Here is a 57671-nt window from a genome sequence, read left to right on the forward strand (position 1 = left end):
GGTGCCGGCGCTGGGGCTGGACGTGGGCCGTCGGATCTGGTGGCCCAACAAGCTCCAGCCGGACTTCGAGGCGGTCGGCGAACCGAAGCGGTGACCAACTCCGCTCCGCCCCGGGTGTGGCGGCTGGCGCCCTCGGGTGGTGACAGGCGTGAACGACACGCCGTCCCCGGGCTCTCCAGAGCCTGAACGCGGCGTGTCGTTCACACCTGTCACCAGCGCCGCAGCAGCAGGGCGGTCCGCACCGTCACCCGACAGTCAGCCGAGCAGTTCGAGCAGCGCCTTCTCGAGCCCGCCCTGCCGGGCCGTGGGGGTGCGGTACCGGCGGGTGGCGGCGGTGCGGATGGTCTCGCCGGCCTCGTAGTGGTCGATGACGCGCGGGTCGATGTAGGAGTTGCGGGCAACCGCCGCGGTGTTGCCCAGGTAGTTGGAGGTCTCCAGCACCGCCTGCTTCACCGCCCGCTGCCGGGACGCCTTGCTGTCGCCCGGCTCGTCGGTGAGGGCCAGCACCTCGGCGGCGATCACCGTCGCGTGCCAGGTCCGGAAGTCCTTGGCCGTCACCTCGCCGTCGAAGAGTTCAGCCAGGTACTGGTTGACCTCGCTCGCGCCCAGGGGGCGCCAGTGCCCGTCGGCCTTGTGCGCCAACAGGTGGGCGTCGTCGGCGCGGCGCGAGCGCATCACCTCCAGCGCCGCCACGGCCGCCTCGTCGTCCACCACCACGGTGTGGGCGATCCCGGACTTGCCCTCGAAGCTGAACACCATCGAGTCGCCCCGCCGCCGCACGTGCCGACGCTCCAGCGTCGTCAGCCCGAAGGAGCCGTTGGCGTCGGCGTAGGCGTCGTTGCCGATCCGGAAGTAGCCGACATCCAGCAGCCGCACCGCGGTCGCGCACGCCCGCTCCAGCCCCATGCCCTCGGCCGCGATGTCCCGCGAGATCCGACGGCGCGCCCCCGGCAGACGGGTGGCCGCGGCGGTGATCTTCTCGAACTTCAGCCGGTCCCGCTTCCCGCGCCACTCCGGGTGGTAGAGGTACTGCCTGCGGCCGGCGTCGTCGGTGCCGACCGCCTGCAGGTGGCCGTTCGGGACGGGGCAGATCCACACGTCGGTCCACGCCGGCGGGATGGCCAGCGCGCGGATCCGTTCGACGTCCTCCTCGGGGAGGCGGTTCCCGTCGCCGTCGAGGTAGCTGAACCCCTTGCCGGCGCGGCGTCGCGTCCAGCCGGGCATTGCTGCGTCCACCCTGCGCAATCGCGTCATGGGTAGAAGCTAGCCCCTCCGGCTACTCGTCGAAGGGAAGTGCGGGCAACAGTGGGAGCTTCATCGTGAACTTGGCGCCCTTGCCGGGCTCGTTGCCGGCCTTCACCGTGCCGCCGTGCGCCTCGGCGGTGTGCACCACGATCGAGAGGCCGAGGCCGGTGCCGGGGGTGTTGCGGGCACGGTCCGAGCGGTAGAACCGGTCGAAGATGTGCGGCAGGTCGTCCTCGGCGATGCCGGGGCCGTCGTCGATGATGGTGAGCGCGCCGTCGGCGAGGATGACGTCGATCACCCCGGCGGCCGGGGAGAACTTCACGGCGTTGTCCAGCAGGTTGGTCACTGCCCGCTCCAGCGTGGACGCGTCGCCGAGGATGTGGGTGGGCTCCAGCTGCACGTTGAACGTGATCATGGGGCCGCGGCGCTGGGCTCGTTCGACGGCGGAGTCGACGACGTCGGAGAGGTCCAGCTCCTCGTGGGGGCGCTGGAGGTGGTCGTCGCGGGTCAGGGCGACGAGGTCGCCCACCAGGGCGGAGAACTCGCCCAGCTGGGCCGAGACGTCGGCGAGGATCTCGGTGCGGGCACCCTCGGGCAGCATGCCGGAAGTGTCGTCGGCGACCAGGAGTTCGACGTTGGTGCGCATCGACGTGAGGGGCGTGCGGAGCTCGTGGCCGGCGTCGGCGATCAGCTGGCGCTGCTGCTCACGGGAGGTCTGCAGCGAGCGCAGCATGCCGTTGAACGACTTGGTGAGCTCGCCCAGGTCATCGTTGCCGTAGATGCGGATGGGGTTCAGCTGGTCGGTCTGGGTGACGTTGCGCACCGCGCGCGAGAGCCGCCGCACCGGCGCCAGGGCGCCCTTGGCCACCACGAGCACCGCCACCGTCGTGGTCAGGATGCCCACCAGACCGGACAGGGCGATCACCACCCACAGCGAACGCAGGGTGGACTGCAGCGGCTCCAGCGAGCGCCCGTACATGACGGCGTAGCCGCCGTTGCTGGACTGCAGCGGCACCGAGACCACCCGGAACTGGCGGCCGTCGCTGAGCGTCACCGAACGCGCGGAAGAACCCTGCTGGAGGCGCGCGATCGCGATCTCCGTCGGGCCGCCCGGCAGCACCACGGTCTGGCCCGACGAGGTGCGCGTGTCACCGTTCACCGAGACCACGGCGAGCACCTCGTCCGGGCCCCGTAGACCGGTCACGTTCAGCCCGCCGAAGCCCGAGACGTCGTCGCCGATGGTGGCGGTGGCGGTCAGGGCGGTGGAGGTGAGCTCCTGGTCCAGTTCGTCGAGCAGGGACCAGCGCGTGATGACGTAGGCGGTGGTGCCCACCAGCAGCACGGCGAGCGCGACGCTGATGCCCGTCAGGGAGGCCAGACGGCCCTGGAGGCTCTGGCCGGTGACGATCCGTTCAACGCCGCGTCTCAGTCTGATCCAGAGGCTACCGATCACGGGGGAGTTTCACGCAGGACGTACCCGACGCCACGGACGGTGTGGATCAGGCGGGACTGGCCGCCGGCCTCGGTCTTGCGGCGCAGGTAGCCGATGTAGACCTCGAGGGAGTTCGCGGTGGCGGGGAACTCGAAACCCCACACCTCGTTCAGCAGGGTGCTGCGCTCCAGCACCTTGCGGGGGTTCTCCATGAACGCCTGCAGCAGCGCGAACTCGGTGCGGGTGAGGGAGATGTGCTGGCCGGCCCGGGTCACCTCGCGGTGCTGCGGGTCCAGCGTGACGTCGGCGAAGCTGAGCGTCTTGGAGTCGTTCTCCGCGGCCGGCTTGGAGCGGCGCGTGAGGGCGCGCAGGCGGGCGAGCAGCTCGTCGAGGGCGAAGGGCTTGACCATGTAGTCGTCGGCGCCGGCGTCCAGCCCGTCCACGCGGTCACCGACGGCGTCGCGCGCCGTCAGGATGAGGATGGGGACGTCGTTGCCGCTCTCCCGCAGCATCCGGGTGGCCTCCAGGCCGTCGAGGCGCGGCATCATGACGTCCATGATCACGGCGTCGGGGGTGTGCCCGGCGAGCTTGGCCAGGGCCTCGATGCCGTCGCCGGCCGTGATGACCTCGTCGCCCGAGTACTTCAGCGAGCGCGCGAGGGAGTCACGGACGGCCTGATCGTCGTCCACCACCAGGATCTGCATGGCAATACCCTACCCAACCGGCGGCGGTTGGCCGGGACCGACGGGCCCCGCCCGGATGTCACAGCGGGGCTTGGGTTAGTATCGGGATGAAGCTCGTCCCAGGAGAGCAAGTGACCACTCAGGTGAACGTCTCGGCAACGGCCGAGACCCGCAGCGCGGCAGACCGGTTCATGCGCAGGCTGTTGCGTGTGTCGACGACGGACAAGAAGGTCGTCGGCGACGCCCACAAGGCGTTCCGGACCTCGCTGGTGATCTCCGCCATCCGCTGCCTGATCACCTACCTGGTGGTCCCCATCGCGGTTCCGCTGCTCAGCTTCGCCGGGGTCTTCGCCGCTCCCATCGGAATCGCGCTGTGCATCGTCGCCGTCGTCAACGGGGTCCACAGCGTCCGCCGGTTCTGGATCTCCGACCACCGCATGAAGTGGCTCTACACGTGGTTCATGGCCGTCGTGTTCCTCGTGCTCGGGGTGGCCCTCCACGCAGACATCAACCGACTGATCGGGTGAGGCAAATGTCCACGCAACCAAGCACCGACAACCCCGCCGAGGCGCAGGGAGGCGCCCCTGAGGCCGACGTCCTCGAGGAGGCGCCCGAGACCGCCCCCGAAGCGGCCGACGGCGAGGAGGAGGGCCCCCAGTTCATCGAGGCCTTCGGCAAGGAGGCGATCATCTCGATCGCCCTGTTCATCGCCTTCGTGCTGTTCGCCATCATCTGCCTGCCCACCTACATCCTCTGATGCGGCCCACGCCGGTCCGGGTGGACCAGGGCGAGCAGGCACCCGCGGAGCTGGCGGAGTTCGTCCGCATCATCGACGAGACCGGGCTCGGCGCCCAAGGCATCCACCTCCACCGGGAGGGCCACACCGACCTCGAGGTGCGCTGGCGTTCCGACGACCCGACCCACGTCTTCTCCTGCTCCAAGACGTTCACCTCCCTGGCGTTCGGGATCCTGCAGGGACAGGGTCTCATCGGTCTGGACACCCGGCTGGTGGACGTCGTCGAACCGCAGGGCCCCGTGGCCGACGGCGCCGGCGAGATCACGATGGGCCACCTGCTCACCATGACCTCCGGCAGCAGTTCCACGGTGTTCACCGAGGAGGAGAAGCTCGCCGCGGACCTGGCCGGCCAGTTCTACGCCGCCTCGCTGCGGCACGCCCCCGGCGAGGTGTTCGAGTACTCCAACGGATCCACCTACATGCTGGGCCGCGCGCTGGCAGCCGTCGCGGGGCAGAGCCTGCGGGACTTCCTGCTGCCCACCCTCTTCGAACCGCTCGGCATCCTGAACCCGCTGTGGGCCACCTGCCTCGCCGGCCACACCGTCAGCGCCTACGGCCTCCACCTGCGCACCGACGAACTGGCGCGGATGGGCAGACTGCTGCTGCAGCGGGGCCAGTGGGACGGGCGGCAACTGGTGCCGTCTGACTGGATCGACGCCATGCACACCGACTGGGTGGACACCGGCCACGACGAGCCCGAGGCCCTGCGCTACGGGTTCGGGGTCTGGGACTGCACCCCCGACGGCATCTGGCGCGCCGACGGCAACCGCGGCCAGTTCGTCGTCGTCGCACCCGAGCAGCGGGCCGTGGTCACTGTCACCAGCCACGAGGAGTTCGAGATGTACGACGTGCTGCGCGCCGTCTGGGACGGCGTCCTGCCCGAACTCGGCTGACCCGTCCGCAAGAGCCTTGCGATGGGGTCGGTCTACCAACCCGTACGCAGGACGCTTGCCCAGAGCCCTGCCGACCCGTTGGCAAGTCCCTTGCGTTGGGGTCGGTCTACCGACCTGTTCGCAGGGACGCTTCCCGGAGGTTGCCTAGGCTGGGGCCATGACCTCACTCGTTTTCGTCTGCCTGGGCAACATCTGCCGCTCACCGATGGCCGAGCGGGTGGCCCGCCGGGTGGCCGCGGACCGCGGCCTGGACCTGGAGATCTCCAGCTACGCCCTCTCCACCGAGGAGGCCGGCAACCCCATCGACCCGCGCGCCGTCGCCGTCCTCAGGGCCGCCGGGTACGACACCGACGGCCACCGCGCCCGCCAGATCACCGCCGCCGACGTGGAGGCCGCGGACCTGGTGGTTGCGGTCGAGCCCTACCAGGTGGAGCGGCTGCGCCGGATGAGTCCCGGTGCGGACAACATCCGGCTCCTCAACGACTTCAACCCGGACATGGCCCCCGGCACCGCGCTCGAGGACCCCTGGTACGGCGACGCCGAGGGCTTCCACTCCACGCTCGCCGACGTCGAGGCCGCCATCCCCGGAATCCTCGACGAGGTGCTCGCCTCCGCCCGGTAGTCTGCTGTCTTCGAAAGGCGACGAAAGGCCGCAAGCGTGGGAGACCTCAGGGGACGCAGCTTCACCAAGGAACTCGACTTCACCAGCGACGAGTGGCGCGGGCTGCTGGAACTGTCCGCAGAGTTGAAGGCCGCCCGCCGTGAGGGCCGCGAGGAGCAGCGGCTGCGCGGCCGCAACGTCGCCCTCATCTTCGAGAAGACCTCCACGCGGACCCGCTGCGCCTTCGAGGTGGCCGTCGCCGAGCAGGGCGGCAACACCACCTACCTCGATCCGTCGGGCTCGCAGGTCGGGCACAAGGAGTCCGCCGCGGACACCGCCCGGGTGCTGGGCCGCTGGTACCACGGCATCGAGTACCGCGGCGCCGCGCAGGCGACGGTGGAGACGCTCGCCCAGCACGCCGGCGTGCCCGTGTTCAACGGCCTCACCGACGACTGGCACCCCACCCAGATGCTGGCCGACCAGCTCACCATGATGGAGCACTCCGGCAAGCCCCTGGACCAGGTCAGCTACGCCTTCGTCGGTGACGTGCGCAACAACGTCGGCAACTCCACCCTGATCTCCGCGGTGATGATGGGCTCCGACATCCGCCTCGTCGCGCCCGAGCAGCAGCAGACCGCCCCGGACGTGCTGGCGAAGGCGCGGGAGATCGCCGCCACCACCGGTGCCCGGATCACCGTGACCGACGACGTCGCCGCGGGTGTGGCCGGGGTGGACTTCGTCTCCACCGACGTGTGGGTCTCCCTCGGTGAGCCCAAGGAGCTGTGGGCCGAGCGGATCGAACTGCTGCGGCCCTACCAGGTCAACGCGGAACTATTGGCGCTGACCGGCAACCCGGACGTGAAGTTCATGCACTGCCTGCCCGCGTTCCATGACCGGAACACGACGGTGGGGGAGGAACTCTTCCAGGCCACCGGACTGAGTGCCCTCGAGGTCACCCACGACGTGTTCGAGTCGGAGGCCAGCATCGTGTTCGACCAGGCCGAGAACCGGATGCACACCATCAAGGCCGTGCTGGTGGCCACCCTGGCCGACTGAGCCGACAGCCATGGGCAACGGCAGGGGAGGCGGCCACTTCGCCAAGCCACCGCTCAGCAGTGCCGAACTGGTGGACCTGCTGGTGGCCCGCGGACTGGAGGTGCCGGACCGGGAACTGTCCCGCGACGCGGTGTTCCACATCGGCTACTACCGGCTGGCGCCCTACCTGCGTCCGTTCGAGAAGCAGGGCAAGGGGCACCGGATCCGGCCCGGGACCACCTTCGCCGACGTGTTGTCCCTGTACTCCTTCGACCGCGACCTCCGCCTCCTCGCCATGGACGCGCTCGCCCGCATCGAGATCGCGTTCCGGGCCGCGCTGAGTGAGGTCATGAGCCAGGTGGCGGGCGACTCCCACTGGTACACCCGGCCCCACTACTTCGCCCAGGACAATGACTTCAAGGTGCTGCAGGGCAACGTCGCACAGGCCCTCGAGCAGCCGTTCCCCGCGTTGCAGGACTACCTCCGGCGCTACCGCACCCCCGAACTGCCGCCGTCGTGGCTGATGGTGGAGGTGCTGAGCATCGGGCAGCTGAACCGGGTCCACAAGGCCCTCAAGCAGCCGGCGCATCGCCGCGCCATCGCCAGGGGACTCGGCTCCACCGATGCCGTCCTGTCCTCCTGGCTCGACGTCTTCGTGAGGCTGCGCAACCTGGCCGCGCACCACGAACGGATGTGGGACGTGCGGCTCGAGCGCTACCCGGTGGTGCCGCACCAGGATGCAGTCGAGTGGCCGCGGCATTGGGACAAGCTCCTGGAGGAGGCTGCCCAGACGATGTACTGCGTGTTCTCCGCCGTGCAGTCGATGCTGTTCACCGTGTCCCCGACGAGCCCCTGGGCCAGTGAGCTGGCCGCGCTGCTGGCGGGGCGGGAACTGGAGCGGGAGACCATGGGATTCCCGGCGGACTGGACCGAGGACCCGTTCTGGGCGCGCGCCATCGCCGCCGCCGACCCCGACTCCTTCTGAGGCTCTGCTCCCAGAACGCGAGGACCCCCGCAGACATGCGCCTGCGGGGGTCTACGGGGGCGGAGCCCCTTTGCGTGTCAGCTGAAGCGGACGATGTTGTTGAACACCCACTTCGTCTCGGGCACGTAGTTGTAGCCACCGTCCGGACGGGCGACGGAGGAGACCACGCGCGACTGGACGTAGGTGCGGCAGGCGTTCTTGCCGGTGGTCGCGGTGTCGCACTCGGTGCGCCACTGGCGGCCGGCGGCGTCGGTCCACTCACCGGTGTTGCCCAGCGGGTTGTTGGCCCAGGCGCTGCGCGACATCGGCAGGTAGGTCAGGTTGTTGAACGTCCAGGCGTTGCGCTTGAACACCTGTCCGTTGACGAGGTCCACCTGCGTGGCCCAGATCAGGGTCCAGCAGCGCTCGGTCTGTGAGTAGGGCTCGCAGGCCGTCATCCACTGGCGCCCGTTGTGGTGGTGCATGCCCGGCGTGGTGTACACGTCGAGGGGCTTCTCGGGCTCCACGGGATCCTCGGTCAGGGCCACGGTGGCCGGGAGGAAGATCTCGGTGCCGGAGGGCTCCACCACCAGGGTGACGGTGTGCTCGCCCGCGGCCAGGTCGGTGCCCTGCGGCACGGCCAGGTTGACGGTGGCGACGCCGTCGGTGACCTCGCCGCCGCCGACGAGCTCGTCGCCGATCCAGGCGCTGACGTTGGTGTTCGGCAGCTGCGGGGAGACCCTGGCGCCTTCGGCGTCGAGGAGCATGTCGAGCGTGTCCACCTGCATGCCGCCCTCGAGGGGCTGGCCGACGGTGAGCTCCACGGGTGCGTCGCCCTCGGTGAGGGTGCCGATCTCCCCGGTCACGGAGACGCCGCGCTTGGAGTAGTCCGGGCTCAGCGCGTCGCCGCTGCCGATCCAGTCCACCCAGGCTTCGAGGTCCACGCGGCCGGTGTCGGCGGTGTTGACGCCGTTGCCGAGCTCCCAGAAGTTGTCGCCACCTGCGATCAGGAAGGAGCCGGAGCCGACGGTGTAGAGCTTGGCCGGGTCGATGGGCTCGTCGTTCATGGAGATCGAGGTGATCCGGTCTCCCCACTCACGGGACTCGTCCATCGTGTAGCTGACGTTCTGGGACAGGCCGAGGGCCAGGAACGGACGGCTGGGCGTCTCCTCGTACTCCTCGCCGTTCTCGTCGCGCTGCCACTGCTGCTCCAGCACCAGCTTCAGCTGCTCACCCGTGATCTGGGTGGTCATCAGGGAGTTGGCGAAGGGCAGTACGAGGGCGGCCTCCTCGTAGGTGATGATGCCGCGGTCGAAGCTGGTGCGGGTGCCGCCCGGGTTCTGCATGCCGATGAACTCGGTGTCGCCGGCGCTGAGCTGATCGTAGAACATCTCGGCCACCATGTTGGACATCGGGGACTCGACGTTGCGGGTGCCCGAGCCCCCGCTGCCCGGGGTGGAGACGGCCTCGTTCGCGAAGCCGACCGCCACGTTGCCCTCGACAGCCGCGGTTGCGATGGCTTCGTCGGTGATGTCGCGGATGTCCTGGATCACCGGCGAGGTGCTGGCGGCGGAGTCGCCCGGCTCTACCAGCTCGGTGCCGATGAAGCCGCAGTACTCGCCCGCCGCGTCGATGCCGATCTCGATCTTCATGAGGTGCTCGGCGTACTGGCCGGCCTGCACGATCGGGGTGCCGTTGGCGGTCTCCCAGTCGTAGATCTGGTGCGTGTGGGCGTTCAGGATCAGGTCCGCGTCGGCCGAGATACCCTCGGCGATGGCGGCGAAGGCGCCGCTGGCCGCGATGTTCTCGTCGATGGTGGCGTCTCCGTCGGGTGCACCCTCGTGGAGGGACGCGATCACGAAGTCGACGTCGTCGCCGAGGGAGTCGATGACCTCGTTGATGGCGTCCACCGGGTTGGTGACGGTGAGGCCCTCGATGCCGGCGGGGGACACGAGGCTCGGCAGTGAGCCGGTCACGGCGCCGACGACGGCGATGGTGATGCCGCCCTTCTCGAAGGTGGTGTGGGTCTCGAGGCCCGTGGGGACCTCGCCCGAGGCGTCGCGCACGTTGGACACGATCATCTGGTGGTTCACGTAGGGAACCACACGGTCCAGGAGGTCCGCGGCGCCCTTGTCGTACTCGTGGTTGCCGGTGGTGGCCGAGTCCAGCCCGATCTCGTTGAGGATGTCCAGCGTGGGGAAGTCGTCCTGGATCATCGAGACGAAGGTGGAGCCGCCGATGTCGTCACCGTTGCTGATGAGCGCGACGTTGTCCACGCCCAGGGCGGCGCGTTCGTCCTCGACGGGCGTGAACAGGTCCGCTGCGGTGTAGACGTTCGAGTCCGTGAAGGAGTCGTACTGGCCGACGCGTCCATGGAAGTCGTTGTAGCTGAAGATGCTGACGGTTTGGTCCGGTGCCTCACACATCTCCGCGGCGTTGGCCACGGTCGGTGCTGCTGCCGTGCCGAGTGTCAGGCCGCCCAGCACCATTGCTGGAGCGGCCACACCGGCCGTCAGACGTCGGGAAAGTTTCATCGTGCGCTTCTTTCCTGTCGGGCATCAGATGATGCCATTTCGGGTCCTTGACGACACTCTTTCGGCCCCCATGCGAAAGGTCAAGGGGTTAAGGTGTCGTTCACCTGCGAGTAACTGGGCCGTCACCTGCAGGCCTTTCCCGTGTCGAAAACCAGGCGCTCGTCACCGCTCCGCGAGGTCATGGCACGGTGCCGGCAGCCGGTACGCTGGCCCGATGGCAGCATCGTCGGCGCCGAGGAATCCGGGCAAGGTCACCATGCAGGACGTGGCCCGGCGGGCCGACGTCTCCGCCATGACGGTCTCCAACGTGGTCAACGGCCGCGGCGCCCGGGTCAGTGAGGGCACCAGACTGCGGGTTCTGGAGGCGATCCGCGAACTTGGGTACCGCCTCAACATGTCCGCGCGGCAGTTGAAGCAGGGCCGCAGCGGTCTCATCGGGCTCGGTGTCCCGGACCTCGCCACGGCCTACTACGCCGAACTCGCCGCCCGGCTCACGGAGCGGTTCGCGGCCGAGGGCCTGCGGCTGGTGGTCGAGCACACGCAGGGCACCGTCGCGGGTGAGCTTGCCACCCTGGCCGACGCCCACCTGGACCTCTACGACGGCTACGTGCTGGCCCTGGCCGCCGGGCAGACCGCTGACATCCAACAGTTCTCGACCAGCCGGCCCGTGGTGCTGGTGGGTGAGCGGGCGCTGTCCGCCGGTCTGGACCACGTGATCATGGACAACGTCGGCGGCTCCCAGATGGCGTGCCGACTGCTCCTGGGGGCAGGTGCCCGCCGTGTGGTCCTGCTCGGCGGCGACCTCTCGCTGGGGGAAAGCATGCAGGGCCTGCGTACCCGCGGCTACCTGGCCGCCCTCGAGACCGCCGACGTGGCGCTCGACGAGACGCTTGTGCTGGCGTGCGAACCGGACACGGCCGCGTCGCACGCCGCACTGTCCGCGGCGCTGGACCAGGGCCTCACGTTCGACGCGGTCTTCGCCGTCACCGACGCCGGTGCCATCGGTGCGTTGCGGGCTCTGTGGGAACGCGGACTGCACGTCCCTTCCGACGTCCAGGTGGTGGGGTTCGACAACCTCGCGCTGGACGCCCATCTCGTGCCGTCGTTGACCAGCGTCGAACCGGACCACGACGCCATGGCCGATGCCATCTGTTCGTTGCTGCGCAGCCGCCTCGAGCAGACCGCGGACCTGCCCCCGGGACGGCTGCTGATGCCGACGGCCCGCGTCGTCGAGCGCGAGTCGACGCGTCCCCTCGGCTGAGCGCCGACGGGCCACCCTCGATGTGATCCGGACCCACTTCCGGCCTAGCCCTTGACGGCCGAGGTTGATCGGTATACTTTCATCGTGTTCCCGGTAACATTCCCGTCCGGGTCCTCCCAGATGCAGGCAAAGGAGCTTGTCATGGTCGATAATCTGTTGCGCCCCGTACTCGTTGGCCTCGTCGTCGCACTGGCGCTCGGAGGCACCCTGTCCGGTTCCCGTGCCCATGCCGAGGACCCGGACGTGGTCCGCAGCCTCACCAGCACCGACGGGGGCGACGGCACCTACTCCGTGCCCGTCCTGAACTCCGATGTCCCAGACATGAGCGTCGCCCACGTGCCCGCCGCCGAGAGCGGTGAGGGGCGCGACGTCTACTACATGATCAGCACCACGATGCACCTCAGCCCGGGCGCGCCCATCATGAAGTCCTACGACCTCGTGAACTGGGAGATCGTCAACTACGTCTACGACCGGCTCAGCATGGGTGACGCGTCGTCCCTGCGCAACGGCGAGAACTCCTACGGTGCCGGACAGTGGGCGAGCACGCTGCGCTACCACGACGGCAGGTTCTACGTGGCCTTCAACACCAACAACGTCGGTGGTGGCTACATCTTCTGGACCGACGACGTCGAGGACGGCGTGTGGGAGCGGATAGCCCTGGGACGCGGGTTCCACGACATGTCACTGTTCTTCGACGAGGCCGACGGCGGCACCCCCTACCTGTTCTACGGCGGCGGCAGCACCAGCGCCGTGCAGTTGAGCGACGACCTCACCACGGTGGTGGCCGAGTATCCGGACATCACCACCCACCGCGACTACCCCGACGTGCCCGGCATGACGTCGGCCTACGAGGGCCAGCAGGTCTTCTGGTTCGACGGCTACTACTACATCCCCACCATCACCTGGCCCCCGGGTGGCGGACGCCAGGTGGTCCTGCTGCGCTCCGAGGAACTGCTCGGCCGCTACACCGCGCCCGATGGCGAGAACACCTACGAGGCCAGGGGTGTCCTCGACTCCGACGGGTTCGCGCAGGGCAGTCTCGTCCCGGTCACCACGGACGGGGAGACCCACTGGCACGGCTTCTTCTTCCGCGACACCTTCCCCGTCGGTCGGATCCCGGCCCTCATACCCGCCACCTGGAGCGACGGCTGGCCGACGTTCGGCGACCGGGGCGAGGTCCACGTCGGCGACGAGTTCGACCACCTGGTCGACCTGCCGCCCGAGCTCGCTGCCGCCCAGCGCCTCAAGAGCGTCGTGGCCTCCGACGACTTCGCCAACGACGCCGCCCACAAGGCTTTCCGTGACGAGCATTGGGAACTGCCCGACGCGCCCGACGTCGACGAGTCCCTCCTGGGTGTCGAACTGCTCGACAACGGCGACTTCGAGGCCGGCGTGGAGCCGTGGGAGGTTCAGTACACAGCGGATCTCGAGGTGGTCGCCGACGGCGATTCCGACGTGCTGGCCGTCTCGGGTCGCATCAACAACGGATCCGGCCCGGGACAGGTCCTGGACGGGAAGCTGCAGACAGGGGTCACCTACAACTCCTCCATGCGGGTCCGCTACGACGAGGGCCCCGACACCATGGGATTCATCCTCGGGCTCAGCTACGGCGGCGGCATCAAGCAGGCCGCCAGCGCTGTCGCGACGAGGGGGGAGTGGACCGCCGTCGAGGGCAGCTTCACCGTCCCCGAGGGCGACGACGTGGGCGACGTCACCCTGGTGGTTGAGACCCCGTGGGGTCCGAACCAGACCCCGGCGGACCAGGTGGACTACCTCGTGGACGACATCTCATTCGTCGGAGAGGCCCCCGCGCAGGAGCTCCCGGTGGAGGCGGAGTACGCGTACAACGGGTCCGACCTGGACCTGGCCTGGGAGTGGAACCACAACCCGGACAACCGCTACTGGTCCCTGACCGAGCGCCCGGGGTGGCTCCGCCTGACCAACGGTCACGTCGTCACCGGGGAGGCCGACTACAGCAAGGCCGCCGGACGCGAACTCGCCCACCTGGAGGAGGCGCGCAACACCTTGTCCCAGCGGACGTTCGGGCCCAAGGCCTCGGCGGAGATCAGCCTTGACGTGTCCGGGATGCTCGACGGCGACGTCGCAGGCCTGGCCACCTACACCCGCAGCTTCGCCTATGCCGGCGTCAAGCGCGCCGACGGCGAGCTCACCCTCGGCGTGGTGCAGCGGCTGCAGCCGTTCACCGACTCCTTCGACCAGGACGCGGCCGAGGCCTTCGTCCCCGGCTCCACTGTCGAGCTGGGAGGCGCCACCGACGTGCACCTCAAGGCGGACGCGGACTTCGAGAGCTCCCCGGGGGAACTCTGGGTGCAGTTCCGCTACTCGCTGGACGGCCGGTCCTGGCAGGACCTGGGCACCCCGGCGGGTCCCCTGACGATGGACTGGAGCCTGTCGCACTTCATGGGTTACCGCTTCGGCATCTTCAACTACGCCCTCGAGCAGACCGGCGGTCACGTCGACGTGGACCACTACCTCCTCAGCGGCACGCTGAGCTCCGACGGACAGGAGCTGGACTGGAGCCTGCTGGAGGCCTCCGTCGCGGCGGCGGGCACCTTCGCCCGGGACGACCTGACCGACGAGCAGTGGGAGGAACTGCAGGGCGCCCTCGTAGCCGCACGGGCCGTGGAGTCACCGTCGACGCAGAACCAGATCGACGCGCCGGCGTACCGGTTGGCAGCCGTCGTGGCCCAGCTCCGCGCGGCAGCGGCTGCCGGACCCACGCCTTCACCTTCACCGGACCCGTCTCCGACGCCGTCGGCCAGCCCGACGCCTTCGTTGTCACCGGACCCGTCCCCGTCGGCCAGCCCCACAGCGGCCCCGACGCCAACCGCCACCCCCGGCGCGGACGCCGTCGACGTGTACAGCACCCCGGGATTCCATCGGGTGAACGGCCGGACCTGGCACACCACCTGCGAGCCGTACTCACAGACTCAGCGGTGCCGCACCGACATCTGGGCCACCACCGTCGAGCTCGTCGACGACGAGTTCGCCGGCCGCACGGGGTGGACGTTCAACAACCTGACCTACCTGCCCCTGCTGCCCAGGCAGGCATGGGCGCAGAACCCCCTCGGCCACGCGGGCGAGTGGACCTCGTCGGAGGGCCGCCAGTGGCGTACTGAGTGCGACACCGTACGAACCGGACGCGGCGGATGCCGCAGCTACATCTGGGCGGACCTGGTGGTCTCGCAGCAGGGCGCCGACGGCGTCTGGAGCCACCGGGCGACCCAAGACTGGGTGTTCAACAACATGGTCCGGTTCAGCAGCTGAGGCGGCACGGGTGGACTCCGTCCCATCCGCACCGCCCCGGCGGGCCGCACGGCCCGCCGCACGGGTGGGCGCCGCCCCGGCGCCCTCCCGCTCCGCAACTGCATCAAAGGAGAAGCAAGTGAGAAACAGTAGGTCGCGCAGCAGGATGCGCAGCCCGGGGTCCCGGGCATTGATCGGGATGAGCCTGCTCGGGCTCGTCGCCACGACGGTAGTCACGCTGCCCCAGGCGGTCGCGGCGCCGGGTGACAACATCGTCGTCAACCCGGGCTTCGAGGACGGCACCACCGGTTGGACCCAGTCCGCCGGGGGACAGTTCGCCCTCAGCGACGACGCTGCTTCGGGAGACAACAGCGGCTCCCTCACCGGCCGCGCGGCGTTCTACGACGGACTGAAGGGCACGTTCACCGAGCCCCTCGCCCACGACGGCCGGTATCTGGTCACCGCACAGGTCAAGCACACCGTCGGCGAGGACAGTGAGCCGTTCGGGTTCGCCTACTGCCCGGCCGCAGGGGCCTGCGTGGCCGCCGCCGGTGCCATCCAGCAGGTGGGTAGCGGCGAGTGGACCGAGTACTCGCTGGAGTTCGTGCCCGAGGAGTCGCCGAACTACTCCGAGGCCCACACCGAGACCGTGTTCTCGAACTTCCAGTTCGAGACCCCTTGGTCCTCCACGGTGGACTTCCAGATCGACGACGTGAGCGTCGTCCGCCTGGACACGCCCGCCGGGCTGCTCCCCGAGGGTACCTTCGAGGAGGGCACGCGCGAGGGTTGGTACGTCGTCGACGGCCGTGCGGGCGATCTCGCGGTGGTCTCCCCGGGCTCGGAGTCGGACAGCGCACTGCGCATCACCGGCCGCACTCAGACCAACACCGGACCCGCCGCCGACGTGGCGGGCAAGCTCGAGGACGGTGCCACCTACCGCCTCGAAGCCGACCTGCGCTACACGGGCGGCAACGACACCCAGCGGTTCTCGTTCACCATCTGTGACGAGAACTTCACCTACGGCATCTGCTTCAACGCGGTGACCCGCGATGCCGAGCAGGGCGAGTGGACCAGCTTCGACGCCGAGTTCATCGCCGGGGTCCTCAACGCGGACGTCGGCAGCGTCGACGACTGGAAGAACGCGTTCTTCGAGACCGCCTGGACCGCGGACCCGACCGAGGCCGACCTCGTCGACTTCGAGATCGACAACGTCTCGCTCGTGAAGGTCGCCGAGGTCCCGGTGGCGCCCGAGCCCGGTGCGAAGTCACCGGTGGAGGACATCCAGTCCAAGCCGGTGGGAGACCACAACCCGCTCATGGGCCACAAGTTCGGTGCCGACCCGCACCACCTGGTCTTCAACGACCGCCTCTACATCTACTCCACCAGCGACGATCAGCAGTACCGCACGGCGGACAAGAAGCCCAATGGCCTGCCCGAGCGTGACGGCGGCTACGACCGGATCAACCACCTCAACGTGATCTCCACCGACGACATGGTCAACTGGGTGGACCACGGCGAGGTGCCGGTGGCCGGCATGGACGGCATCGCCACCTGGGCCGGCAACTCCTGGGCCCCCGCCGCCGTCTCGGCGGACCTGGACGGTGACGGTGCCGAGGAGGTCTACCTGTACTTCTGCAACGGCGGCTCGGGCACCGGCGTCATCGTCGGCGGCTCCCCGCTGGGCCCGTGGACCGACCCCAACGGCAAGATGCTGATCAGCCAGAACAACCCGATCCAGTTCCCCGGGGGCATGTGGCTGTTCGACCCGGAGGTCTTCGTCGACGACGACGGCCAGCCGTACCTGTACTTCGGAGGCAACTGGGACTTCGCCCAGGACCCGTACCACCCGAAGTCCACCCGCGTGGTGAAGCTGGACCCGAACGACTACTCCAAGCTCGCCGACCCGAGCGGTGCGGGCATCACTGAGATCGACGGCCCCGGCATGTTCGAGGCGTCCTCGATGTTCAAGCGCAACGGCACCTACTACTACTCGTACTCGTCGAACTTCGCGGTGGGCAACGCTCAGTACGATGACAAGAAGATCGAGGGCCAGGACTATCCGGGTGCCGGACAGATCGCGTACATGATGACCGACGACCCGATGGACCTCACGCGGGAGAAGTTCGCCGGCACGCTGTTCGCCTCGCACGGCAAGTGGTTCCCCGGCTCGGGTGGCAACAACCACTCCGACGTGTTCAACTACCAGGGCAGGACCTACTTCACCTACCACACGCAGGTGATGGGCCTTGCCTGGGGCGACGCGCTCAACAACGGCAACGTCGTCAACTACCGCAGCGTCCACCTGGACGAGGTGGAGTTCAACGAGGACGGCACCATCAAGGAGGTCGAGGGCACCAACGCCGGCGTCGAGCAGATCAAGGACTTCGACCCGTACCGCACCTTCGAGGCGGAGACCCTCGCCTGGCAGCTCGGTGTCCGCACCGAGCAGGTGGACATCCCCTCCGTCGAGTTCCCCGAGCACAACGACAACGGCAACACCGTGCTCACCAAGATCGACGACGGCGACTTCACCGGCATCTCGTCGGTGGACTTCGGCGACGGCGCGGCCACCGTTACCGCGCGGGTGAAGCCGCTCGTCGAGGGCGCCGGCATCGAGGTCCGCCTGGACTCCGAGACCGGACCCGTCGTCGCCACCATCGAGGTGGACGGCGCCGTGGGCGAGTGGAGCGACGCCACCGCGGACGTCTCCGGCGCCGACGGGGTGCACGACCTGTTCTTCGTGTTCCACGGACCGCAGGACCAGCGCCTCCTCGAGGTGAACAACTGGACCTTCGAGGCCGACGAGCCGGGGGAGCCGGGCGAGACCCCGGAGCCGACCCCGACCCCGGAACCGACCCCGACCCCGGAGCCGACTCCCACCCCGGAGCCGACTCCCACCCCGGAGCCGACCCCCACGCCGGAGCCGACTCCGTCCACCTCCCCGACCGTCGCGCCCAGCGGCACCCCGACCGCTGCGCCGAGCACCCCGTCGACGGTGGACGTCTACTCGACGCCCGGGTTCCACAGGGTGAACGGCCGCACGTGGCACACCGAGTGCGAGCCGTACTCGCAGACGGTGCGTTGCAACACGTCGATCTGGGGGACCAGCGTCGCCCAGTCCGGCGGGCGCTACGTCCAGACGACGGGTTGGCAGCACAACAACCTGACCTACCTGCCGCTGATGAGCCGGGCGCAATGGGCCCAGAACCCACTCGGTTACGGCAACGAGTGGACCTCGGCGGAGGGCAGGCAGTGGCGCACGGAGTGCGACACGGCCCGGACCGGCCGGGGTGGTTGCCGCAGCTACATCCTCACCGACCTGGTGCAGGCCTCGCCGGCCCCGGACGGGTCCACCAGGTTCACCCAGAGCCGTGACTGGGTGTTCAACAACATGGTGCGGTTCAGCAACTGACCGGCCGCGAGTGGGGTCCCGATCTCTTCGGAGGTCGGGACCCTTGCGTGTCGCGGCGGGAATCCCGGGGAGGCTGGAATCTGAAGCTACGGTTGCGTAAGCTACGGTTGCGTAACCTGATTCGGAAGGGGACACCTGTGCGCGGACAGAGCGACCAGATGGTCCAGCTGTTGACGCCCGAGGGCCGACGCGTCACCAACGAGGAGTTCGAGTGGCGCGGCACCGACGAGGACCTGGTTTCTCGACTGCGTGACATGACGCTGACAAGGCGGTTCGACACCGAGGCCACCGCCCTGCAGCGCAAGGGAGAGCTGGCCGTCTGGCCGCCGTCGCTGGGGCAGGAGGCCGCCCAGGTGGGCTCGGCCCACGCGCTGGCACCCAAGGACATTGTCTTCCCCAGCTACCGCGAGCACGGCGTCGCCTTCAGCCTCGGGGTGCCGATGAAGCAGCTCATCGGGCTGCTGCGCGGCACCGACAACGGCGACTGGGAGATGCTGGAGCGCTTCCGCAACTACCAGATCATCATCGGCGCCCAGACGCTGCACGCCACCGGCTACGCGATGGGGCTGCAGTTCGACGGGCTCGTCGGCAACCCGGACCCGGCCCAGAACGCGGCCGTGATCGCCTACCACGGCGACGGCGCCTCCTCGCAGGGCGACGTCAACGAGGCGTTCATCTTCTCCGCCAGCTACAACGCGCCCGTCGTCTTCTTCTGCCAGAACAACCAGTGGGCCATCTCCGAGCCGATGACGCTGCAGTCCCGGATCCCGCTGTTCGAACGCGCCCGCGGCTTCGGCTTCCCAGGCGTGCAGGTGGACGGCAACGACGTGCTGGCCGTGCAGGCCGTCACCGAGTGGGCCATGGAGCGCGCCCGCAGCGGCGAGGGACCCACCTTCATCGAGGCCTTCACCTACCGGATGGGCGCCCACACCACCGCCGACGACCCGACGAAGTACCGCCGCGACGAGGAGACCCAGGAGTGGGCCGGGCGGGACCCGATCAAGCGCCTGACCACCTACCTGCGCGAGCAGGGCGTCATCGACGACGCGCACCTGGCCGCGCTGGAGGAGGAGTCCAAGGACTTCGGCGCGGAGGTGCGCGGCTACGTCGACGAGCTCCGAGTGCGCACCATGGACGAACTGTTCGACAACGTCTACGCGGACAACACCGTGGAACTCGAGGCGCAGCGCCGCGAGTACGCCGAGTACAACGCAGGATTCGAGGAGGCGCAGTGAGCGAGACCCTGACCCTGGCCAAGGCCCTGAACCGCGGCCTGCGCCGCTCGCTGCAGGCCGACCCGAAGGTCCTGCTCGCGGGCGAGGACATCGGCAAGCTCGGCGGCGTGTTCCGCATCACCGAGGGCCTGCAGGCCGAGTTCGGCGAGAACCGCGTGATCGACTCCCCGCTGGCCGAGTCCGGCATCGTCGGCACCGCCGTCGGCCTCGCGATGCGCGGCTACCGTCCCGTCGTGGAGATCCAGTTCGACGGCTTCGTGTTCCCCGCCTTCAACCAGATCGTCGCGCAGGTGTCCAAGTTCCACGCCCGCACCGCCGGGCGGGTGCCGATGCCCATCGTGATCCGCATCCCCTACGGCGGTGCCATCGGCTCCATCGAGCACCACGGCGAGTCTCCCGAGAGCTACTTCGTGCACACCCCGGGCCTCAAGGTGGTGGCCTGCTCCAACCCGAATGACGCGTACTGGATGATCCAGCAGGCCATCTCCTCCGACGACCCGGTGGTCTTCTTCGAGCCCAAGCGCCGCTACCACGCCAAGGACCAGGTCAACTTCTCCGCCAGGCCGCAGCCGATGCACCAGGCCAACATCATCCGCCACGGCACCGACGCCACGCTGCTCACCTACGGCTCCATGGTGAAGACGTGCCTCGACGCGGCCTCGCTCGCCGCCGAGGAGGGCACCTCCCTGGAGGTGGTGGACCTGCGCACCCTCAGCCCCATCGACTGGGTCACCATCAACGCCTCGGTCCGCCGCACCCGCCGCGCCGTCGTCGTCCACGAGGCGCAGCGCACGCTGGGCGTCGGGGCGGAGATCGCTGCAAGACTGCACGAGGACCTCTTCTACGTGATGGAATCACCGGTGAAGCGGGTCACCGCCTACGACATGCCCTACCCGCACTCGAAGGTGGAGGACGAGTTCCTCCCCTCCGTGGACCGAATCCTGGACGCGGTGGACGCGTCCCTCGCCTACTGAGGAGCCCCAGATGCTGCGAAAGTTCCTGCTGCCGGACCCGGGCGAGGGCCTCGTCGAGGCCGAGATCGTAGCCTGGCGGGTCGCCGAGGGCGACACCGTCGAGGTCAACGACGTGCTGGTTGAGATCGAGACCTCCAAGTCCCTGGTGGAGCTGCCCTCGCCGTGGGCGGGCACCATCAAGTCGCTGCTGGTGGCCGAGGGCACCACCGTGGAGGTGGGCGCGCCCATCATCGAACTCGACGACGGCGAGGCCGGCTCCGACGAGCCTGCACCCCACCTGGTGGGCACTGGCCCCAGCGAGGGCCCGCGCTCGCGCCGTCGCGGCCGCCGTCGCGAGGAGGCCTCCGACGTCAGCCAGGCCATCAGCGAGTCCTACGAGCCGCACGAGCCCGGCCGTCGCCCCGACGAGGTGCACCCGGCCGGCGAGGTGCACGCCCAGCCGGTGGGCGACCCGCTGCCCGGTGCCGGCAAGGCGCCGACGGAGTCCACGCTGGTGCTCGCCTCCGACCCGACGGCGGTGCGCGCCAAGCCGCCCATCCGCAAGTACGCCAAGGACTTGGGCGTGGACCTAGGCACCGTCGTGGGCACCGGCCCCGACGGCACCATCACCCGCGCCGACGTCGAGGCCGCCGTCGCCTTCCAGCGCCTGGCCGACGAGCCCCGCCAGGGTCGCGTCGTCAACGACCACTCCGCGTTCCAGCGCGAGTCGCGGCAGGAGACCTTCGCGCCCGGCGGCGGCTACGGCCCCTACGGCGCCGGCTCGGGCTTCGGGACCGGCGGGGGAGCGCAGTCGGACCCGTTCAACGGCCGCCAGGAGCGACGCGTCCCCATCCGGGGCGTGCGCAAGGCGACGGCGGAGAACCTCGTGCGCTCGGTCAACACCCACGTGCACGTGACCGAGTGGATCACCATCGACGTCACCGCCACCATGGAGTTCGTCGAGAAGCTCAAGAACCGGCGCGAGTTCACCGGCCTGCGGATCTCACCGCTGCTCGTCTACGCCAAGGCCATCTGCCTGGCGCTGGCGCGCAACCCGGACCTCAACACGTCGTGGGACGAGCAGAACCAGGAGATCGTCTACCACCCCGGCGTGAACCTGGGCATCGCCGCGGCCACGCCCCGTGGGCTGATGGTGCCCAACATCAAGAACGCGGACCAGCTCAGCCTGATCGAGCTGTGCCGGGCCATCAACCAGCTGGTGGCGGTCTCCCGGGAGGGCAAGCTTCAGCCCGGCGACTACACCGGCGGCACCTTCACCATCACCAACGTCGGCGTGTTCGGCGTCGACGCGGGCACCCCCATCATCAACGGCAACGAGTCGGCGATCTTCTGCATGGGCGCCATCCAGCGTCGCCCGTGGGTGGTGGAGACCAACGGCGTGGAGGAGGTGGTCCCGCGTTCGGTGACCACGCTCGCCATCGCGTTCGACCACCGCATCATCGACGGCGAGCAGGGCTCCCAGTTCCTGCACGACGTGGCCGAGATCCTCGCCGAGCCCGCACTGGCGCTGCTGTTCTGAATGCTCCAGAGCGGATCGAACCCTCCAGCGGACTGCGCGGCCTGACCCGCTGACCCCATCTCGCTGCAACCGAGGACTTGACTGTTGGAGTCCTCGGTTGCACGGAGCCGGGGGACTGGTCTGGGTGCAACCGAGAGCTTGGCTGTTGGAGTCCTCGGTTGCAGCGGCGCACCCGGCACCGGAGACGGAGCCAAGTGCGCCAGCCAAACGTGACACACGAACAAGGTGGCGCACTCCGCTCCGTCTCCGGTGCGAAGTGCGCCACCCAGTTGGGTCAGGTGCGCCGAACGCCTCAGCTGGCGGCGTCGTCCTTGGCCTCGTCGGACTTTTCCGAGAGCTTGACCAGTGCGCTCATGCCCTCGATCAGGACGCGGGTGAGCAGGATCCCGATGACCATCCGGGCGAGTCCGCCGACGACGGTGCTCAGCACCATCGAGCCGAGCGTCATCCCCATGGTCAGCACCTGGACCAGGTCGAAGACCCACCACAGTGCGAAGCAGATCACTGCGACCAGGAAGATCGTGCCGCCCGCGCTGGGGAGAGCCAACTTCTTGAAGCTGAAGTCGAAGACATTGGCGAAGGCGTTGCCGCCGCCGGCGGGCTGCTGCGCGGGCCACTGCTGGCCGGGCTGGCCGCCGAAGCCGGGAGCGCCCTGGAAGCCGCCCTGCTGGTTCCAGTTCTGCTGGCCCTGCTGGTTCCAGTCCTGGGCCGGCTGCTGGTTCCAGTCCGCGCCGCCCTGCGGCTGGGCGTTCCAGTCCTGCTGGGCGGGCTGCTGCTGGTTCCAGTCCTGAGTGCTGCCTTGGGGCTGGGCGTTCCAGTCGGCGCTGCTTTGGGGCTGGGCGTTCCAGTCGGCGCTGCCCTGGGGCTGGGCGTTCCAGTCCTGCTGGGAGGCACTCGCCTGCGGCTGGGCGTTCCAGTCCTGCTGGGCGGGCTGCTGCTGGTTCCAGTCGGCGCTGCCCTGAGGCTGTGCGTTCCAGTCCTGGGCGGGCTGCTGGGCGCCGGCGTTCCAGTCCTGCTGGGAAGCGGCCGGGTTCCACTCCTGCGCACTGCCCTGGGGCTGTGCGCCGGGGTTCCAGTCAGCCGTCTGGTCCTGGGCTGCGTTCCAATCGTTCGCGCTGCCCTGCGGCTGCTCCCCGGCGTTCCACTCCTGGTTGCCCTGGGGCTGCCACTGGCCGTCGGCCTGGCCGTTGTTCCACTGATTGTTAGACATGGGCCACATTCTGCCACCCGCCCGGACCAGACCCGGGACCATTCACCCGTTTGGATCAGGGCTGCGCGCAAGCGAAGATGAGGGGGTGTCAAGCGCAAGTGAGCTGAGGGTGGACCTCGGTGCCATCAACGACAACCTCCGGATCGCGGCCGAGCTCGCGGGCGGTCGTGCGGTGCTGGCCGCGGTCAAGGCCGACGCCTACGGCCACGGCCTGGTGGAGGTCTCGCGCAGCATCCAGGCCTCCGGCACGGCGCAGTGGCTCGGTGTGGCGCTGGTGTCCGAGGCGCAGCAACTGCGCGCGGCCGGCATCACCCTGCCGCTGCTCAAGTTCAGCCTCACCTGCCCCGAGGAACTCCCTGCGGCGCTCGAGGCGCATCTCACGCTCACCGTCGCAGACGTCGAGGGCGTCGACGCCGTCGCCGCGGCCGCCGCTTCTGCCGGCGTGGTGGCGCCGGTGCACCTGAAGGTGGACACCGGCATGCGGCGCATCGGGGCCGAACCCGGCGACGCCGTCGCCCTGGCCCAGCGCATCGCGGGCAACGAACACCTGGAACTCGACGGGCTCTACACCCACCTGCCCGTCAGCGACGTGCCCGACGGGGTCGGGTTCACCCGGGAGCAGCTGGCGCGCTTCGAGGCCGTCGCCGCCGACGTGCGCGCCGCCGTCGGGCCCGTGCCGTGGGTGCACGCCGCCAACTCCGGTGCCGTCCTCGGCCACGAGTTGGGGACCACCAACCTGGTGCGTCCCGGGATCATGGTCTACGGGTCCTACCCGGACCCGGAGACCCCCCGGACCCGGGAACTGGTGCCGGTGGAGCGCTGGAGCGCCCGCGTCACGTTCGTGAAGCAGGTCCGCGCCGGGGAGACGGTGGGCTACGGCCGCACCTGGACGGCGCCGGAGGACACGTGGATCGCCACCGTCGGCATCGGCTACGGCGACGGCTACTCCCGGCTGCTGTCCAGCCGCGGCCGGATGCTGGTGGGCGGCCGCTCCTACTTGGTGGTCGGCCGGGTCTGCATGGACCAGACGATGCTGGACCTCGGCCCGGACCGGGGCGGCGTCTCAGCCGGCGACGAGTCGGTGCTGCTGGGCCGCGACGGCGACGAGGAGATCAGCGCCGCCGAGATCGCCGAACTGATGGGCACCATCCCCTACGAGGTCACCTGCCTCATCACGGCGCGCGTCCCGCGCCGACACGTCGGCTGAGCGGCTCAGTCCTTGGTCCAGCTGGTGAGCCGGGGGCGACGGCTGGGGAACGACGCCAGCGCGTGCTTCGCGATGCCGTGGGTGGCCAGGCCGTCGACGACGGCGCCCACGCCGCCGCCCACGAACGGGATCCGCTTGCCGATGAACACGCCCAACCGCTTGCCGCCCACCTGGTTCATGGTGCGGTCGAACAGCGCCTTGCTGATCTGCCCGTCGAGCTTCGCGTCGAACACGGGCGCGGTGGCGATGGCCAAGGGCGTCGACGGCAGCTGACCCTTGGACACGAGGGCGGCGCCGGCGCCGGGGCCCAGCATCACCATCAGGATGGCGCTGCGCACCCGCGGGTCCTTCAACTCGTAGCCGCGCAGGTGCGCGATGGCCGCCACCATGCGGGCCTGCACGAACGCGGCGGCTGCGATGTTGGCGGGGATGGTGACCAGTGAGACCAGGAAGCCGCCCCAGTTGGTGGCGAAGCCCTGGCCCCCGGCGAGGGCGATGTGTTCGGTGACCACCTTGTCCACCGCCACCTCAGGGTCTCGGTGCTTGACCAGGAGGTTCTTGGCCGCCACCTTGGCCCCGGGCAGCTTGCCCTTGCCCTCGATGGCCAGCTCGAGCACCTGGTGGAAAGCATCCGACGTGAGTCCCTCGGCGACCGCCACGACGTTGGTTGGTTGGCTCATCCCGCCTCCTTGTTCGCTTCAAGACTGACACACCGGTGCAAGCAATGCGCCCGGGGAAGACCCGGAATTTCCCCGGGCTGCCACACTTGTGTCCATGCTCGAGACCCTCTTCGGACCGCCTGAGGACTGGCCCCGCCAGGACCTCATCGCATTCTCCGACGAGTTCGATCCCGGCACCGCGCTGCTGGCCTATCGGTGCGGGGTTTTCCCGATGCCGCTGGGCGGTGGCGGGTTCGGGGGCGAGATGGGCTGGTGGTCGCCGATGCGGCGGGCGCAACTGCCTCCCGACGGGGTGCGCGTCACCCGTTCGTTGCGCAAGTCCGCCCGCCGCTACACCACGACGGTGGACCTCGCCTACCGCGAGGTGCTGGCCAGGTGCGCGGACCCGTCGCGCCCCGACGGCTGGATCGACAGCCGCATCTCCACCGCGTTCACGGTGCTGCACCAGGTGGGTTATGTCCACAGCGTCGAGACCTGGGACGCCGAGGGCCGGCTGGTGGGTGGCCTGTACGGGGTGCACCAGAACGGCATGTTCGCGGGCGAGTCCATGTTCCACGACGAGGAGCACGGCACGGACGCGTCCAAGGTGGCGCTGCTGCGGCTGGTGCACGAGCTGCGCCGCATGGACATCGGGCTGCTCGACGTGCAGTGGCTCACCCCGCACCTGGAGTCACTGGGGGCGGTGGTCCTGGACCGTGCCGACTACCTGGAACAACTGAGCGAGGCCCTCGAGGAACCGCACAACAACATGTGGGGCCGAGGCGAAGCGTCCAGAATGGATGGCATGCAACTGCTCGCGAGTCTCGGGGAGGGACCCGATGCCAGAACTGCCTGAGGTGCAGGCCGTCGTCGACCTGCTCGACGAACGGCTGAAGGGCAAGGCCATCACGCAGGGCCACCTCGTCGCGTTCAGCGTGCTCAAGACCTACGCCCCGCCGCTCGACGCGCTGCTCGGGCTCGAGGTCACCGGGGTGCGTCGGCACGGCAAGTTCATCGACGTCGACGCGCAGGACATCCACCTCGTGTTTCACCTGGCCCGGGCCGGCTGGGTCACTTGGCACGACGAGGTGCCCGCCGGTGTGCCGCGGCCCGGCAAGTCCGGGCTGGCGCTGCGGATCGGCGTCGAGGACGGCTCCGGCTTCAGCGTCACCGAGGCCGGCACCCAGCGCCACCTCGCGGTGTACGTGGTGACCGACCCGATGGAGGTCCCCGGGATCGCGGCCCTCGGCCCGGACCCGCTGGCCGAGGGGTTCACCGTCGACGACCTCGCCGCGATCCTGGCCAAGGCCGGGAGGGCCCAGATCAAGGGGGTGCTGCGGGACCAGAAGGTGCTGGCGGGCATCGGCAACGCCTACTCCGACGAGATCCTCCACGCCGCCCGGCTCAGCCCGTTCAAGCCGGCCAACTCGTTGGAGGCCGACGGGGTGGCCGCCCTGCACGGCCACATCCGGGAGGTGCTCTCCGACGCGCTGGCCGGGACCCGCGGCGTCGCCATCAACAAGCTGAAGGACTCCAAGCGCAGCCACATGCGGGTGCACGGCCGCACCGGCCAGGAGTGCGAGGTGTGCGGGGCCACCATCGCGGAGGTCTCGTTCGCGGACTCGTCGCTGCAGTACTGCCCGGGCTGCCAGACCGGCGGCAAGCCGTTGGCGGATCGCAGGATGTCGAAACTGCTCAAGTGAAAAAGGGAAGGGCCCCCGCCGAAGCGGGGGCCCTCCTTGGTTCTGCGGCGTTGGGATCAGGCCCAGATGCCGGTGTTGCGGGACTCGGTGGCGTCGTAGCCGTCCGAGATGTTGCCCAGCAGGATGGGCATGCGCTGGACGATGTCCTGCTGCTTGGCAGCAGACGCGTCCCAGGAGCGCTGGACCTCGATGTAGGCGTTGCGGGCGTTGTCCTCCCACTGGCCGAGCGAGCTGGAGAGCTCGGACTTGAGGTCCTCCAGCAGGGTGGTGAGCTCCTTGTGGGCGTTGGAGAGGTTGGTGATCCCCTCCTGCATGCCGGACTGGGAGTAAGTCGTCGAGTCGTTCATCTGCGTCTCCTAATTCTCTGTAGTAGTTGGGTCAGGGTCAGCCGATGAGGCCGGCGATCTGGTTGGCGGTCTGGGTGTTCTCTTCCTCGCGCTGCGTGTATTCCTTCTGGGTCTCCACGAGCGAGGTGTGGATCTTGTCCAGACCCTGCTTGACCTTCTCGAACTCGGTGTCGAACTGGCCATAGCCGCGCTGGAACATCGCGGATGCCTGGCCCGTCCAGCGGGTGGCGAGGTCGGTCATCTGGCCCTGGAGGCGGGTCTGCAGCTGGTGGATCTGCTGGTGCTTGGCCTCGATCTGCTGCGCAGCCTTGGCCATCTGAGCGCGATCAACGGACTTGTTGCCCATGGTTCATTCCCTTCAACGGTTGAGCCTGCGGCTCTCGGTTCAGCGAGCCCCGAGCTGTTCGGCGCTGCCTTGGTGACACATGAAACATTAGGTGGCAGAGGGGGTCACTTCCCAGCCCCCAGGCCCGAAACGAGTAGCAGTACCTAGACCGTGGCCCGCGGGGGTGGGGGAACTACTCACTGCTCCAGTTGCCGGATGCTGTCCCGGGAGAGGTTCGTGTTCGCGGCCAGGCCCGGCGGGATCAGCGAGATCAGCTGCGGCGGCACCGGTGCAGGGGTCAGGTCCCCGTAGCCGAGGGCCTTGCGCGAGGCCATGTCCGGGATGGGATAGCTCTTGCCGGCGATGATCAGGAACGTGGCCGCGTCGTCGCTGGGGTTGTTGGAATTCTTCATGAGGCCGCCCGCGAGGGGCTCCATCTCCACCAGGTCGACGATGTTGCCGTACGGCTTCAGGTGACCCGACGGCATCGCGGGGGTCTGCTGGTCCACGCTCAGCACCACCCGGTCCGGGCTCTCGAGGGTGAAGGTGGCGCACACCGACACGTCCTGCAGGGTGCCGAAGCCGTCGGGACCGTTGGGCTTCTCGTAGGGGATGCCCGAGGTGGCGGAGTCCGGGACGGAGTCGTTGCGCGCCGACGACAGCTCGGTCTCGGAGATGGTGCGCGCCGGCGGCATGCCCCTGGCCTCCACCAGCAGGCGCATGTCCAGGTAGGAGACCTGGGACAGGCCCTGGTCCAGCTGCACGTAGTAGCGGGTTGCGCCCTCGGCCCCCTCCACCTTCGCGAGCTGCCCGATCGACATGTTCAGCGGGTTCTTCGACGGCGTCCCGCCCATGCCGGAGATCTCCATCGGCTCCAGGGGCTGGCCGACGGGGATGGCCGAGAGCCACGCGTTGCCCGGCTCCACGATGGGGAGGTCCTCCACGAGCGGCGAGGTCTGGCCCTGCTTGCGCCACAGCCGGTGGGCCTGGCCGTTCAGGATCATGTACTCCTCGCCGTCGGAGGCGCGGGCGACGATGGACATCTGGGTGTCGGTGACCGCGTCGGCGTTGAACTCGATGCTGAGGAACCGGTCCCCGGCAGTGTTCGGGGCCGACGAGCAGGTCTGCAGCGGGTAGACGTCCATGTCCTCGGCCGCCGGCAGCTGCCGCGGCGCGTTCTCGATGCCCATCATCGGCCCCTGCTCGGTGCCCTTGAGGGTCTCGGTCTTGACGTTGACCACGCGGGGCGGGCCGTCCGGGTCGTCGCCCGCGGCCTGCAGGTGCGCCGACGCGACGTTGGCCATCGGGACCAGCCGGTTGCCGGAGTAGACGAACTGCATGCCGGCCACCGTGTCCGAGATGATGACGCCCTCCTCCTGCCACGCGTCGCCGCCGCCGGGGCGGATCAGGCCGAACAGCGCAGTGCCGGCGAGGAGGATGATGCCCAGCAGGACCGACACGAACGTGGCCATGCCGACGCGACGCAGCGGTGGCGTAGGGTCGTCGGGGTCACGGTCGACGAACGCCGCGACCATCCGGCGCGACGTGAAGGACTGTGCCTTCAGAAGGTCCTTGCGTGTCGCCATTCGGGTCCTCCGGTGGGTTCTGGGTCGGGGCAACTCTATCCGCGCACCGGGCAACCCCCTCCGACGCCAGCGCGACAGAGTTGCGCTGCGCGTTGCAGTCGACGCCGATCGCAACAGTGTTGCGCTGGGGCGGTCTCGTAGGACACTTGCCGGGGGCGCCGATCCGACGGGGCTGCCCGGTGCGCCGCGGACCCCCTAGAGTGGGCCCGACGCCGCCCGACGAGAGCCCCGAGGAGGAACGAATGGCACGGACCGCTCAGCTGAGCAACGCGCGCCTGCCCCTTCGTGCCCGTTCCACCCGCTACCTCCCGATGGCCCTGTTCTGGCAGGTGGTGGTTGTCGTCGCGCTGCTGTTCGCGGTGCAGCGCACCATCTGGGGTCTGGTGGTGGCCGGGGTGGTGGTGCTGCTGGCCATGCTGCTGACGCTGCCCGTCAACGGGCGCTCCCTGTTCTCGACGCTGCGGGTCCGCTCCGCCTACGGCAGCCGCCGCCGCAACCTCGTCGCCGAGCCCGACCAACCCGCGCCCCTGGTGCCGCTCGGCCAGTGGCTGCCGCACCTGCACGTCACCGAGACCAAGAACGTCTACGGCGGCGAGATCGGCGTGGTGGGCGACGGCGAGTCCTGGACCGGGCTGCTGGAGGTCAGCTCGGACGACAACCTGATCTCTGACCGCGGCTCCGAGCTGGACCTCGAACTCCTGGGCGCGCTGACGCGGCAGGACGACGTCGTGTTCGCCGGTATCCAGGTGGTCACGCTCACCGTCCCCGCGCCCACGCAGGCGATGATCACGCCGGGTTCACCCGCGCTGCAGTCCTACCTGGAGATCGTCGGGCAGGAGAGCACCCCGCCGGCGGTGCGCCGCACCTGGGTGGCCCTGCGCCTGGACCCGAGGCTCTGCCTGGAGGCGGTCGCCCGCCGCGGCAGCGGCCAGGTGGGCGTGTTCGCGACGCTGCGCTTCGGACTCCACCGCGCCCAGGCCGCGCTCAAGCGCCAGGGCGTCAGCGCTGAGGCGCTGGACCCGATCTCCATCGCCGAGGTGCTGGGCCTCACCAGCGGCGCCTCCGACGACTCCCGCGAGGAACGCACCCGCGAGACCTGGCGGCAGTGGTCCTGCGACGGGCTGGTCCACGAGACCCGCGCCATCCGCTCCTTCGGATCCGACCCGACGGCGGCCTACCAGGCGCTGCTGGACTCGGTGGCGCAGTCCCCGGCCATGATGGTCTTCACCTCCTTCACCGTCTCCCCGGGCCAGCCCGCGGCCGGGGCCATCCGGCACGTCTCCCACAACGAGGAGCAGGCGGCGGCCGCCGACGAGGAACTGGTGGCCGAGATGGGCTCCCGCTTCAGCTTCGGCCCGCTGGGCGGCACCCAGGTGCCCGGGCTGCTGGCCACCATCCCACTCGGCAGGCAGGTGGACTCGTGAGCGAACTCGCCCTCGGAGAGGCCAGGGCCGCGGAGCGGACCTCGCTGGTCACCACCGGCCCATCCGGCCTCCTGATCGGCCGCGGCCCCGCCGGGCCCGTCACCATCCGCCCCTTCCGGCTGCGTCCCACCCGGATGTTCCTGTCCGCCCCGGACTACGTGAAGTGGCTCGTCGCGTTCCGCGGGATGTGCCTGGGTGCCCACGTCTCCGTGCTCACGGCGGACCAGGCCAGTTGGCTCCCCCTGGCCGACGTCGTGCGTGCCTGCGGCGGCACCATCGACATCCTGCACACCATCGACAACATCCCCGGGCAGGGCCGGCCCTACCGCCCGAGCCTCGTGATCGACGAGATCGGAGGGGTCACGCCCCAGACCCGGCTCGGTGCCTGGCAGGCGCTGGTCAGCACCCACAACTCCACGGCCGCGAAGTCGGTCAACGAGATGCGCAACAGTGACCTGTCCCTGATCGCGCCCGTCGAGGGCAAGACCGCCGACAACCTGCGCCGCGCCTACGCGCTGAGCCAGCAGCAGATGAAGCTGACCTCGGACCTCGAGGGCTCCGACGTCGTGCTAGCCAGCGTGCGCCGCGTCGTCAAGGTGGCGATGCCACCATCACCGACCGAGTACCGGATGCTCTTCGGAGGCTGAGATGACCAGACCGGACGACGAACCCACGGATGTCCCGATCGGCGAGTACGCCTTCCTCGGGGACCTGCGGACCGCCGCCCTGGTCTCGCCGGGCGGCAGCCTCGACTGGCTGTGCCTGCCCCGCTTCGACTCGCCGTCGGTGTTCAACAACCTGCTCGGCACCCCCGAGGACGGCCGCTGGCTGGTGGCCGTCGAGGACGGCACGGTCACCGACCGCGACTACCTGGACGACACCTTCGTGCTGCGCACCCGCTGGCAGGGCGGCGAGGGCACCGCGGAGGCGCTGGACTGGATGCCGGTGGAGCCCGAACGCTCCGACGTCGTGCGCCGGATCCGCTGCACCCGCGGGACCGTGCGCGTGGTGCACGAACTGTGCATGCGCTTCTCCTACGGCGACATCGTGCCGTGGGTGCACCGCCGCGACGTGGAACGGCCCGACGGGACCTCCGAGCAGGTGTTGTGGGCCGTCGGTGGCCCCGCCGCCCTCGCGCTCCACGGCCCTCTTCCCGAGGCGGTCCCGGGGGAGCGTCTGCACCGCAGCGTCCACACCCTCCACGAGGGCGACGAGCTCACCTGGGTGCTGACCGGCCTGGACTCCTGGCGGGAGGTGCCGCCGATGATCGACGCCGACGTCGCGCTCGAGGAGACGCTGGCCGACTGGCGGGACTGGGCGGCCCCCATCGAGGCGAAGGGTCGCTGGGCGCAGGAGGTGCGCCGCTCGTTGATGGTGCTGCGGGCGCTCACCCACCGCGACACGGGCGGGATCGTGGCCGCGGCGACGACGTCGCTGCCCGAGGACCTGGGCGGCAGCCGCAACTGGGACTACCGCTTCACGTGGCTGCGGGACTCGGCCCTCACGCTGGAGGCCATGATGGCCCACGGCTTCGACGGTGGTGCGGCGGCGTGGCGACGTTGGTTGCTGCGGGCCGTGGCGGGCGATCCCGAGGACCTGCTGATCATGTACGGGCTGGGCGGCGAGCGGGACCTGGCCGAGCGGGAACTGTCGCACCTGCGCGGCTACGCGGACTCCAAGCCGGTGCGGATCGGCAACGGCGCCGTCGGCCAGTACCAGGCCGACGTGGTGGGCGAGGTGATGATCGCGCTCGGCCAGCTGCGGGACTCGGGTGAGGCGGAGGAATCGTTCTCGTGGGGGCTGCAGCAGGCGATGCTGGACCTGCAGACCCGGCGCTTCGACGACCCTGACCACGGCATCTGGGAGATGCGTGGCGAGGAGATGTTCTTCACCCACGGCCGCGTGATGATGTGGGCGGCCTACGACCAGGCGATCCGCGCCGTCGAGGAGTATGGCCTGAGCGGCGACTTCGAGTCCTGGCGCGAGCACCGCGACGCGCTGCGGGCCGAGATCGAGCAGCGCGGCGTCGGCCCGGACGGTGCCTTCCGGCAGGCCTACGAGAACGACGAGGTGGATGCCTCCCTGCTGCAACTGCCGCAGACCGGGTTCGTGGACTACGACGACCCGCGGATGCTGGCCACCGTCGCCCGGATCGAGACCGACCTGCTCGACTCGCACGGCCTGGTCCACCGCTACCGCACCCACGGAGGCGTCGACGGGCTGCCGGGTGGCGAGTCGTCGTTCATGATCTGCAGCTTCTGGCTGGTGGAGCAGTACGCCCACTCCGGCCGCCTCGACGACGCGGAGGCGCTGATGGAGAAGCTGGTGGGGGCGATGGGCGGGCTCGACCTGCTGGCCGAGGAGTACGACCCGGTCTCGGACCAGATGCTGGGCAACTACCCGCAGGCGTTCAGCCACCTCGGACTGATCCGCGCCGCCGACGCCATCGCCGTGTGCCGCGGCCACGTCGAGCCCAGCCGGCACGGCGGCCGCTACGGCACCTCGGCCAAGCGCTCCTGAATCGGGGGAGGGGACGCGTTCGCGGGCGCCCAAGCGCGACGGAGCGCGCGATCCACTCCCTTCGGCGACTGGGTCACCGGCAATCCCGCCCAATGATTTGCCATTCCGGCTCGCGTGGAGGCCATGAGCGGTAGCGTTTGGGTCCGTTCGCGCAGGTCAAACGGAAGCAATGACATGGTCGACAAGCAGCCCGACGGTTCACCGCGGAACAAGAAGGATGAGCCGATCCGCCGCCTCGTCAGGGAGGTGACCCACCCTGCCCTGATCCCGGGGGTCGGGGTGGAGGACACCGCGCGAGAGTTCAGGACGAACTGGACCGTGATCGCCGTCGCCGGTCTCGCCGTCGTGGCCGTCGTGGTCTGGGGGTTCGTCAGCCCGACAACGGTCAACGAGGTCGGCGTCGCCGCACGCAACTGGACCACGGACAACTTCGGCTGGCTGTTCTCCCTGCTGGCCGTGGTGACACTGACGTTCATGCTGGTGGTGGGCTACGGCCGCACCGGCGGCGTGCGCCTCGGCGCGGACGACGAGCAGCCGGAGTTCTCGACGACCGCCTGGGTGGCGATGCTGTTCTCGGCCGGGATGGGCATCGGGCTGCTGTTCTGGGGACCCAGTGAGCCGCTGGTCTACTTCGCCGACGTGCCCTACGGCTTCGACGCGGAACCGGGGACCCGGGATGCCATGCTCGCGGCGTTGGCCCAGTCGATCCTGCACTGGGGGCCGATGGCGTGGGGGTTCTACGCGCTGGTCGGGGGCGCGATCGCCTACGCGGCCTATCGTCGCGGGCGGGCTCCGTTGATCTCGGCGATCTTCTACCCGATCTTCAAGGAGCGCACCGACGGCTGGATCGGCTCGGTCATCGACACCTTCGCGATCATCGTCACCCTGTTCGGCACCGCCGTCACCCTCGGCATGGGAGCCCTCCAGGTGGCGGCCGGCGTGGAGGTGGTCTCGGGGCTGGGACCCTTCGGGAACGGCATGCTCATCGTCATCATCACCGTGCTGACCGGGGCCTTCGTGGTCTCGGCGGTCTCCGGCATCAAGCGGGGCATCCGACTGCTGTCAAACATCAACATGGTGGTGGCCGGGGTGATTGCGCTGCTGATCTTCGTCGGTGGTCCCACCCTCTTCCTGCTCAACATGGTTCCCGCGAGCGTCGCCGCCTTCTTCAGCGAGCTGGGGATGATGCTCACCCGCAACCCCGGCCAGGGCGAGGCCTCCGCTGCCTTCATGAACGGCTGGACCAACTACTACTGGGCGTGGTGGATCTCCTGGACTCCCTTCGTCGGCATGTTCATCGCCAAGATCTCCCGCGGTCGGACCCTGCGCGAGTTCGTCACCGTCGTCATCATCGTGCCTTCCATCGTCTGCGTGATCTGGTTCGGCATCATGGGTGCCACGACGATGCTCTACGACGAGCAGTCCAACGGCGGCATCACCGCCGTGCGTGGCGAGAGCGGCAACGAGGGCGTCCTGTTCGCCGTGTTCGACGCCCTGCAGAGCAACCTCGTCATCGGAGGTTGGCAGGTGCCCATCGCAGGGGTCCTGTCCGTGGCGGCGATGGTCTCGATCATCCTGTTCTTCGTGACGTCAGCGGACTCCGCTTCGATCGTGATGGGCTCCATGAGCCAGCGCGGACGCCCTGAGCCGACCACCTGGATCACCATCATGTGGGGCCTCCTGCTCGGTGCGGCCGCGATGGCGCTGCTCCTGGCCGGCGGCGAGGAGGCGCTCTCCGGGCTGCAGGCCATCATGATCGTCACAGCCCTGCCCTTCGCCATCATCGTCAGCGGGGTGCTCGTCTCCTGGGGCAAGGAACTGCGCAACGACCCGTACATGCTGCGGCGCCGTTTCGCCACCGCGGCGATCGCCCAAGGGGTGCGTCGCGGCATCGAGGAACACGGCGATGACTTCGTGTTCAACGCGCTCGAGGTGGCCCCCGACGAAGGCGCAGGTGCCGGCATCGACACCGACGACCCGGCACTCACCGAGTGGTGGGACACCGCCACGGGCCTGTCGGAGGACGAGACACACGTCACGGCAGAGGACGTCACCCGGACCCTGACGCCCGGTCACATCCAGAAACCCGGGCCGAGCGACCCCCGCCACACCGCGTCGGGAGACGCGTCGCTGACCGTGGGGGAGAACCGGAGGACCACACGGCGAGAACGGACCGAGCCCGAGGAGTGATCCCGTCCGGGCCTCCGTCCCGGACCGTTGCGCGTGGGGACGCCAAACCGACCCGCCTCCGGGGGAGAGGCGGGTCGGTGGTTGACCCGGGCGGAACAGGAGCAGGTCTGTTCCGCCCGGGGGTCTGGTGGGTCAGGCCTCCTCGCGGAGGCGCCTGCCCAGGATCTCGAGGAGGTCGATGGCGGCCTCCGGGATGATGGTGCCGGGCGGGTAGATCGCGTCGGCACCGTTGGCGCGGAGCTCGTCGAAGTCCTGGCTGGGGATGACGCCGCCGACGACGATCATCAAATCCTCGCGGCCCAGCCGGTCCAGCTCCGCCCGCAGGGCGGGGACCAACGTCAGGTGGCCGGCCGCCAGCGACGAGACGCCGACGACGTGGACGTCGGACTCGACGGCCTGCCGGGCCACCTCCTCCGGCGTCTGGAACAGCGGACCCACGTCGACGTCCATGCCCAGGTCCGCGTACGCCGTCGCGATCACCTTCTGGCCGCGGTCGTGGCCGTCCTGACCCATCTTGGCGACGAGGATGCGCGGGCGGCGCCCCTCCTCTGCCTCGAACTTCTCGACGAGCGCGCGGGCGCGGGCGGTGGCCTCGGTGGAGCCGGTCTCCTTGTTGTACACACCGGTGATGGTACGGATCTGGGCCGTGTAGCGACCGAAGGAACGCTCGAGTGCGTCCGAGATCTCGCCCACCGACGCCTGCGCGCGGGCCGCGTCGATGGACAGCTTCAGCAGGTTGCGCTCCGGGTCCGTGGCGTCCGGGTTGGCGGCGGCCCAGGTGAGGCGCTCGAGGGCGGCCTGTGTGGCCTGCTCGTCCCGCTCCGCTCGGAGCCGCTCCAGCTTGGCGAGTTGCTGCTCGCGGACGGACTTGTTGTCCACCTTGAGCACGTCGAGGGTGTCCTCTTCGTCCAGCCGGAACTTGTTGACGCCGATCACGGGCTGCCGGCCGGAGTCGATGCGGGCCTGGGTGCGGGCCGCGGCCTCCTCGATGCGCATCTTGGGGATGCCCTGCTCGATGGCCTTGGCCATGCCGCCGGCCTCCTCCACCTCGCGGATCCGCTCCCACGCCTTGTTGGCGAGCTGCTCGGTGAGCTTCTCCACGTAGGCCGAACCCGCCCACGGGTCGACGGTGCGGGTGGTGCCGGACTCGTGCTGCAGGAACAGCTGCGTGTTGCGGGCGATGCGGGCGGAGAAGTCGGTGGGCAGCGCGATGGCCTCGTCGAGGGCGTTGGTGTGCAGCGACTGGGTGTGGCCCTGGGTGGCCGCCATCGCCTCGATGGTGGTGCGCGCGACGTTGTTGTAGACGTCCTGCGCGGTCAGGGACCAGCCGGAGGTCTGCGAGTGCGTCCGCAGGCTCATCGACTTCGGGTTCTTCGGTCCGAACTCGCGCACCAGGCGTGCCCACAGCAGGCGGGCCGCGCGCAGCTTGGCCACCTCCATGTAGAAGTTCATGCCGATGGCCCAGAAGAAGCTCAGCCGCGGCGCGAACTGGTCCACGTTCAGCCCCACCGACTCGCCGGCACGGACGTACTCGATGCCGTCGGCCAGGGTGTAGGCCATCTCGATGTCGGCCGTCGCCCCCGCCTCCTGCATGTGGTAGCCGGAGATGGAGATCGAGTTGAACTTGGGCATGTTCGCGCTGGTGAACGCGAAGATGTCCGCGATGATCCGCATCGACGGCGCCGGCGGGTAGACGTAGGTGTTGCGGACCATGAACTCCTTGAGGATGTCGTTCTGGATGGTCCCCGCCAGCTGCTCGGGCTTCACGCCCTGCTCCTCGGCGGCCACGACGTAGAGCGCCAGGATGGGCAGCACCGCGCCGTTCATCGTCATGGACACGCTCATCTGGTCCAGCGGGATGCCGTCGAAGAGCTGGCGCATGTCCAGGATGGAGTCCACCGCCACGCCGGCCATGCCGACGTCCCCGGCCACGCGCGGGTGGTCCGAGTCGTAGCCGCGGTGCGTGGCCAGGTCGAAGGCGATCGAGAGGCCCTTCTGCCCGGCGGCGAGGTTGCGGCGGTAGAAGGCGTTCGACTCCTCCGCCGTCGAGAACCCGGCGTACTGGCGGATGGTCCAGGGCTGGTTCACGTACATCGTCGGGTACGGGCCGCGCAGGAATGGCGGCATGCCGGGGGCGGTCTCGAGGAAGTCGAGGCCGGCCAGGTCGGCGTCGCCGAACAACGGCGGCACCAAGATGTGCTCGGGCGTCTGCCAACCGGCGCTGTGCCCGACGGCGTGGGTGATGGCGTCGAACTGGGCCGCGGCGTCGGCGGGGGCGCCGAGGTCACCCAGGGGGACCGAACCGAATCGGGGGATGGTGGTCACTTTCCTGCCTCCAGCTTCTCGAGGGTGGTGGTGAGCAGCTCGACCACGTCCATGCCGTCGAAGACGTTGCCGTCGACGAGGCCCTCTGGGACGTCGGGACCGAGTTCCTTCAGCTGTCCGGCGACCCGCACCTCGGCGGCGCCCGCGTCCCGCAGCGCCTGCGCGACGGCGACGCCCTGGTCCGCGTACACCTTGGCAGTGGAGCACAGCACCGCGATGGTGGCGCCGGAGTCGGCCAGCTGCCGGGCGAATTCCTCGGGGGACTCGCCCTCGGCGAGCACGGTCCGGATGCCGGCCACGTGGTAGAGGTTCGACGTGAAGCCCTCGCGGGCGCCGAAGTCGCGGCGGCTGCCGAGGCAGGCCAGCAGCACCGTCGGTGGGGAGCCGGCCGCGGCCATGGCGGCGCTGCGGTCCCGCAGGTCCTCGAAGACCTGGGCGTCGCGTACCGGCACGATGCCGGCCAGGTGCGGCGCCTCGGGGCGGGGCTTGCGCTCCAGCGGCTGCTCGTCCGCGTCGGGGAACATGGACACGCCGGTCAGCGGCAGCTTGCGGGTGGCCAGCAGCTTCGCGCGGGCCGCGTTGGTCTCGGCCAGCTGGGCCGCGACCGTCCCGTCGGCGACGGCGGCCGCGAAGCCCGCCTCGTCGACGGCACCGAACAGCTCCCAGGCGCGCTCGCACAGCTGCCGGGTCATGGACTCCACGTAGAAGGAGCCGCCGGCCGGGTCGTTGACCCGTCCCAGGTTGGACTCCTCGGCCAGCACCACCTGGATGTTGCGGGCGATGCGTCGGCTGAGCTCGTTCGGCAGGCCGATCGCGGCGTCGAGGGGCAGCACGGTGATGGTCTCCGCGCCACCCGCGGAGGCGGCGAAGCACGAGATGGTGCCGCGCAGCACGTTGACGTACGGGTCATCCCGGGAGACCTGCCGCAGTGAGCTGACGGCGTGCTGGACGGCGCCGCGGCGGGCCGGTGCCACGCCCAGCTCCGCGCCCACCCGGGACCAGAGCGTGCGCAGGGCCCGCAACCGGGAGATGGTGATGAACTGCTCGGTGGTGGCCGAGACCCGGAACAGGATCTTGTCGAAGGCCTCGTCGACGCTGAGTCCGGCGCCGGTCAGCGCCCGCACGTACTCCACGCCCGCGGCGAGGGCCCAGGCCAGTTCCTGCACGTCGCCGGCACCGGCGTTGTGGAACATGCCGGAGTCCACGACGATCGGCCGGATGCCGGGGTAGGGGCGGGCCAACTCGACGGCCTCGGCCACCGCTGCCATGTCGGGCGCGGTGCCGTGCTGGGCGGCGAGGCCGATCGGGTCGATGCCGAAGCTGCCGGTGAAGGCCTTCGCGTCCTTGTCGGACGCCTCGAGGACGGCCACGAGGGCGCGGGCCGCGGCCAGCTGGTCGGTACGGCTGGAGACGTGCACGGGCGCGAGGTCCAGCAGGACGTCGGCCAGCACCGCCCCCAGGTCCTGCGGCGCGACGGCGTCGGGATCCACCCGCAGCCACACGGCGCTGCCGCCGCGCTCGAGGTCGGTGAGCACCGCGGAACGGGTGGTGGCGACGTCGGGGTCCTCGTGGAGTTGCGCGATCTGCCAGCCGCCGTCGAGCTCCCCGCTGCGGATGGTGGTGCCTCGGGTGAAGGGTGCCACGCCGGGGAAGCCGAGCGCCTCGGGGGCGTCGACGCGGGTGTGGAGTGGCTTGGTCTCCAGGCCGTCCACGGTGCGGCTCGTCAGGCGCTGGTAGGCCTGCTCGATGCCGAGTTCCCTGCCCTCGGGGCGTCGGCGGTTGAGAACCTTCAGTACCTCGCGCTCCCAGTCCTGCCGGGAGGGGGTGTCGAAGTCGGCCGCGAGTGTCAGACGAGCAGTGTTTCGATCTACCTCGTTCATCGTTCTCCGTCCAGGAAGTCCATTCGGATCTTCGGTGTGTCCAAACCCTATCCGCGGGTCCTTGGGAAGTTTTGGGCGGGGTGCTGAAAGGTCCCGGGGGGCCGTGTGCTACGCCTTGCGCGAACATCCGCGCTGATTGTTACCAAAATCGACCCGTGAATCGCTTGACCCCGCGCAGAGCGCCAAGGCAAGGTGTACCCACTGGCAACACAAGGAGGTGACCCCATGAAGCCGGACTACCCGCTGCTGGGGCTGCTCGCCCGCAAGCCCGCGAGCGGATACGAACTGGGCAAGTGGCTGCGCTCCGAGGGCGTGTTCCTCGGCCGCACCCGCTCCATGACCCCGGTCTACCGTGCCATCGGCGAATTCGTGGAGCTCGGCTGGGTGGAGACCCCCTCGGACGCGCCCGAGGCCGCCGCCAAGGTCTACTCGCTGACCAAGACCGGGCGGGAGGCGCTCCTGGAGTGGGCCGCCTCGGACTACGTCCCCTCACCGCGCCCGATGTCGCCCGACTTCATGGTGCGCCTCAACTTCGCGGGCCAGCTCGGCCCCGAGCACGCCCTGCGAATCGTGCGCACCGAGCTGGAGCACCGTCGCAAGCAGCGCGCCGACGAGGGCTACCCCACCTTGCCCAGCGCCGACGCGGAACCGATCCCCGAGATCGATCGCGACTGGCTGACCTACATCGACGTGATCACCCACGACAGGGGCTGGCACTCCACCTCCCTCTACATCGGCTGGCTCGAGACGACGGAGCGTCGCCTCGCAGAACTGCTGGCCGAGCAGGACTCCAAGGAAGACGGCGGCCGTTGATGATGCTGCGGAAGGCTCGGACCAGGCGTCCGGTCAACTACCTGTACCTGTCCCTCAGCATCCTCTCGGTGTTCGGCGGCATCGGCCTGTGGTGGCTCGCCTCCGTGCTGAACCCGACGACGCTGCCCAACCCCGCGGAGGTCGCCTCCCGGTTCCTCGAGCAGGTGGCCGCGGGCTCCCTGCAGGAGCACGTGCTGGCCTCCATGCAGCGCGTCCTGCTGGGCTTCGTGATCGGCTCCGGGCTGGCCATCCCGCTGGGCTTCCTCATGGGGTGGTACCGCCCCATCCGCGCCATCCTCGAGCCCTGGACCCAGTTCTTCCGCACCATCCCGCCGCTGGCGCTGATCCCCCTGATGATCGTGCTGCTCGGCATCGGCGAGGTGCCCAAGGTGGCCGTGATCTCGCTGGCGGCCTTCCTCGTGTCCATCGTCGCCACCTTCCAGGGCGTGCTGAACGTGGACAAGACCCTGATCAACGCCGGCCGCGTCCTGGGTGCCTCTGACCTCGTGATCTTCCGCAGCATCGTCATCCCCGCCTCGACGCCGTTCATCATGGTGGGCCTGCGGCAGGGCCTCGGCTCCGCCTGGGCGACGGTGGTGGCCGCGGAGCTGATCGCCGCCCAGCTCGGGCTCGGGTTCATGATGCAGCGCGCCCAGATCTACTACGACCTGCCCACCATCTTCGTAGGCGTGGTCATCATCGGACTCCTCGGTCTGGTGATGGACCGCCTGCTGCTGTGGGCCGACTCCGTCCTCACCAGCTGGCAGGAGCGCCGATGAACACCGAGAAGATCGTTTTCGACCGGGTGACGGCCACCTTCGACGTCAACGGCCAGCCTTTCCACGCCGTCCAGGACCTGTCCCTGACCATCGCCGACAACGAGTTCGTCACCGTCGTCGGCCCCTCCGGGTGCGGCAAGTCCACCATCATGAACATGGCCGCCGGCCTCCTGATCCCCTCCGGCGGCGAGGTGCTCGTCGACGGCGTCCCCGTCAAGGGGCCGGGCCCGGAGCGCGGCGTCATCTTCCAGCAGTACGCGCTGTTCCCGTGGCTCACCGTCCGCCAGAACGTCGAGTTCGGGCTGAAGCTGAAGAAGATCTCCAGGGCGAGTCGCAACGAGATCGTGGACCGGCAGCTGGAGCTCACCGGCCTCACTGCCTTCGCCGACTCCCTGCCCAAGACCCTCTCCGGAGGCATGAAGCAGCGCTGCGCCATCGCCCGCGCCTACGCCGCCGACCCGTCGATCCTGCTGATGGACGAGCCGTTCGGCGCCCTCGACGCCCTGACCCGCGTCCACATGCAGAGCCAACTGCTCGAGACGTGGAGCCAGGAGCAGCGCACCGTCATGTTCATCACCCACGACGTCGACGAGGCCGTGTTCCTGGCCAACCGCGTGATCGTGATGGCGGCCCGCCCCGGCCGCATCCACCGCATCATCGACGTCGACCTCCCCGACGAGCGCACCGAGGACCTGCGCACCTCCCCGGAGTTCACGGCCATCCGCAACGAGGTCTGGAACTCCGTCTACCACCAGGACTCCCCGCCGGAGCCGCAGGCGCCGAGGGACGAGCCCGGACCCGATGACCCGGGAGGTGAGGGCTCCCAGATCCGCAAGGGCATCTGGCGCCCCACCCGCAACCCCGGCCCAAGCTTCTGACACCCCATCCCACCCAACCCCAACCAGGAGAAATCAATGACTGCTTTCAGCCGCCGGCAGGTGCTCATCGGAACCGCAGGGATCCTCGGCGTGGGCGCGCTCGCCGCGTGCTCCTCCGAAGACGAGCCCACCACCGCCCCCACCGCGGGCGGAACCGACGCACCCGTGGAGACCGAGCCGGTGAAGGTCGGCTACATCGCCGACGGCAACGGCGCCATGCTCGTCAACATCGCCGAGAAGCAGGGCCTGTGGGCCAAGCACGGGCTCGAGGCCGAGACCGTCGTGTTCACCAACGGACCGCTCCAGATCCAGGCCCTCGGCACCGGCGACATCGACTTCGGCTACATCGGCTTCGGCGCCCTCTGGCTGCCCATGTCCGGCGAGGCGACGGTGGTCTCGGTCAACTCCAACGGCCAGGCGGACCGCATCCTCGCCCAGCCCGGCATCTCCTCGATCGAGGACCTGCGCGGCAAGACCGTCGGCGTCCCCGAGGGCACCTCCGGCGACATCCTGCTCAGCCTCGCCCTCGAGTCCGCCGGCATGACCGTGGACGACATCGAGCGCGTCGTCATGGACCCGCCCACCGCCGTCAGCGCGTTCATCTCCAAGCAGGTCGACGCCGTCGGCATCTGGTACCCGCACGTCCAGACGATCCTGGACCAGAACGCGGACACCGTCGAGCTCGTGAAGTCCGCGGACTTCCCGGAGCTGGCGTTCCCCGCCTGCCAGGTGGCCGCGCCCGGCATCACCGATCGTCCCGAGCTGCTGGCCAAGTTCCAGGCCGTGCAGAAGGAGGCCTTCGCCTGGGCCGTCGAGAACCGCGACGAGCTCAACACCCAGCTGGCCGAGTTCCTCGACATCCCGGAGGACTCCATCGCCTCCGAGCAGGAGTTCGTCGACGTGCTGGGCCCGGACCGCGTCACCGAGATGATCGCCGACGGCACCATCGAGGAGTGGTTCACCACGCTGAACGAGCACTTCGTGGACGCCGAGAAGCTCGCCGAGGTTGCCCCCGTGGCCGACTACTGGCTGGCCTCGGAGTACGAGCAGGCCTGATCCGCCACCACCACCCGCACCACCGAAGGAGCCCCGAGCACGCATGACCGCACCCAACCTGGTCTTCATCCTGTCCGACGACCACGCCGCCCACGCCATCTCGGCGTACGGGAGCCGTGTGAACCGGACGCCGCACCTGGACAGGTTGGCCACGGAGGGCGCGCGACTCGATGCCGTGTACTGCACGAACTCGATCTGCACCCCGTCAAGGGCGAGCATCCTCACCGGCACCTACAGCCACGTCAACGGCGCGAGCTCGATCTTCTCCAACTTCGACTACCGCGTCGACACCTTCACCCAGGTGCTGCACCGCAGCGGCTACCAGACCGCGCTGTACGGCAAGTGGCACCTGGGGGAGAAGGAGAAGGCCAACCCGCGTGGCTTTGACGACTGGCTGATCGTTCCCGGGCAGGGCGACTACATCGACCCGGAGTTCTACGGGCCGGGCGGGCACCGTCGGATCGAGGGCTACGCCACTGACATCATCACCGACCTCAGCATCGACTTCCTCGACAGGCGGGACCCGGAGCGGCCGTTCGCGCTGCTCGTCCACCACAAGGCGCCCCACCGGCCGTGGATCCCAGACGAGAAGCACAAGGACCTCTACCCCGTCGGGTCCATCCCCGAGCCGGAGACGATGTGGGACACGCACGAATCGCGCTCCGACGTGGTCAAGAACGTCCACATGACGCTGGACGACCTCACCTTCACCGACGTGAAGGAGGAGGTGCCCGCCGAGCTGCAGGGCGACGACAAGGCCCGGGAGCGCGCGTCGTGGAAGTACCAGCGCTACATGCGCGACTACCTGCAGACCATCGCGTCCATCGACGACAACGTCGGCCGGCTGCTGGACCACCTCGAGGCCGAGGGTCTGGCCGACGACACCATCGTCGTCTACGCCTCGGACCAGGGGTTCTTCCTGGGTGACCATGGCTGGTTCGACAAGCGCCTGATGTTCGACGAGTCCCTCACGATGCCGATGCTGCTGCGCTGGCCCGCCGAGGTCCCCGCTGGCACGCGCGTGGACGCCATGATCACCAACGTGGACTTCGCCGCCACGTTCCTGGACATGTGCGGCTTCGACGCCGCCGCCGAGCTGCCCGCCAACCAGGGCACCAGCTTCCGCCCCCTGCTGCGGGGCGAGGACGTCGAGGGCTGGCGGGACGCGATCTACTACCGCTACTGGGAGCACGACGACCCCAACCACGCCGCCCCCGCCCACTACGGCATCCGGACGCACACCCACAAGTACATCCACTACTACAACGACGGTCTGGGCTCGCCCGGCTCCTCCGACAGGATCATGCCGGAGGAGTTCGAGCTGTACGACCTGGTGGCCGATCCGGCGGAGCTGAACAACGTCGTCGACGATCCGGCCTACGCCGACGTGCTGGCCGGGCTTCGCGAGCGGCTGGCCGAGCTGCAGGCGGAGTACGCCGACGAGCCGTACCGCGGTCCGGACACGCCGCGTCTGGACTGGAGCGTCTGAGGCCACCCCCGCTCCGCCCCTCACCAATCGGGTGGGTCCGCGAACGCCTTGGCCAGCGCGATCATGCGGCCGAGGAAGTCGCCGGACGACGGCAGGTACTCCGCAGCCCAGACGGCGTTGAGGACGAGCCTGACGAAAGTCCAGGCGTAGACACGATCCAGGTCCAGTCCGGCCGCGTCCGCGACGACGTCGGCCCGGAGCCGGACGTGCGCCCGGAAGTTGTGCGCATTCGCAGCCTCCTCCGCGCGGTTCCACACCACCGGGGCGACGGCGTATGCCCACTCCCCGACGATGGGCTTGGGGTCGATCGCCAGCCATTCGCCCCGCGTGGGATCGAGCGGCGCGAGGGCGTTGGCGTCGTGCAGGTCCTCATGCACGAGTCGACCTTCGGGGGCGCTTGCGAGGAGTCCGTCGAGGGTGCCGAGCGCCTGCTCCACGAGGCGGGGCGAGACGGTCCGGCCCACCGCGGAAAGTTGGCGGCGCCAGCGGTGCGCCCGGTGCGCGACCGTCTGGAACTGCGGCGACCCCTCGCGGTCGAGCCGACGGAACAACTCGCCGATCGACTCACAGGACTCCAGAACGGAGACCGAAGACAGCGGGTGGTCGGCGTCGAGCCGCTCGAGCAGGAGGACGTCGGCGGCCGGGTTCGCGGCGAGGAGCCTGACCGAACCCTCGCCGTCCCACAGTCGCAGCGCGAGGTGTTCCTGGTCGGCCTCGACATGGGGCCAACCCAGCTTCAACACAGCCCGACCTTCAAGCGTCCCGCCCACCACCACCGGCAGCACCAGCGCGTTCTCGCCGAAGCGGGGCGCGCCGTCGACAGCGAGTTCCCATCGGGCCATGTGCTCGTCAACCAGCCGCGGGAGCAACGCGAGCCAAGTGTCGCCGTCGACGGGCCGCGCCGTTCGCTCGTCGGCCGGACGGCCAGCGATCTTGTCATGGAAGGCACCGGGGACGAGCACCCCACCAGCCTATACAGGGCGGGCCGCGGTGGCTCCGACCTACTCCGCCGGGCGACCGTCGGTCAGCGTGGCCGGCTTCGTCAGCGTGACCAGGTGGTCGTTGACCTGTTGGAGCACCTCGGTGGCCTCGGCGGTCAGCGCCTTCATCGCCTTCTTCCGCGCACCACCCTCGTTGGCGCTCCACGCGAGCTCACCCCGCATCCGCAACGTCTTCGTCAGCGCCCGCCACAACTCGGGTTCCACCGCGTCGGGGAAGTTCTCCTCGACGGCGTCCGCGCACGCCTCGATCGCCGTCAGCTTCCCGTCGAACCGGATCTTCGGGTTCTCTGAGTTGGTGGCGGACTTGATCTTGTTGAGGGTGGCGTTGAATCCCTCGGACAGTTGGGGGTTGTCGCGCAGCGCGCCAAGGATGGTCACCGTCGTCGCGACGACGGCTCCGGCGGCCTTGAGGATGGTCGATACGTTGGCCATTCCCCAATGGTATGCGCCGACCCGTCGCAAGCGGCCTGCGTTGGGGTCGGTCTACCGACCCGTTCGTCGGGAGCTTCGGAAAGAAGGGACGGACCTCCGGGTCAGAGGGCGTCGGCCAGGTGCTCGCCCCAGCGCTCGATGCGCCAGCCGTCGGCGGTGCTGCCGGTCAGGACGATCCACTGGGTGTTCTCCAGCGCGGGCGCGGTCTCGCGGCTCCAGTTGGGGTCCTTGGTGATGGCCCACACGCGCAGGGCAGCACCGTGGCTGACGACGGCGACGGCCTCGTGCCCCTCCTCCTCGATCTGGGCGATCGCGGTGTCGAAGCGGTGCAGGAACTCGCGCGCGGACTCGCCGCCCTCGAGCTTGGCGTCCAGGTTCTCCGGCGACCAGCTCTCCAGCATCCCAACGTAGGTGGTCCAGTCCGGGCTCATCTCGTGGACGCCGGCTGAGATCTCGTGGATGCCGTCGAGGACGGTGGCCTTGAGGCCGCGCTTGCCCACCAGCGGCTCGGCGGTCTGCTGGGCGCGGGTGAGGGTGGAGACGAACACGGCGTCGATCTCCTCGTCGGCGATGGCCTCGGCCAGGGCGTGGGCCTGCTCCACCCCGCGCTCGGTCAGCGGGAGCCCGGGCACGGCGGTGTCGAGCAGTCTGTCAACGTTGGCCTGGGTCTCGCCGTGGCGGATGAGGATGAGTCGCATGGCTCACAGCCTAGTGGGCGGGGTCAAGCACGCGGTGCCCGGAATCGGCCCGCGTCCGCGGCTGCGCGCGTAGTCTCGGAGGGTATGACGCAGATGGGCGTCGAGGTCCTCGTCAACGGCCGACGGCGGACCGCAGTCGACGCGTACCCGCACACCAGTGCCCTCGAGTGGCTCCGGTGGCAAGGGCTGACGGCCGCGAAGGAGGGCTGCGCGGAGGGGGAGTGCGGCGCCTGCGCGGTGCTGGTGGCCAGGCCAGACGGCGAGGGCGGCACCCGCTGGATGGCGGTCAACTCCTGCCTCGTCCCGGCGTTGGCGCTCGACGGCCAGGAGGTGGTCACCGCCGAGGGCCTCGGCACCCCCGAAAACCTCCACCCCGCGCAGCGGGAGCTGGCCGTGCGCGGCGGCTCCCAGTGCGGGTTCTGCACCCCCGGTTTCGTGTGTGCCATGGCGGCCGAGTTCTACCGGGAGGACCGCCACCCCACTCCCGGACACGGCGACTTCGACATCCACGCCCTCGGCGGCAACCTGTGCCGCTGCACCGGCTACCGGCCCATCCAAGACGCCGCTGACGCCATAGGCCTGCCCGCCGAAGAAGACGCGCTCGCCCGGCGGCGTGCCCAGCCGGCGCCCGCACCGTCGGAAACCGCCCGGGCCACCGACAGGGGCGAGTTCGTCCGCCCGGCCAGCCTGGCCGACACCCTCCAACTGCTGGCCGAGCGCCCCGACGCGCAACTGCTGGCCGGGTCAACGGACTGGGGGGTCGAGGCCAACCTGCGGCACCGTCGCGCCCCGCTGCTGGTGGCCATCGACCACCTCCCTGAACTCCGCGGGCTCACGGCCTCCGACGACGGGATCGAGATCGGGGCGGCGCTCAGCCTCTCAGACGTGGAGCGCGGCCTGGCAGGCAGGGTGCCGCTGCTGGCCGAGGTGTTCCCGTTGTTCGCGTCCCGGCTGATCCGCAACGCCGCGACGCTCGGCGGGAACCTGGGCACCGCGTCACCCATCGGCGACGCGGCGCCCGCCCTGCTGGCGCTGGACGCCACACTCGTGCTGGCCTCCGGCGACGGTGAGCGCGAGGTGCCGCTGGCCGAGTTCTTCACCGGCTACCGCCAGACGCTCCTGCGCGACGGCGAACTCATCCGGTCCGTACGGCTGCCGCAGCCCCAACCGTCCGCCACCATGTTCTGCAAGGTGGCCAAGCGCCGCTTCGACGACATCTCGTCGGTGGCCGTCGCGATCGCCGCTGACCTCGACGACGGGGTGGTGGCCCGGGTCAGGATCGGCCTCGGGGGAGTGACCGCCACCCCCATCCGCGCCACCACCGTCGAGGACTACCTCACGGGGCGGCGCTGGGACCTGCCGACGGTGCGGGCCGCGGCCGAACTGATGGCGGGGGAGGGCACCCCACTCGATGACCACCGCGCCAGCGCCCACTACCGCAGCGCGATGCTGCGGCAGGCGATGCTCCGCTTCCACGCCGAGCACGCCAGCGGGGAGGCGACGCAGTGACCACCCTCGAGGAACGACCCACCAGCGCCACCGCCAGCAGCGACGGGGTGGGCGCCCCGCTGCCGCACGAGAGCGCCGTCGGCCACGTCACCGGGACGGCCCTGTTCACCGACGACCTGTTCCTGCGCGCCCGCGACGTCCTGCACGCCTGGCCCGTGCAGGCGCCCCACGCCCACGCCCGGGTGGCGGGCCTGGAAACGACGCCCGCCGCCGCGATGCCCGGTGTGGTGCGCGTCCTCACCGCCGCCGACGTCCCGGGCGTCAACGACTCCGGCACCAAGCACGACGAGCCGCTGTTCCCGCACGAGGTGATGTACCACTCGCAGGCCGTGGCATGGGTGCTGGGCGAGACCCCGGAGGCCGCCCGGCTGGGCGCGGAGGCGGTCACCGTCGAGTACGAGCCGCTGCCCTCGCTGGTCACCATCGAGGAGGCCATCACCGCCGGCAGCTTCCAGGGCGCCCAGCCCGTGCTCGAGCGCGGCGACGCCACCGCCGCCGTGGTCGCCAGCCCGCACGTGTTCCGCGGCGAGTTCAGCTTCGGCGGGCAGGAGCACTTCTACCTGGAGACCCACGCCAGCCTCGCCGTCGTCGACGAGGCCGGGCAGGTGTTCGTGCAGTGCAGCACCCAGCACCCCACCGAGACGCAGGAGATCGTGGCACACGTGCTGGGGCTGCGCTCCCACGAGGTCACGGTGCAGTGCCTGCGGATGGGCGGCGGCTTCGGCGGCAAGGAGATGCAGCCGCACGGCTTCGCCGCCGTCGCCGCGCTGGGGGCCAGGTTGACGGGACGCCCCGTCCGGGTGCGGCTCAACCGCACCCAGGACATCACCATGACCGGCAAGCGGCACCCCTTCCACGCCACCTGGGAGGCAGGCTTCGACGACGACGGCCGCATCCTCGCACTGGCCGCCACCCTCACCTCCGACGGCGGCTGGAGCCTGGACCTGTCCGAGCCGGTCCTGCTGCGGGCACTGTGCCACGTCGACAACGCCTACTTCGTCCCCGACATCCGCGTCCAGGGCCGGATCGCCCGCACCAACAAGACCTCCCAGACCGCCTTCCGTGGCTTCGGTGGGCCGCAGGGGATGCTGGTCATCGAGGACGTGATCGGCCAGGTGGCGCCCCGGCTGGGGATCCCCGCCGACGTGGTGCGCCGTCGCAACCTCTACACCGACGGGCAGACCACGCCGTACGGGCAGGAGGTCCGCCACGCCCACCGGATGCCGGAGATCTGGGACACACTGGCCCGCACCAGTGGGTTCCAGCGGCGGCAGGGCGACGTCGCCGCCTTCAACGCCGCCCACGAGCACCGCAAGCGCGGGATCGCCATCACGCCCGTCAAGTTCGGCATCTCCTTCACCCTCACCACCTACAACCAGGCCGGCGCGCTGGTGCTCATCTACAAGGACGGCTCCGTGCTGGTGAACCACGGCGGCACCGAGATGGGCCAGGGCCTGCACACCAAGATGCTGCAGGTGGCCGCCACCGCGCTGGGCGTGCCGCTGGCGACGGTGCGGCTGGCGCCCACCCGCACGGACAAGGTGCCCAACACCTCCGCCACCGCCGCCAGCTCCGGCTCCGACCTCAACGGCGCCGCCGTCCACGACGCCTGCGCCGAGCTCCGGGCACGCCTCGCCACGGTGGCCGCCGACCTCCTCGGCGCGGAGCCTGACCGGGTGCGCTTCGCCGACGGCGCGGTGGGCACCGACGCCGACCCGCGGCCCGAGCTCACCTTCGCCGACGTGGTGGCCGAGGCCTACAACCGTCGCGTGCAGCTGTCGGCCGCCGGCTTCCACCGCACCGAGGGCCTGCACTGGGACACCACCCGAGTGCATGGCCAACCGTTCAAGTACTTCGCCTACGGGGCGGCGGTGGCGGAGGTGGAGGTGGACGGCTTCACCGGCGCCAACCGGGTGCTGCGCGTCGACATCCGCCACGACGTCGGCAACAGCCTCTCGCCGCTGGTGGACCGCGGCCAGGTGGAGGGCGGGTTCGTGCAGGGGATGGGGTGGCTGACGCTGGAGGAATTGCGTTGGGACACCTCCGACGGGCCCGGCCGGGGCCGGCTGACCACCCAGGCCGCCAGCACCTACAAGCTGCCCAGCTTCTCCGAACTGCCGGAGGTCTTCAACGTCGACTTCCACACCGACGCCGCCGAGCCCGGCGTCATCCACGGCTCCAAGGCGGTGGGGGAGCCGCCGCTGATGCTGGCCTTCAGCGTCCGGGAGGCGCTGCGGCAGGCCTGCGCGGCGTTCGGCCCGACCGGCGCGACAGTGGACCTGGGCAGCCCCGCCACCCCGGAGGCCGTCTTCTGGGCCCTGGACGCCGCCCGCAACTCCGGCGGTGCCTGATGGACTGGATCAAGGCGCTCGACATGCTGCGCGACCAGGGCCATCCGGCCGTCCTGGTCACCCTCACCGACGTGCGCGGCCACGCACCCCGTGACCCGGGCGCCAAGCTGGTGGTCTCCGCCGTCGGACAGTGGGGCAGCGTGGGCGGCGGCAACCTGGAGGCCGCGGCCGTCGAACGTGCCGTCGCGATGCTGCACCACGGGCTCACGCGGCCAGAGTTCCTCGAATTCGGCCTCAACGAGCACGTCCACAACACCTTCGGCAAGCAGTGCTGCGGCGGCACCGTGCAGCTGCTGCTGGAGCCCCTGCCGGTGCGCCCGACGGTGGCGGTCTTCGGTTTGGGCCACGTCGGCCTCGAGGTGGCCCGGATCGTGTCCCGGCTCGACGTGCAGCTGCACCTGGTGGACACGCGTCCCGACGTGCTGGAACCGGAGCAGGAGACCGACCTGCGCACCGGGCCGGCGCGGGTCTGGCGCCACCAGCCGCTGGTTCCCGAGGCCGTGCTCGAACTGCTGCCGGCCGGCAGCCACCTGGTCATCCTCACCCACGACCATGCTGAGGACATGGCCATCTGCGACGCCGTGCTGCGGCGTCCGGGGTGGGGCAGCGTCGGGCTGATCGGGTCCACCGCCAAGTGGGCCCGGTTCCGGATGCGCCTGCAGGCCGAGGGCCACCCCGCCGTCGCCGTCGACCGGATCCGCTGCCCCATCGGCCTGCCCGGGATCGAGGGCAAGTCCCCGGCCGTGGTGGCCATCTCCGTGGTGGCCGATCTGGTGCGCACCTGGCTGGCCCCGGCCGTCGCGCCCGCGGACCCGGTGCGCCCGCCGTCGGTCGGCTGAGCCGTCTGCGAGCCGCTTCCGCCGCCCGAGGAGTCACAATGTAACGGTTCCATAACGGCGTGAGAGCGCTCTCTTGACGCGCCGCCATTCGTCGGGTTACGGTTCTTCAAGCCTGAGGGAGCGCTCTCTCAACCGCCTCTCCACCACAAGGAAGTGACGTGAACACCAACCGACGCACCCGTTTGACCGCAGCCGTTTCCGGCATCGCGGCCCTGTCCCTGCTCCTCACCGCCTGCTCGGGAACCACCGACGGCGACACCGAGGAGCCCACCGACGCCAACACCACCGCCGACACGGGAGACACCGGTGACACCGGTGACAACGAGGGGCCGGCCGAGGAGATCACCCTCACCGTCACCACGTTCGGCACCATGGGTCTGGACGACCTCTACGCCCAGTACGAGGAGGCCAACCCCGGCATCAAGATCGAGGCCACCAACATCGACACCGGCGGCAACGCCCTGACCGACTGGCAGACCAAGCAGGCCGCCGGCGCGGGCCTCCCGGACGTCCAGGCCGTCGAGGAGGGCTGGCTGGCCTCCGTCATGACCGTCAGCGACTCCTTCACCGACCTGCGCGAGTACGGCGCCGAAGAGCTCTCCGGCAACTGGGTGGACTGGAAGGTGGCCCAGGCCACCGACGCCGAGGGCCGCATCATCGGCTACGGCACCGACATCGGCCCCCAGGGCCTGTGCTTCAACGGCACCCTCCTCGAGGAGGCGGGCCTCCCGTCGGACCGTGAGGGCTTCGCCGAACTCCTCGGCGGGGACGACGCCACCTGGGAGAACTTCTTCGACGTCGGCCGCCAGTACCACGAGGCCACCGGCAAGTCCTGGTACGACCAGTCCGGATTCGTCTGGAACGCCATGGTCAACCAGCTCGAGGAGGGCTACTACTCCGCCGACGGCGAGCTCAACATCGTCGACAACCAGGAGCTGAAGGACCGCTGGACGCTCCTCGCCAACGCTGCCTCCGACGGCCTGTCGGACAACCAGACCCAGTGGGACTGGGGCGGCGGCCAGGCCTTCGTCGACGGCTCCTTCGCCGTCGCCGTGTGCCCGGGCTGGATGCTGGGTGTCATCAAGGGCCAGATCGAGGCCGGCGGCGGCGACGCCTCCACCGGCTGGGACTTCGCCGACGTCTTCCCCGGCGGCCCCGCGAACTGGGGCGGCACCTTCCTGACGGTGCCCACCACCTCCGAGCACCCGGCCGAGGCCGCCGCGCTGGCCGAGTGGCTGACCGCCGCCGAGCAGCAGGCCGCAGCCTTCCAGGCCGCCGGCACCTTCCCGAGCAACCTCGAGGCGCAGCAGGACCCAGCCGTCCTGGGCGAGAGCGAGCTGACCGCCATCTTCAACGACGCACCCGTCGGTGAGATCCTCGGCTCCCGCGCCGAGGGTGTCCACGCCCAGTACAAGGGCCCGGACGACTCGGTCATCCAGGAGCAGGTCTTCGGGGCGGCCGTCAAGGAGATCGACGCCGGCGGGGCCGACCCCGAGGCCTCCTGGAACACCGCCATCGAACTGCTCGACACCATCGTCGGCTGAGCGACAACTCGAACCGTTGGTCGAGTAGCGCCCGCGAGGAACGAGCAGGCGCGTGTCGAGACCACACCTGAGGGTCCAAGGGTCTCGACACGGTCGCGGGGCGACCTACTCGACCAACGGCCACAGAAGGAATCCATGATGCACGCAACGCCAGCGCAGGCGCCGCACCAACAGCAGCTGACCTGGCGCCAGCGCCTCAGCCGCGCCGACGTCCGCTACTCGCCGTATGCCTACGTCGCACCGTTCTTCATCCTGTTCGCGGTGGTGGGCCTGTTCCCGCTCGGCTACACCTTCGTCGTCGCGCTGAACGACTGGAACCTGCTCACCGGCCCGGGTGAATGGGTCGGCTTCGCCAACTTCCAGCGTGAACTGACCGACAAGCTGTTCTGGAACTCCATCTTCAACACGTTCAGCATCTTCCTGCTCTCGGCCATCCCGCAGCTGATCGCGGCGACGGCGATCGCGGCGATCCTGGACCAGAACCTGCGCACCAAGACGTTCTGGCGGCTCTCGGTGATCGTGCCCTACGTCGTCACCCCCGTCGCCGTGACACTGATCTTCGGCAACATGTTCGGCGAGCGCTACGGCCTCATCAACAACATCCTCACCACCATCGGCATGGACCCGGTGATGTGGAAGAGCGAGACCCTCCCCAGCCACCTCGCCATCGCCGCTATGGTGAACTGGCGCTGGACCGGCTACAACGCCCTGATCCTGCTGGCCGCCATGCAGGCCGTGCCGCGGGAACTCTACGAGTCGGCCGCCATCGACGGCGCCGGCGCGGTGAAGCGGTTCTTCGCCATCACCATCCCCAGCATCCGCCCCACCATGATCTTCGTGATCATCACCGCCACCATCGGCGGCCTGCAGATCTTCACCGAACCCAAGCTGTTCGACGCCACCAGCTCCATCCCCGGCGGCCCCGGCCGCGAGTACCAGACCACGGTGCTCTACCTGTGGGACCTGGCGTTCAACCGGCAGGAGTTCGGGCGGGCATCCGCCGTCGCCTGGATCCTGTTCCTGATCATCGTGGCCATCGGGCTCATCAACTTCCAGCTCTCGCGCAGCATCGCCGGCTCCGGCCCGGCGAAGGAGAAGCGCCGTCGCAAGGAGAAGGCATGACCACCACCACAGCCCCACCGACGACGGCCGACCCCGCCCGGCGTCGCAGGCGAGGCGGCATCGGCATCGAGGCCCGCCCCCGTTGGTTCGTCTACGCGATGCTCGGCGCCCTGCTGGTCGGCAGCACCTACCCGCTGTACTGGTCGTTCGTGATGGGCAGCTCGGACAAGACCGCCCTGGTGCAGATGTTCCCGCCGCTGCTGCCCGGCAGCCAGTTCTGGGTGAACGTGTCCGAGGTGTTCGCCACGGTGCCGTTCTGGAAGTCCCTGGCCAACTCGATGATCGTGTCCTCGGTGATCACCGTCTCCGTGGTGTTCTTCTCGACGCTGGCCGGCTACGCGTTCGCCAAGCTGCGGTTCCGCGGCCGAGAGGGGCTGATGGTCTTCGTAATCGCCACGCTCGCCGTGCCCACCCAGCTGGGCATCATCCCGCTGTTCATGCTGATGAAGGAGTTCGGCTGGACCGGCACCCTCGGCGCCGTGATCATCCCCACCCTGGTGACGGCCTTCGGTGTGTTCTTCATGCGCCAGTACCTCGTCGACGTCATCCCCGACGAACTGATCGAGGCCGCCCGCGTCGACGGCGCCAGCATGATCCGCACGTTCGTCAACGTCGGTCTGCCCGCGGCCCGGCCCGCGATGGCCATCCTCGGCCTGTTCACGTTCATGACGGCCTGGACCGACTACCTGTGGCCGCTGCTCGTCGTGCCGCAGAACCCCACCCTGCAGGTGGCGCTCAGCCAGCTGCAGTCCGCCAAGTACGTAGACTACTCGATCGTCCTCGCAGGAGCGGTGCTCGCGACGCTGCCGCTGCTGCTGTTGTTCGTCGTCGCGGGAAAGCAGTTGGTCTCCGGAATCATGGCAGGAGCAGTGAAGGGTTGATGGCGACGCGTCTGGAGGACAGGTTCCCCGCGGGATTCCTGTGGGGTTCGGCCGCGGCGGCGGCCCAGATCGAGGGTGCCGCGCACGTCGACGGCAAGGAGGACTCCATCTGGGACCACTTCGCACGGCAGCCCCTCGCCGTCGCCGGGGGAGACACCCCCGAGGTGGCCGTGGACCACTACCACCGGATGCCCGCCGACGTCGCCCTGATGAAGGAGCTCGGGCTGCAGTCCTACCGCTTCTCCACCAGCTGGGCCCGCATCAAGCCCGGCGACCGCGACGTCAACCCGGTGGGCCTGGACTTCTACAGCCGTCTCGTCGACGAGCTGCTCGAGGCCGGCATCCTGCCGTGGCTGACCCTCTACCACTGGGACCTGCCGCAGGCCGTGCAGGAGCAGGGCGGCTGGGCCAACCGCGACACCGCGCACCGGTTCGCCGACTACGCCGTCGCCGTGCACGAGAAGCTGGGGGACCGGGTCCGCCACTGGACCACGTTCAACGAGCCGTTGTGCAGTTCCCTGATCGGCCACGTCGGCGGCGAGCACGCGCCCGGCCTGACCGACCCGCACGCCGGGCTCGCGGCCCTGCACCACCAGCACCTCGCCCACGGCCTGGCCACCGGGCAGTTGCGGGCGCTGGGGCAGGACTTGGAGATCGGCATCACCCTCAACCTCACCAATGCCATCCCGAACGACCCCACCGACCCGATCGACGTCGACGCCGCCCGCCGCCTCGACGGGCTGTGGAACCGGATGTACCTGGAGCCGCTGCTGCTGGGCGCCTACCCGGCCGACGTGCTGGAGGACCTGCGCGACTACGACTTCGAGCAGTACGTGCTGGAGGGGGACCTGGAGACCATCTCGGCCCCCATCGACTTCCTCGGTGTCAACCACTACCACGACGACAACTTCAGCGGTCACCCGCTGCCCGAGGGGCACCCGCCGGGCAAGGCACCCACGCCGAAGCCGGGCCGGTCCTGGTTCGTCGGGTCCGAGCACGTCACCTCTCCCACCCGCGGCCTGCCGCAGACCGCGATGGGCTGGGAGGTGAACCCTGACGGCCTGCGCGAGCTGCTGGTGCGCCTCACCCGCACCTACGACAACCTGCCGCCACTGTGGATCACGGAGAACGGCGCGGCCTACGAGGACGAGGTGGTCCACGGCCGCATCGACGACGTCGAGCGCTGGGACTACATCCGTGCGCACCTGTGGGCGGTGGCCGACGCCATCGACCAGGGCGCGGACGTGCGGGGCTACTTCGCCTGGTCCTTCATCGACAACTTCGAGTGGGCGTGGGGTTATGCGAAGCGGTTCGGGATCGTCCACGTGGACTACGAGACGCTCGAGCGCACCCCCAAGCTGAGCGCCCTGCGCTACGCCGGGCTGATCGCCGCCACCCGGGAGCCGGCTCCGGCCGGCTGATCGGATCCTCGTAGCGGTTACAGGCCCTAAGGTGAGGCGAAACGGTTTCGGAAGGTCAGGAATGTCAAGGCAGAAGGCGCCCACCCTGGAGATGGTGGCCGCGCACGCGGGGGTGTCGCGGGCCACGGTCTCACGCGTGGTCAATGGCACCCCGACGGTGGATCCGGGCGTGGTGGCGACGGTGCAGCGCTCCATCGCGGCACTGAACTACGTGCCCAACCGGGCGGCGCGCTCGCTGGCCAGCCGGCGGGCCTTCGCGATCGCGCTGGTGGTGCCGGAGAGCACGGCGCGGTTCTTCGCGGACCCGTTCTTCGGCGCGGTCGTCCAGGGTGCCGCGCTGGAGCTGGCGCCCACGGACTACACGCTCAACATGATCATCGAGTCCGAGGACCAGGTGGCCAAGACCATGCGCTACCTGCTGGGCGGCAACGTCGACGGCGCGCTGGTGGTCTCCCACCAGACCGGTGACCACTCGTGGGCGGACATCGCTGACACGCTGCCGGTGGTCTTCGGCGGCCGTCCCCTCGACGAGTTGCAGGACCGCAGCTACTTCGTCGACGTGGACAACGTCGCCGGGGCGCGCCGGGCGGTGCGCCACCTCGTCGAGCGCGGCTGTGAACGGATCGCCACCATCTCCGGGCCGCCGTCGATGCCCGGCGCCCAGGACCGCATCCGTGGCTGGGAGGAGGAGCTCGAGGCCGCCGGCCTGGAGCGTGGGCCCATCGAGCACGGCCGCTACAGCGCCGACTCCGGCCGCGAGGCCATGCAGCGCCTGCTGGCCGGTGGGGAGAGCTTCGACGGGGTGTTCATCGCCTCCGACGAGATGGCCGTGGCCGCCTACGGGCCGCTGCGTGCTGCCGGGTTGAGCATCCCCGACGACGTCGCCGTCGTGGGCTACGACGACGCCTCCTTCAGCGTCTCCGCCGAGCCACCGCTGACCACCGTCCGCCAGCCCGTGGTTGAGATGGGCGCCGAGATGGCTCGGGTGCTGGTCCGCCTGATTGAGGGGCAACCCGCGGAAAAGGTCACCATCATGGACACCGACCTGGTGGTCCGGGCCTCGGCGTGATCGCCTCTGCCTGTCAGTAAGACGGGAGGGGAGGCGCTTTCCCCGGGTTGGGTCAGAATGGGGACATGTCTCAAGACCACTCCGCAGACCGTCCAACCGTTGTACTGGCCCTCGTGCCGGAGATCCGGCGGATGGTCCTGACCGACGACGCGCTGGCACGACTCGCGGGACGCGCCCACGTCGTCGACACAGAGGGCGCAGCCTGGGACGCCGCGGAACTGCCTGCCGACGCCAGCGCCCTGGTCACCGGATGGGGCACACCGCTGGTGGGTGACGAGGTGCTGGGCCGGATGCCGGGGCTGCAGTTGTTCGCCCACACCGGCGGCAGCGTCCGGCCCGTGCTGGACGCCGACGTGTGGACGCGGGGCGTGCGCGTGACCACGTCTGCGGAGACCAACAACCAGTTCGTCGCCGAGTACGCCGGCGCGCAGGTGCTGTTGGCGCTCAAGGGTGCCCACCACGTCGTCGCGTACGGCCGCAGCCGGCACCGACTGCCGGGCCGGGTCGCCTCCCTGGGCACCCGCAGGCAGCGGGTGGGGCTGGTGTCCTACGGCTCCATCGC

The 57671-nt window shown here is 69.7% G+C and carries 47 protein-coding genes (1 of these 47 running past the window's edge); 33 read left to right on the plus strand and 14 right to left on the minus strand.

Features of this window, described 5'->3' with window-relative positions; genetic code table 11:
* Nucleotides 1–255 precede the first annotated feature (255 nt).
* The 3 genes from ACYU7G_RS05765 to ACYU7G_RS05775 are packed head-to-tail and all read right to left on the minus strand — an operon-like array spanning nucleotide 256 to nucleotide 3381.
* Nucleotides 256–1254, minus strand: coding sequence for a DNA topoisomerase IB (locus ACYU7G_RS05765; RefSeq protein WP_461105713.1), 999 nt, complete (start codon nucleotides 1252–1254; stop codon nucleotides 256–258).
* 22 nt (nucleotides 1255–1276) lie between these two features.
* Complete coding sequence (locus tag ACYU7G_RS05770; protein WP_461105715.1) at nucleotides 1277–2698, minus strand: sensor histidine kinase; 1422 nt, start codon at nucleotides 2696–2698, stop codon at nucleotides 1277–1279.
* Complete coding sequence (locus tag ACYU7G_RS05775) at nucleotides 2695–3381, minus strand: response regulator transcription factor (RefSeq protein ID WP_461105717.1); 687 nt, start codon at nucleotides 3379–3381, stop codon at nucleotides 2695–2697. Before ACYU7G_RS05775 ends, ACYU7G_RS05770 begins: the two co-directional genes overlap by 4 nt.
* 110 nt (nucleotides 3382–3491) lie before the next feature.
* Here ACYU7G_RS05775 and ACYU7G_RS05780 point away from each other — a divergent pair, with 110 nt between their 5' ends.
* From ACYU7G_RS05780 to ACYU7G_RS05805, 6 genes are all read left to right on the plus strand, one after another.
* The gene (locus tag ACYU7G_RS05780) at nucleotides 3492–3887 is read left to right on the plus strand and encodes a hypothetical protein (protein ID WP_461105719.1); all 396 of its coding nucleotides are present in this window, start codon (nucleotides 3492–3494) and stop codon (nucleotides 3885–3887) included.
* A 5-nt stretch (nucleotides 3888–3892) separates the two neighbouring features.
* Entirely contained in the window at nucleotides 3893–4117 is a 225-nt protein-coding gene (locus tag ACYU7G_RS05785) for a hypothetical protein (protein WP_461105721.1), read from the plus strand.
* Nucleotides 4117–5049 carry a serine hydrolase domain-containing protein gene (locus ACYU7G_RS05790; protein ID WP_461105723.1) on the plus strand — a complete coding sequence of 311 codons (933 nt, stop codon included), beginning with the start codon at nucleotides 4117–4119 and terminating at the stop codon, nucleotides 5047–5049. The genes ACYU7G_RS05785 and ACYU7G_RS05790 overlap by 1 nt, the downstream gene beginning before the upstream one ends.
* 157 nt (nucleotides 5050–5206) lie before the next feature.
* Nucleotides 5207–5671, plus strand: coding sequence for a low molecular weight protein-tyrosine-phosphatase (locus ACYU7G_RS05795; protein WP_461105726.1), 465 nt, complete (start codon nucleotides 5207–5209; stop codon nucleotides 5669–5671).
* 36 nt (nucleotides 5672–5707) lie between these two features.
* The gene (gene argF / locus ACYU7G_RS05800; RefSeq protein ID WP_461105728.1) at nucleotides 5708–6706 is read left to right on the plus strand and encodes an ornithine carbamoyltransferase; all 999 of its coding nucleotides are present in this window, start codon (nucleotides 5708–5710) and stop codon (nucleotides 6704–6706) included.
* Between the two features lie 10 nt (nucleotides 6707–6716).
* A complete protein-coding gene (locus ACYU7G_RS05805; protein WP_461105730.1) occupies nucleotides 6717–7670 on the plus strand; it encodes an Abi family protein in 954 nt (317 codons plus the stop codon).
* Between the two features lie 77 nt (nucleotides 7671–7747).
* Here the strand turns inward: ACYU7G_RS05805 and ACYU7G_RS05810 are convergent, their stop codons facing one another.
* Complete coding sequence (locus ACYU7G_RS05810) at nucleotides 7748–10183, minus strand: bifunctional metallophosphatase/5'-nucleotidase (protein WP_461105732.1); 2436 nt, start codon at nucleotides 10181–10183, stop codon at nucleotides 7748–7750.
* A gap of 214 nt (nucleotides 10184–10397) precedes the next feature.
* Here ACYU7G_RS05810 and ACYU7G_RS05815 point away from each other — a divergent pair, with 214 nt between their 5' ends.
* The 6 genes from ACYU7G_RS05815 to ACYU7G_RS05840 all read left to right on the plus strand — a co-directional run bounded on the left by ACYU7G_RS05815 (nucleotide 10398) and on the right by ACYU7G_RS05840 (nucleotide 21851).
* Nucleotides 10398–11444 (plus strand): LacI family DNA-binding transcriptional regulator, encoded by a 1047-nt coding sequence (locus ACYU7G_RS05815; protein ID WP_461105734.1) that lies wholly within the window; start codon nucleotides 10398–10400, stop codon nucleotides 11442–11444.
* 141 nt (nucleotides 11445–11585) lie between these two features.
* On the plus strand, nucleotides 11586–14732 hold the full coding sequence (locus tag ACYU7G_RS05820) for a beta-xylosidase family glycoside hydrolase (RefSeq protein WP_461105736.1): 3147 nt from the start codon (nucleotides 11586–11588) through the stop codon (nucleotides 14730–14732).
* A 118-nt stretch (nucleotides 14733–14850) separates the two neighbouring features.
* Entirely contained in the window at nucleotides 14851–18123 is a 3273-nt protein-coding gene (locus ACYU7G_RS05825) for a carbohydrate binding domain-containing protein (protein ID WP_461105738.1), read from the plus strand.
* 137 nt (nucleotides 18124–18260) lie between these two features.
* A complete protein-coding gene (gene pdhA / locus ACYU7G_RS05830; RefSeq protein WP_461105740.1) occupies nucleotides 18261–19358 on the plus strand; it encodes a pyruvate dehydrogenase (acetyl-transferring) E1 component subunit alpha in 1098 nt (365 codons plus the stop codon).
* Nucleotides 19355–20332: an alpha-ketoacid dehydrogenase subunit beta gene (locus ACYU7G_RS05835; RefSeq protein ID WP_461105742.1), complete on the plus strand. Its 978-nt coding sequence runs from the start codon at nucleotides 19355–19357 to the stop codon at nucleotides 20330–20332. The genes pdhA and ACYU7G_RS05835 overlap by 4 nt, the downstream gene beginning before the upstream one ends.
* 28 nt (nucleotides 20333–20360) lie before the next feature.
* The gene (locus ACYU7G_RS05840; RefSeq protein ID WP_461107247.1) at nucleotides 20361–21851 is read left to right on the plus strand and encodes a dihydrolipoamide acetyltransferase family protein; all 1491 of its coding nucleotides are present in this window, start codon (nucleotides 20361–20363) and stop codon (nucleotides 21849–21851) included.
* A gap of 292 nt (nucleotides 21852–22143) precedes the next feature.
* Here the strand turns inward: ACYU7G_RS05840 and ACYU7G_RS05845 are convergent, their stop codons facing one another.
* Nucleotides 22144–23061 (minus strand): DUF4282 domain-containing protein, encoded by a 918-nt coding sequence (locus ACYU7G_RS05845; protein WP_461105744.1) that lies wholly within the window; start codon nucleotides 23059–23061, stop codon nucleotides 22144–22146.
* Nucleotides 23062–23146: 85 nt separating this feature from the next.
* Here ACYU7G_RS05845 and alr point away from each other — a divergent pair, with 85 nt between their 5' ends.
* The gene (gene alr, locus ACYU7G_RS05850) at nucleotides 23147–24268 is read left to right on the plus strand and encodes an alanine racemase (protein ID WP_461105746.1); all 1122 of its coding nucleotides are present in this window, start codon (nucleotides 23147–23149) and stop codon (nucleotides 24266–24268) included.
* 5 nt (nucleotides 24269–24273) lie between these two features.
* Here alr and ACYU7G_RS05855 read toward each other — a convergent pair whose 3' ends face one another.
* Complete coding sequence (locus ACYU7G_RS05855; RefSeq protein ID WP_461105748.1) at nucleotides 24274–24948, minus strand: EcsC family protein; 675 nt, start codon at nucleotides 24946–24948, stop codon at nucleotides 24274–24276.
* A gap of 94 nt (nucleotides 24949–25042) precedes the next feature.
* Between ACYU7G_RS05855 and aat the strand changes: the two genes are divergently transcribed.
* Nucleotides 25043–25783 (plus strand): leucyl/phenylalanyl-tRNA--protein transferase, encoded by a 741-nt coding sequence (gene aat, locus ACYU7G_RS05860; RefSeq protein ID WP_461105750.1) that lies wholly within the window; start codon nucleotides 25043–25045, stop codon nucleotides 25781–25783.
* Nucleotides 25767–26630 (plus strand): Fpg/Nei family DNA glycosylase, encoded by an 864-nt coding sequence (locus tag ACYU7G_RS05865; RefSeq protein ID WP_461105752.1) that lies wholly within the window; start codon nucleotides 25767–25769, stop codon nucleotides 26628–26630. The genes aat and ACYU7G_RS05865 overlap by 17 nt, the downstream gene beginning before the upstream one ends.
* Nucleotides 26631–26686: 56 nt before the next feature.
* On the opposite strand, the gene ACYU7G_RS05870 is transcribed toward ACYU7G_RS05865, so the two are convergent.
* The 3 genes from ACYU7G_RS05870 to eccB all read right to left on the minus strand — a co-directional run bounded on the left by ACYU7G_RS05870 (nucleotide 26687) and on the right by eccB (nucleotide 28888).
* Nucleotides 26687–26977, minus strand: a complete 291-nt coding sequence (locus tag ACYU7G_RS05870) for a WXG100 family type VII secretion target (protein ID WP_461105755.1) — start codon at nucleotides 26975–26977, stop codon at nucleotides 26687–26689.
* 37 nt (nucleotides 26978–27014) lie between these two features.
* Entirely contained in the window at nucleotides 27015–27323 is a 309-nt protein-coding gene (locus ACYU7G_RS05875) for a WXG100 family type VII secretion target (RefSeq protein WP_461105757.1), read from the minus strand.
* 176 nt (nucleotides 27324–27499) lie between these two features.
* Nucleotides 27500–28888, minus strand: coding sequence for a type VII secretion protein EccB (gene eccB / locus ACYU7G_RS05880; RefSeq protein WP_461105759.1), 1389 nt, complete (start codon nucleotides 28886–28888; stop codon nucleotides 27500–27502).
* Nucleotides 28889–29130: 242 nt separating this feature from the next.
* Here eccB and eccE point away from each other — a divergent pair, with 242 nt between their 5' ends.
* The 4 genes from eccE to ACYU7G_RS05900 all read left to right on the plus strand — a co-directional run bounded on the left by eccE (nucleotide 29131) and on the right by ACYU7G_RS05900 (nucleotide 35022).
* A complete protein-coding gene (gene eccE, locus ACYU7G_RS05885) occupies nucleotides 29131–30312 on the plus strand; it encodes a type VII secretion protein EccE (RefSeq protein ID WP_461105761.1) in 1182 nt (393 codons plus the stop codon).
* Nucleotides 30309–30959 (plus strand): hypothetical protein, encoded by a 651-nt coding sequence (locus ACYU7G_RS05890; protein WP_461105763.1) that lies wholly within the window; start codon nucleotides 30309–30311, stop codon nucleotides 30957–30959. Before eccE ends, ACYU7G_RS05890 begins: the two co-directional genes overlap by 4 nt.
* Before the next feature lies 1 nt (nucleotide 30960).
* Nucleotides 30961–32832, plus strand: a complete 1872-nt coding sequence (locus tag ACYU7G_RS05895) for a glycoside hydrolase family 15 protein (RefSeq protein ID WP_461105765.1) — start codon at nucleotides 30961–30963, stop codon at nucleotides 32830–32832.
* A 174-nt stretch (nucleotides 32833–33006) separates the two neighbouring features.
* Entirely contained in the window at nucleotides 33007–35022 is a 2016-nt protein-coding gene (locus ACYU7G_RS05900; RefSeq protein ID WP_461105767.1) for a BCCT family transporter, read from the plus strand.
* Between the two features lie 132 nt (nucleotides 35023–35154).
* Here the strand turns inward: ACYU7G_RS05900 and scpA are convergent, their stop codons facing one another.
* Both scpA and mutA read right to left on the minus strand, forming a co-directional pair.
* On the minus strand, nucleotides 35155–37347 hold the full coding sequence (gene scpA, locus ACYU7G_RS05905) for a methylmalonyl-CoA mutase (RefSeq protein ID WP_461105769.1): 2193 nt from the start codon (nucleotides 37345–37347) through the stop codon (nucleotides 35155–35157).
* The gene (gene mutA, locus ACYU7G_RS05910; protein WP_461105771.1) at nucleotides 37344–39227 is read right to left on the minus strand and encodes a methylmalonyl-CoA mutase small subunit; all 1884 of its coding nucleotides are present in this window, start codon (nucleotides 39225–39227) and stop codon (nucleotides 37344–37346) included. Before mutA ends, scpA begins: the two co-directional genes overlap by 4 nt.
* Nucleotides 39228–39452: 225 nt before the next feature.
* Between mutA and ACYU7G_RS05915 the strand changes: the two genes are divergently transcribed.
* The 5 genes from ACYU7G_RS05915 to ACYU7G_RS05935 are packed head-to-tail and all read left to right on the plus strand — an operon-like array spanning nucleotide 39453 to nucleotide 44242.
* The gene (locus ACYU7G_RS05915) at nucleotides 39453–40040 is read left to right on the plus strand and encodes a helix-turn-helix transcriptional regulator (protein WP_461105773.1); all 588 of its coding nucleotides are present in this window, start codon (nucleotides 39453–39455) and stop codon (nucleotides 40038–40040) included.
* Entirely contained in the window at nucleotides 40040–40819 is a 780-nt protein-coding gene (locus ACYU7G_RS05920; RefSeq protein ID WP_461105775.1) for an ABC transporter permease, read from the plus strand. Before ACYU7G_RS05915 ends, ACYU7G_RS05920 begins: the two co-directional genes overlap by 1 nt.
* Nucleotides 40816–41697, plus strand: coding sequence for an ABC transporter ATP-binding protein (locus ACYU7G_RS05925; protein WP_461105777.1), 882 nt, complete (start codon nucleotides 40816–40818; stop codon nucleotides 41695–41697). Before ACYU7G_RS05920 ends, ACYU7G_RS05925 begins: the two co-directional genes overlap by 4 nt.
* A gap of 36 nt (nucleotides 41698–41733) precedes the next feature.
* The gene (locus ACYU7G_RS05930) at nucleotides 41734–42753 is read left to right on the plus strand and encodes an aliphatic sulfonate ABC transporter substrate-binding protein (protein ID WP_461105779.1); all 1020 of its coding nucleotides are present in this window, start codon (nucleotides 41734–41736) and stop codon (nucleotides 42751–42753) included.
* A 43-nt stretch (nucleotides 42754–42796) separates the two neighbouring features.
* The gene (locus tag ACYU7G_RS05935) at nucleotides 42797–44242 is read left to right on the plus strand and encodes a sulfatase family protein (RefSeq protein WP_461105781.1); all 1446 of its coding nucleotides are present in this window, start codon (nucleotides 42797–42799) and stop codon (nucleotides 44240–44242) included.
* Nucleotides 44243–44262: 20 nt separating this feature from the next.
* On the opposite strand, the gene ACYU7G_RS05940 is transcribed toward ACYU7G_RS05935, so the two are convergent.
* From ACYU7G_RS05940 to ACYU7G_RS05950, 3 genes are all read right to left on the minus strand, one after another.
* Nucleotides 44263–45204, minus strand: a complete 942-nt coding sequence (locus tag ACYU7G_RS05940) for an aminoglycoside phosphotransferase family protein (RefSeq protein WP_461105783.1) — start codon at nucleotides 45202–45204, stop codon at nucleotides 44263–44265.
* A 39-nt stretch (nucleotides 45205–45243) separates the two neighbouring features.
* Nucleotides 45244–45675, minus strand: coding sequence for a hypothetical protein (locus ACYU7G_RS05945; RefSeq protein ID WP_461105785.1), 432 nt, complete (start codon nucleotides 45673–45675; stop codon nucleotides 45244–45246).
* Between the two features lie 101 nt (nucleotides 45676–45776).
* Complete coding sequence (locus tag ACYU7G_RS05950; RefSeq protein ID WP_461105787.1) at nucleotides 45777–46373, minus strand: histidine phosphatase family protein; 597 nt, start codon at nucleotides 46371–46373, stop codon at nucleotides 45777–45779.
* Between the two features lie 84 nt (nucleotides 46374–46457).
* On the opposite strand from ACYU7G_RS05950, the gene ACYU7G_RS05955 reads away from it, so the two are divergent.
* The 9 genes from ACYU7G_RS05955 to ACYU7G_RS05995 form a co-directional block, all read left to right on the plus strand.
* Entirely contained in the window at nucleotides 46458–47882 is a 1425-nt protein-coding gene (locus ACYU7G_RS05955) for a xanthine dehydrogenase small subunit (RefSeq protein ID WP_461105789.1), read from the plus strand.
* A complete protein-coding gene (gene xdhB, locus ACYU7G_RS05960; protein ID WP_461105791.1) occupies nucleotides 47879–50233 on the plus strand; it encodes a xanthine dehydrogenase molybdopterin binding subunit in 2355 nt (784 codons plus the stop codon). The genes ACYU7G_RS05955 and xdhB overlap by 4 nt, the downstream gene beginning before the upstream one ends.
* The gene (gene xdhC / locus ACYU7G_RS05965; protein WP_461105793.1) at nucleotides 50233–51072 is read left to right on the plus strand and encodes a xanthine dehydrogenase accessory protein XdhC; all 840 of its coding nucleotides are present in this window, start codon (nucleotides 50233–50235) and stop codon (nucleotides 51070–51072) included. Before xdhB ends, xdhC begins: the two co-directional genes overlap by 1 nt.
* 158 nt (nucleotides 51073–51230) lie before the next feature.
* Complete coding sequence (locus ACYU7G_RS05970) at nucleotides 51231–52616, plus strand: ABC transporter substrate-binding protein (RefSeq protein WP_461105795.1); 1386 nt, start codon at nucleotides 51231–51233, stop codon at nucleotides 52614–52616.
* Between the two features lie 138 nt (nucleotides 52617–52754).
* Nucleotides 52755–53738 (plus strand): carbohydrate ABC transporter permease, encoded by a 984-nt coding sequence (locus ACYU7G_RS05975; protein ID WP_461105797.1) that lies wholly within the window; start codon nucleotides 52755–52757, stop codon nucleotides 53736–53738.
* Entirely contained in the window at nucleotides 53735–54619 is an 885-nt protein-coding gene (locus ACYU7G_RS05980) for a carbohydrate ABC transporter permease (protein ID WP_461105799.1), read from the plus strand. The genes ACYU7G_RS05975 and ACYU7G_RS05980 overlap by 4 nt, the downstream gene beginning before the upstream one ends.
* The gene (locus ACYU7G_RS05985; protein ID WP_461105801.1) at nucleotides 54619–56040 is read left to right on the plus strand and encodes a GH1 family beta-glucosidase; all 1422 of its coding nucleotides are present in this window, start codon (nucleotides 54619–54621) and stop codon (nucleotides 56038–56040) included. The genes ACYU7G_RS05980 and ACYU7G_RS05985 overlap by 1 nt, the downstream gene beginning before the upstream one ends.
* A gap of 61 nt (nucleotides 56041–56101) precedes the next feature.
* Nucleotides 56102–57109 carry a LacI family DNA-binding transcriptional regulator gene (locus ACYU7G_RS05990; RefSeq protein ID WP_461105803.1) on the plus strand — a complete coding sequence of 336 codons (1008 nt, stop codon included), beginning with the start codon at nucleotides 56102–56104 and terminating at the stop codon, nucleotides 57107–57109.
* A 65-nt stretch (nucleotides 57110–57174) separates the two neighbouring features.
* Nucleotides 57175–57671, plus strand: partial view of a hydroxyacid dehydrogenase gene (locus ACYU7G_RS05995; RefSeq protein WP_461105805.1) — the 5' end (the start) only. Its footprint extends 517 nt past the window's final position; only the first 497 of its 1014 coding nucleotides appear in the window; it begins with the start codon at nucleotides 57175–57177; the stop codon falls past the right edge of the window.

The organism is Tessaracoccus terricola, assembly GCF_054776555.1.

Bases quoted from the DNA above. Each gene is read 5' to 3' on its own strand.
- ACYU7G_RS05950 (WP_461105787.1), bottom strand. From the start codon at position 46,373: ATGCGACTCATCCTCATCCGCCACGGCGAGACCCAGGCCAACGTTGAC.
- eccB (WP_461105759.1), bottom strand. From the start codon at position 28,888: ATGGCGACACGCAAGGACCTTCTGAAGGCACAGTCCTTCACGTCGCGC.
- ACYU7G_RS05900 (WP_461105767.1), top strand. From the start codon at position 33,007: ATGGTCGACAAGCAGCCCGACGGTTCACCGCGGAACAAGAAGGATGAG.
- ACYU7G_RS05815 (WP_461105734.1), top strand. From the start codon at position 10,398: ATGGCAGCATCGTCGGCGCCGAGGAATCCGGGCAAGGTCACCATGCAG.
- ACYU7G_RS05920 (WP_461105775.1), top strand. From the start codon at position 40,040: ATGATGCTGCGGAAGGCTCGGACCAGGCGTCCGGTCAACTACCTGTAC.
- ACYU7G_RS05875 (WP_461105757.1), bottom strand. From the start codon at position 27,323: ATGGGCAACAAGTCCGTTGATCGCGCTCAGATGGCCAAGGCTGCGCAG.
- ACYU7G_RS05945 (WP_461105785.1), bottom strand. From the start codon at position 45,675: ATGGCCAACGTATCGACCATCCTCAAGGCCGCCGGAGCCGTCGTCGCG.
- ACYU7G_RS05975 (WP_461105797.1), top strand. From the start codon at position 52,755: ATGCACGCAACGCCAGCGCAGGCGCCGCACCAACAGCAGCTGACCTGG.
- ACYU7G_RS05790 (WP_461105723.1), top strand. From the start codon at position 4,117: ATGCGGCCCACGCCGGTCCGGGTGGACCAGGGCGAGCAGGCACCCGCG.
- ACYU7G_RS05870 (WP_461105755.1), bottom strand. From the start codon at position 26,977: ATGAACGACTCGACGACTTACTCCCAGTCCGGCATGCAGGAGGGGATC.
- ACYU7G_RS05895 (WP_461105765.1), top strand. From the start codon at position 30,961: ATGACCAGACCGGACGACGAACCCACGGATGTCCCGATCGGCGAGTAC.
- ACYU7G_RS05810 (WP_461105732.1), bottom strand. From the start codon at position 10,183: ATGAAACTTTCCCGACGTCTGACGGCCGGTGTGGCCGCTCCAGCAATG.
- ACYU7G_RS05805 (WP_461105730.1), top strand. From the start codon at position 6,717: ATGGGCAACGGCAGGGGAGGCGGCCACTTCGCCAAGCCACCGCTCAGC.
- ACYU7G_RS05925 (WP_461105777.1), top strand. From the start codon at position 40,816: ATGAACACCGAGAAGATCGTTTTCGACCGGGTGACGGCCACCTTCGAC.
- ACYU7G_RS05980 (WP_461105799.1), top strand. From the start codon at position 53,735: ATGACCACCACCACAGCCCCACCGACGACGGCCGACCCCGCCCGGCGT.
- ACYU7G_RS05930 (WP_461105779.1), top strand. From the start codon at position 41,734: ATGACTGCTTTCAGCCGCCGGCAGGTGCTCATCGGAACCGCAGGGATC.
- ACYU7G_RS05845 (WP_461105744.1), bottom strand. From the start codon at position 23,061: ATGTCTAACAATCAGTGGAACAACGGCCAGGCCGACGGCCAGTGGCAG.
- ACYU7G_RS05855 (WP_461105748.1), bottom strand. From the start codon at position 24,948: ATGAGCCAACCAACCAACGTCGTGGCGGTCGCCGAGGGACTCACGTCG.
- ACYU7G_RS05915 (WP_461105773.1), top strand. From the start codon at position 39,453: ATGAAGCCGGACTACCCGCTGCTGGGGCTGCTCGCCCGCAAGCCCGCG.
- eccE (WP_461105761.1), top strand. From the start codon at position 29,131: ATGGCACGGACCGCTCAGCTGAGCAACGCGCGCCTGCCCCTTCGTGCC.
- ACYU7G_RS05990 (WP_461105803.1), top strand. From the start codon at position 56,102: ATGTCAAGGCAGAAGGCGCCCACCCTGGAGATGGTGGCCGCGCACGCG.
- ACYU7G_RS05985 (WP_461105801.1), top strand. From the start codon at position 54,619: ATGGCGACGCGTCTGGAGGACAGGTTCCCCGCGGGATTCCTGTGGGGT.
- mutA (WP_461105771.1), bottom strand. From the start codon at position 39,227: ATGAACGAGGTAGATCGAAACACTGCTCGTCTGACACTCGCGGCCGAC.
- ACYU7G_RS05865 (WP_461105752.1), top strand. From the start codon at position 25,767: ATGCCAGAACTGCCTGAGGTGCAGGCCGTCGTCGACCTGCTCGACGAA.
- aat (WP_461105750.1), top strand. From the start codon at position 25,043: ATGCTCGAGACCCTCTTCGGACCGCCTGAGGACTGGCCCCGCCAGGAC.
- ACYU7G_RS05820 (WP_461105736.1), top strand. From the start codon at position 11,586: ATGGTCGATAATCTGTTGCGCCCCGTACTCGTTGGCCTCGTCGTCGCA.
- ACYU7G_RS05935 (WP_461105781.1), top strand. From the start codon at position 42,797: ATGACCGCACCCAACCTGGTCTTCATCCTGTCCGACGACCACGCCGCC.
- ACYU7G_RS05955 (WP_461105789.1), top strand. From the start codon at position 46,458: ATGACGCAGATGGGCGTCGAGGTCCTCGTCAACGGCCGACGGCGGACC.
- ACYU7G_RS05765 (WP_461105713.1), bottom strand. From the start codon at position 1,254: ATGACGCGATTGCGCAGGGTGGACGCAGCAATGCCCGGCTGGACGCGA.
- ACYU7G_RS05795 (WP_461105726.1), top strand. From the start codon at position 5,207: ATGACCTCACTCGTTTTCGTCTGCCTGGGCAACATCTGCCGCTCACCG.
- xdhC (WP_461105793.1), top strand. From the start codon at position 50,233: ATGGACTGGATCAAGGCGCTCGACATGCTGCGCGACCAGGGCCATCCG.
- ACYU7G_RS05785 (WP_461105721.1), top strand. From the start codon at position 3,893: ATGTCCACGCAACCAAGCACCGACAACCCCGCCGAGGCGCAGGGAGGC.
- ACYU7G_RS05775 (WP_461105717.1), bottom strand. From the start codon at position 3,381: ATGCAGATCCTGGTGGTGGACGACGATCAGGCCGTCCGTGACTCCCTC.